We start from the raw sequence: 57362 nt of genomic DNA, 5'->3' as shown, positions 1-57362 counted from the left end.
GACCGCGTCGTTCTGCCGCAGCTGGCCGTCGCGGACGAAGAGTTCGAGGAAGCGTACCGCGTCATCGATCCGGAGGTGCTCGAAGCGCTTCGGGAAGCGATCGCGAACATCCGCGATTACCACGAGCGCCAGCTGCGCGAATCGTGGATGACGACGAAGGAGAGCGGCACGATACTCGGCCAGCTCATTCTCCCGCTCGAGCGGGTCGGCTTGTACGTGCCGGGCGGAACGGCGGCCTATCCGACGTCCGTCATGATGAACGCGGTGCCCGCGCTCGTCGCCGGAGTGAAGGAGATCGTCATGACGACGCCTCCCGGCAAGGACGGCAAGCTGAACGCGGCCGTGCTCGTCGCGGCGGCGGAGCTGGGCATCCGCCAGGTGTACAAGGTGGGCGGGGCGCAAGCGATCGCCGCGCTGGCGTACGGGACGGAGACGATCGGGTCGGTCGACAAGATCACGGGACCCGGCAACGCTTTCGTCGCGACGGCCAAGCGGGAAGTGTTCGGCCAGGTAGCGATCGACATGATCGCGGGGCCGAGCGAGGTGGTCGTGCTCGCCGACGAGACGGCGAAGGCCGCCTACATCGCCGCGGACCTGCTGGCGCAGGCCGAGCACGACCCGCTCGCGTCGGTGACGCTCGTCACGACCTCGCGGGCGCTGGCCGAGGAAGTTCAGCGGCTGGCCGCGAGCCAGCTCGAAGGGCTCGACCGGAAGGAGATCGCCGCGAAGGCGTTGGAAGGCTTCGGAGCGATCTGCGTGGCGGCCGACCTGGAAGAGGCGATCGACATCGTCAACGAGCTGGCGACGGAGCATCTCGAGATCCAGATCCAAGATCCGTTCGCGCACCTGGGCAAGATCAAGCACGCCGGAGCGATCTTCATCGGCGACGACAGTCCCGTCGCGATCGGGGATTACTTCGTCGGAACGAACCACGTGCTGCCGACGGGGCGCACCGCCCGGTTCTCGTCCGGCCTGTCCGTCGACGACTTCCTGAAGAAGACGAGCTTCGTCCGGTACAGCCGGCAGGATATGCTGGACAACGGACGCAAGATCGCGGCGCTCGCGCGCTTCGAAGGCTTGCAGGCGCACGCGAGGTCGGTCGAGCTGAGGCTGGAGCGGAAGTAATCCCGCCCCGGCTTCGGCAAGAGGCCGCGGCGGCGCCCGCCGCGAGTTCCCCCTTTTTCGAACCGTATCCATTCCCTCTAGCATCCAGAAGCTTATCGCGCCATACAATTCCTTTAGACGCTTTAGCGGGCACAGCTGGCCCGAACGCGCAAGTCCCCCATCGATCCGATCGAATTCCCTTTCCAGCGGCCATTTAGCGATTAGTGATTTAGAAGCCGGTACCCGATTTGGTATGGGCTTTTTTCATTATTCGTAAAGCAGGTGACAGCATGATTACAACGGCCGAACTCGCAGTACACGTCGACGGACGCTCCCTCACGGTAGAGGACGTCGTCCGCGTCGCCCGACACGGGTGGAGGGTCACCCTCGACGAAGGCAGCATCCAGGCGATGCAGCGCACGAGGGACTATGTAGAGAAGCTCCTCCGGGAGAAAAAAGTGGTATACGGCCTCACGACCGGCTTCGGAAAATTCAGCGACACCTACATCTCCGCCGAAGACGCCAAGGCGCTTCAGCTCAACCTCATCCGCAGCCACGCCTGCGGAATCGGACGCCCCTTCGCGATCGAAGTCGTCCGCGCCATTCTTCTCCTGCGCATCAACGCTCTCGCGCTCGGCTATTCCGGCATTCGGCCCGGCGTCGTCTCGCTGATGGCGGAGATGCTGAACCGCGGCGTGACTCCGGTCATTCCGGAGCAGGGCTCGCTCGGCGCCAGCGGCGATCTCGCCCCGCTGTCGCATCTCGCGCTCGTCCTCGTCGGCGAAGGCGAAGCGTATTACGAGGGCGCCGTAATGCCGGGCGCGGAAGCGATGGCGAAGGCGGGCCTCGCTCCGATCGCGCTCGAAGCGAAGGAAGGGCTCGCCCTGATCAACGGCACGCAGGTGATGACGGCCGTCGGCGCGCTCGCCTGCTGGGACGCGAAGCGGCTCGCCGAATGGGCCGACTGCGCCGTCTCGCTCACGAGCGAAGCGCTGTACGGCGTGCGCGACGCGTTCGACGACGCCACCCACGCCATTCGGCCGCACCGCGGGCAGCGGCAATCCGCCGCGCGCATCCGCGCCATGACCGCGGGCAGCAAGCTGATGACGAACCAGGGCGAACGCCGGGTTCAAGATCCGTATTCGCTGCGCTGCGCGCCGCAGGTGCACGGGGCGAGCCGGGACGCCATCGCCTACGTGGAAGAGAAGCTGGAGATCGAGATCAACTCGGCGACGGACAATCCGCTTATCTTCGCCGAGGAGGAGCGCGTCATCTCCGGCGGCAACTTCCACGGGCAGCCGATCGCGCTGGCGATGGACCACCTGTCCATCGGCGCATCGGAGCTGGCCAACATCTCCGAGCGCCGCATCGAGCGGATGGTCAATCCTCATCTGAACGAGCAGCTGCCTCCTTTTCTGACGAACAACGGGGGCGTGGAATCGGGCTTCATGATCGCCCAATACGCGGCCGCGTCGGTCGTCTCCGAGAACAAGTCGCTCGCCCATCCGGCCAGCGTCGACTCGATCCCGTCCTCCGGCAACCAGGAAGACCATGTGAGCATGGGCACGATCGGGGCGAGGAAGGCGAGGCAGATCGTCGACAACGCGTACAACGTGCTGGCGATCGAGCTGCTGTGCGGCGCGCAGGCCGCCGACTTCCGGGACCCGGCCTCGCTCGGAGCCGGAACGAGACGGCTGTACGAGCAGGTTCGCGAACGGGTGCCGTTCGTCGACCGCGACCGCGTCCTGTCGGGGGACTTCAAGACGATCGCCGACTGGATGAAGAGCGCCGGTTCCCTGGACGGACTGGCCGACGATTTGCCGAAGGCTTGATTGGGCGAGCCGGACGCTTCGGACGGCAACGACGCCAATAAGCTAAGGCAACGACGCCAATAAGCTAATAAGACAGAGACGCTCCATATAGCGCCGATCCATATACCCTTAGGAGGATGAGAAGGATGACTCTCTACAACGAAGACCGCGTCATTCGCGCGCCGCGAGGAACGAAGCTGAACACGAAGGGCTGGGTGCAGGAAGCCGCGCTGCGGATGCTCATGAACAATCTCGATCCGGAGGTCGCCGAGCATCCGGAGAAGCTGGTCGTCTACGGCGGCATCGGGCGCGCCGCGCGCAACTGGGAGAGCTTCGACGCCATCGTCGCGTCGCTGCAGAACCTGGAGGAGAACGAGACGCTGCTCATCCAGTCCGGCAAGCCGGTCGCGATCTTCCGCACGCATAAGGACGCCCCGCGCGTGCTGCTCGCCAACTCCAACCTCGTTCCGGCTTGGGCGAACTGGGATCACTTCCACGAGCTCGATAAGAAGGGGCTCATCATGTACGGGCAGATGACCGCGGGCAGCTGGATCTACATCGGCAGCCAAGGCATCGTCCAAGGGACGTACGAGACGTTCGCGGAGCTGGCGCGCCAGCATTTCGGCGGCAGCCTGAAGGGGACGATCACGGTGACGGCCGGACTCGGCGGCATGGGCGGCGCGCAGCCGCTCGCCGTCACGATGAACGAAGGGGTCGTCATCGGCATCGACGTCGACCAGAGCCGGATCGAGAAGCGGATTCATTCCCGCTACTGCGACATGCTCGTGCACAGCCTCGACGACGCGATCTCCCTCGCCGAGGAAGCGAAGGAAGCGGGGCGCCCGCTGTCGATCGGCCTCGTCGGCAACGCCGCGGACATTCTGCCGAGAATGATCGGCCGCGGCTTCATTCCGGACATCATCACCGACCAGACGTCCGCCCACGATCCGCTCAACGGCTACCTGCCGTCCGGGTTCACGTTGGAGCAGGGCAAGAAGCTGCGCGAGGAGAACCCGGACGAATACGTGAAGCTGTCCAAGGCGAGCATGGCCCGCCACGTCGAAGCGATGCTCGTCATGAAGGACCAGGGCGCGATCGCCTTCGACTACGGCAACAACATCCGCCAGGTCGCGTTCGACGAAGGCGTCCGCGACGCCTTCTCGTTCCCGGGCTTCGTGCCGGCGTATATCCGCCCGCAGTTCTGCGAAGGCAAGGGGCCGTTCCGCTGGGCCGCGCTCTCCGGCGACCCGGAGGACATCCGCAAGACGGACGAAGCCGTCCTGAAGGCATTCCCGGACAACGCGAACCTGCACCGCTGGATCAAGATGGCCCAGGAGAAGATCGCCTTCCAAGGGCTCCCTTCCCGCATCTGCTGGCTCGGCTACGGGGAGCGCGCGAAGTTCGGCAAGATCCTCAACGACATGGTCGCGTCCGGGGAGCTGTCCGCGCCGATCGTCATCGGCCGCGACCATCTCGACGCCGGCTCGGTCGCCTCGCCGAACCGCGAGACGGAAGCGATGCGCGACGGCAGCGACGCGGTCGCCGACTGGCCGATCCTGAACGCGCTCGTCAACACGGCGTCCGGCGCGAGCTGGGTGTCCGTCCACCACGGCGGCGGCGTCGGCATGGGCTACTCGCTGCACGCGGGCATGGTCGTCGTGGCCGACGGCTCGAAGGACGCGGAGGAGCGGCTCGAGCGCGTATTGACGACGGACCCGGGCATGGGCGTCGTCCGCCACGCCGACGCCGGCTACGAGCTCGCCGTCGAGACGGCGAAGAAGCGCGGCGTCCGCATGCCGATGCTGGGATAAGGGTTGAAGGGTTGGCTGAATTCGCGCCGGAACGGAAGGAGCAGAAGGGCATGATCTATATTCGCAACGCGGCCCAGGTCGTCACGATGGCCGGGCCGAACGACAAGCCGAGAACCGGGGCGGGCATGAGCGAGCTGGGGCTGATCGAGAACGGCGGCATCGTGCTGGAGGGCGAGACGATCGCCTTCGTCGGTCCGGACGAGGAAGCCCGTCGCTACGTCGAGGCAAGCGGCCGGGAGTACGAGGTCATCGACGCTTCGGGCAAGCTCGTCGCGCCGGGCCTCGTCGATCCGCACACGCACGTCGTGTTCGCCGGCTCGCGCGAGAAGGAGCTGAACATGAGGCTGCAGGGCGCGACGTACATGGAGATCATGAACGCGGGCGGCGGCATCCATTCCTCGACGGCGAGAACCCGCGAGGCGAGCGAGGAGCAGCTGGTTATCGAGACGCGCAAGCGCCTGGACCGGTTCCTCGAGCACGGAGTCACGACGATCGAAGCGAAGAGCGGCTACGGGCTTCGGCTCGAGGACGAGCTGAAGCAGCTTCGGGTCGCCCGCCGGCTGAACGAGGAGCACCCGGTCGACCTCGTGTCGACGTTCATGGGCGCGCACGCCGTGCCGAAGGAGTATAAGGCGGATCCGGACGCGTACGTGAAGCTCGTGACGGACGTCATGATTCCCGCCGTTGCGGCCGAGGGATTGGCCGAGTATTGCGACGTGTTCTGCGAGGAGGGCGTCTTCACGCCGGAGCAGTCGCGCGTCGTGCTGGAGGCCGGCAAGCGCTGGGGCCTGAAGCCGAAGATTCACGCGGACGAGATCGAGCCGTACGCCGGCGGCGAGCTGGCGGCGGAGATCGGCGCCGTGTCGGCGGAGCATCTGCTGCGCGTCTCCGACGAAGGCATCCGCGCCATGGCGGAGAAGGGCGTCATCGCCGTTCTGCTGCCGGGCACGGCGTTCTTCCTCATGACGAAGCCGGCGGAAGCGCGGAAAATGATCGAAGCCGGAGTGCCCGTCGCCCTGTCGACGGACCGCAACCCGGGCTCCTGTCCGACGGAGTCGCTGCCGTTCGTCATGAACCTCGCGTGCCTGACGATGAAGATGACGCCGGCCGAGGTGCTGACGGCGTGCACGATCAACGCGGCTCACGCGATCGGGCGCGCCGGCCGGATCGGCAGCCTCGAGGCCGGGAAGCAGGCGGACGTCGTCGTATTCGACGCTCCGAACTACTTGTACCTGCAATACCACTACGGGGTGAACCTGGTCGAGACGGTCGTCAAGAAGGGCAAGACGGTCGTAGCCGACGGACGGAGGACGGACCGATGAGAGAGCTGCGCGTGAACCCCGAGCGGCTGGCCGCCCGGATCGAGGAGCTCGGCCGGATCGGCCGCAACGCCGAGGGGGGCATGGACCGCACGACGTTCACCCCGGCGGAGCTGCAGGCGCGCGACTGGCTGAAGGAGCGGCTGCGCGAGCTGGGGCTGGCCGTGCGGGTCGACGAGGCGGCCAACATCTGGGCTCGCCGGGAAGGGAGTCAAGGCAAGGGCAAGAGCAGAGAAGAAGGCAAGGGCAGGGGCGATGGCGAGGAGAGCGGCGGCGGCAACGGCGCCGAAGAGGAGCTCCCGGTCATCGCGTTCGGCTCGCACGTCGATTCGGTGCCGAACGGCGGCATCTACGACGGGGCGCTCGGCGTGCTGCTGGCGCTGGAGGTCATGCAGGTGCTGGCCGAGAACGGCGTCGCGACGCGCCACCCGTTCGAGCTCGTCTCCTTCAGCGCGGAGGAGCCGAACCCGTTCGGCCTGTCGACGTTTGGCAGCCGGACGGTCTCCGGCAAGCTGCGCCGCGAGCACCTGGACGGCGTCCGCGACGACAAGGGGACGCTGCTCGTCGACGCGCTCCGCTCGGCGGGCGGCGATCCCGACCGCTTCGAGGAAGCGCGGCGCAAGCCGGAGGAGCTGGCGGCGTTCCTCGAGGTGCACATCGAGCAAGGGCTGCGCCTGCTCGACCGCGGCATCCCGGTCGGCGTCGTGACGGCGATCACCGGCATCTACCGCGAGGAAGTGACGGTATGGGGCGAAGCGAACCACGCCGGCACGACGCTGATGGCGAACCGGACGGACGCGCTTATGGCCGCCTCCGAGCTGATGCTCGCCTTCGAGGCGGTCTGCCGGGAGCATCCCGCGGACGAGACGGTCGGCACGATCGGGCGCATCGCGAACTTCCCGAACGCGGCCAACATCATACCGGGCAAGGTGCAATTCCACCTGGAGCTGAGGGGCAAGACGCGGGAGGAGATCGGCGAAGCGATCGACTCGTGGACGAAGCGGGCGGAGGACATCGCCGCGAAGCGGGGCGTCCGGCTGGAGCGCAAGCTGCTGCTGGACCAGCATCCGGCGGCGATGGACCCGCTAGTCGCGGACGTCTGCGCGCGGGAAGCCGAGAAGCTGGGCTACCCGTGGATGCCGCTCGGCAGCATGGCCGGGCACGACGCGGCGCATATGGCCGCGCTCACCCGATCTTGCATGCTTTTCGTCCCGAGCCTCGGGGGCAAAAGCCACTGTCCGGAAGAAGAGAGCCGCATCGAAGACATCGAGAAGACGGGCAACGTGCTGCTAAGGTCGCTGCTCGCCCTGGACGAACAACTGAACCGGTAGGGGGACATATCCGATGCAAAAGCTGTATACCGCCGATTACGCGTACATCAACGACGAATTCCGCAAGCAAGGGGCGCTTCTGGTCGAAGGCGACGTCATCAAGGCGTCCGGAGACCTGGACGACTTGACGGCGCTCTACCCGGACGCGGACCTGATCCGCTGGGACGGCCAGGCGATCGTGCCCGGCACCGTCAACGCCCACAACCATTCGTTCCAGAGCCTGCTGCGGGGCATCGCCATCGACAAGCCGTTCCTGGAATGGCGCGACCAGGCGCTGTACAAGTACACGCCGCACCTGGACGAGGACGCGATCTACACCGGCGCGCTGCTGGCGTTCGGAGAGATGCTCCGTTACGGCGTGACGACGGTTTGCGACTTCTACTACATCCATAACGGCGGCACCGCCTACGACGAAGCCGTCATCAAGGCCGCGAACGACCTCGGCATCCGCCTCGTGTTCGCCCGCACGATGTACGATTGGGACGGGGCTCCGCTCGCGTACCGGGAGTCGATTCCGGACGCCGTGGAACGTACGAGGTCGCTGGCCGTCAAGTACCAGGGCAACCCGATGGTGACCGTTCATCCGGCCCCGCACAGCCCTCACGCCGCCTCTCCCGAGATGATTCAAGCCGGGCACAGGCTTGCGGTCGAGCTCGATACGCCTTACCATATCCATGTAGCGGAAGAGATGTTCGAGGTCGAAGAGATTCTGCGAGACTACGGCAAACGGCCGATCCATTACCTGGATTCGCTGGGCGTGCTCGACGAGCGCATGATCGCGATCCACCTCGTCTGGCTGGACGATTCCGAGGTCGAGCTCGTCGGCAGCCGCGGCGGTTCTCTCGCGTACTGCCCGTCCAGCAACATGTTCCTGGCGGACGGCATAACGCGCATTCCGGATCTGGTCAAGGCCGGGCTCAACGTCTCGCTCGGCACGGACGGCGCCTGCAGCAACAACCGGATCAGCGTGTACGAAGAGATGCGCATGGTCGCGATGCTGCAGAAGGTCGCCCGGCTGGACGGCACTTGCGTGACGGCGAGCCAGGCGTACAAGATGGGCACCGCGAACGGGGGCCGGGCGCTGAGATTGCCGGTCGGCTCGCTGGACGTCGGCCAATACGCGGACTTCGCGGCGATCGACGTTCACGACCTGTCGCTCGCTCCGCGCAACGAGCTGTTCGCGAACATGGTGTACGCGATGCAGCCTTCGGCGGTGAAGCGGGTTGTCGTGGCGGGCCGCACGGTGTACGAAGCGCCTTCCGGCATTCTGACGGTGCCGGAGCGGACGATCGGCGGCCGCGTCGACGCCCTGTTCGAGAAGCTGGCGAAGCTCGTGTAGTCCAAACTTTTTTTTTCGAAAATAAAGGGGGTTCCATCCATGTCCACCTCGCTATGGCGGCAAGAAGTATCGAAGCTCGAGGCGTACGTGCCCGGCAAATCGATCGAGGAAGTGAAGAAGCAGTACGGCTTGTCCGAGATTACGAGACTCGCGTCCAACGAGAATCCGTACGGACCGTCTCCGAAGGCGATCGCCGCGATGAACGCGGCCGCCGCCGAGAGCCACCTGTATCCCGAGCCGACGAGCGCGGAGCTGCGGCATAAGCTCGGGGAGCTGTACGAGGTCGACCCGGCCCAGGTTCTCATCTCCAACGGGGCGGACAACGTGCTGATGCTGATCGGCCAAGCTTACGTCAATCCCGGCGACGAGGTCGTCTACTGCGTGCCGACGTTCTCGGTGTACCGCACCTCGACGGTCGTCATGGGCGGCGTGCCGGTGGAGATTCCCCTGACCGAAGATTACAAGTTCGATCTGGACCGCATTCTCGCCAGCGTGAACGAGAAGACGAAGCTGATCTACGTCTGCAACCCGAACAACCCGACCGGAACGATCGTCGATTCGGACGCCTTGGGAGCCTTCTTGAGCCGAGTGCCGCCGCACGTCGTCGTCGTGCTGGACGAAGCGTACGGGGAATTCATCGACGTCGAAGGGTACAAAACGGGGGCGGAATACGTCCGGGAAGGCTACCCCGTCATCTCGGTGCACACGTTCTCGAAGCTGTACGGCCTCGCCGCCATGCGGATCGGGTACGCGATCGCTTCGAAGGAGGTGCTCGCTCCGGTGCTCGCGGTGCGCGAGCCGTTCCCGGTGAGCCGGATGGCCAACGCCGCGGCGCTCGCCAGCCTGGAGGATACCGACTACCGCGACTTCATCCTGTCGACGAACCGGGAAGGAATCCGGTATCTCACCGCCGAATTAGGAGCGCTGGGCATCGACGTCACCCCGTCTTATTCGAACTTCGTTCTCGCGAATTTGCACAGGGACGCGGTGCCGGTCGTCGACGCCCTGCTGCGGGTAGGCTTCATCGTAAGGCCTTGCCGCTCGTGGGGGTATCCGGAGCATATCCGGATCACCGTCGGCAGCCCGGAGCAGAACCGCCGGTTCGTCGAGGCGCTGCGGCCGATCATGAACGCCTAGGCCGAGCCGTCGGGGGAATGACCGGGAGAATTGGAGAGGAGCCGTTAAAAGGATGAATATAGCGGGTGCGGAACGCAGAACGACCACGATTATGATGCCGGGGCAGTATCGGCAAGGTCCCGGCGTCATCCGGGAGCTGCCGGCCGTCGTCGCCCGCTTCGGCGCGGACGCGCGGGCGCTGCTCGTGGCGACGGCCGGAGGCTTGAAGCGGCTGGGCGAGGACAAGCTCCGCGATTGGACGGCGGCCGGGCTTCCCGCGCAGGTCGCGGAATTCGGCGGGGAGTGCTCGCACGAGGAGATCGAGCGGCTGATGCGGGAGGCGCGGGAATGCCGGGCGGACGTCATCGTCGGCTTCGGCGGCGGGAAGCTGCTGGACGCGGCCAAGTCGGCCGCGTACCGGCTGGACCTGCCCGTCGTCATCGCGCCGACGATCGCCGCGAGCGACGCGCCTTGCTCGGCGCTGTCGGTCATCTACGACGAGGAGGGGCGGGTCGTCCAGCTTGAGACGCATCCTCGCAACCCCGACTACGTTCTCGTCGATACGGAGATCATTCTGCGAGCGCCGGTTCGTTATCTGGCCGCCGGGATGGGGGACGCGCTCGCGACCGCTCCCGAGGCGCTGGCATGCCTGCGGGGCGGCGGGAAAACGATTCTCGGCGCTTATCCGACTCGGTTCGGCATCGCGGCGGCGGAGCTGTGCGGCCGCATCCTCGCCGAGGACGGCGTCCGCGCCTACGGCGACGCCTCGCGCGGCGAGCTGACGGACGCGTTCGAGCGCGTCGTCGAAGCGAACACGCTGCTGAGCGGCATCGGCTTCGAGAGCGGCGGGCTGGCGGCGGCGCATTCGCTGCACGACGGCTTGACGGAGCTGCCCGAGTGCCACCCTCTTCTGCACGGGGAGAAGGTCGGCTTCTGCACGGCGGTGCAGGCGGTCCTGCTGGGCGAGCCGGACGAGGCGGTGCGGTATTTGCGCTTCTGCCGCGACATCAAGCTGCCTTCGACGCTGGCCGAAGTCGGGCTTGATCGCGGAGCCGCAGATGCGGGAGAGCTGCGGCGGAAGCTGCTCGTCGCGGGAGAGAGGACGCTGTCGCCCGAGGAGACGATCCATTCGATCGGCCGGGCGTTTACGGCCGCCGAGATCGCGGACGCGTTCGAGGAGACCGACCGTCTGGCGCGAATCTCGTTTTCATAGAGGAAGATTGACTTGAGCAGTTAAGAGGATTAGGAGTTTAGGAGTTTAGAAAGCATTAGGAGACAGGCTTGCGGGAAGGGAGAGGCATTCGCATCATGGCTAGTCACGTTATCGTCGTCGACGCGAGCACGAGCGCGGTCAAGAGCTATCTGTTCGACCTGGAGAGCGGAGCGGCCGTCGGCAGCGCCCAGACCGACATTCCGATGCGCGTGCCGGAGCCGGGGGCGGCCGAGGTGGACTCGGATCTCTGGTGGGACGGCGTGTGCAAGACGATCGCGGAGCTGCTGGACCGGCACGGGGGAGCGGGGGCCGCGGATGCGCTTGCGCTGGAGGCCGTCGCGGTGACGAGCCAGCAGATTTCCTGCGTTTTCCTCGATGGGGAAGGAAGTCCGGTCGCCCCCGCCTACCTGTGGATGGACACGCGCTGCACCGAAGCGATCGACCGTCTGCGGGAGCGCTGCGAGGCGGAAGGGAAGGGAACCGATTGGATCTTCGAGACGACGGGCATTCCGCCTTCCGACAGCTGGGGGCTCGCGAAGCTGCTCTGGTTCCGGGACCGGCATCCGGAAGCGTACGGACGCATCCGGCGCGTCGCTTCGGTCGACGCCTTCCTGCTTAGCCGCCTGAGCGGCCGGTTCGTCACGGACGAGACGAACGCCTGCTTTTTCCATATGGATATTCGAAGCCGACAGCCTGCTTACGGGCTGCTTCGCTTTTTAGAGGCCGATCCGGGCTTGTTCCCGGACATCGTGCCGCCCGGAACCGTCGTCGGGAACGTGACCGCGGAAGCGGCGAAGCGAACCGGGCTGCCTGCGGGGCTGCCGGTTATCGCCGCCGCTTCGGACCAGCCGGCCGCGCTGCTCGGCATGGGCGCGGTCGCTCCCGGCGAGGCGGTCGTCAATCTCGGGACGGGCACGTTCTTCATGACGCCGCTCGCTTCGCCGGTCGTCGACGCGCGGATGATGACGAATATCTCCGCCGTTCCGGGCTCGTGGCTGATGATGGGAACCCATTATTTGACCGGCGGGGCGATGAGCTGGCTGCGGGATCTGCTGTCGTTCCATGGCTCTGTCGACCCCGTTGCTTCCGGATCCCCGGCAGACTCGACTCCGGTATCGTCCCCGGCTTCGTCTTCGGATCCCGCTTCGGCATCGTCTCGCTCGGTGTCCTTCGAGGAGCTGAGCCGGCTTGCGGCCGGCACGGAGCCGGGCGCCGAAGGGCTCGTGTTCCTGCCGGGCCTCAGCGGCACGGGCACTCCGCGCTGGGATCCCGACGCCCGCGGCTTGTTCGCGGGACTCGGGCTCGGCCATACCGCCGGCCATCTGGCGCGGGCGGTCATGGAGAGCACCGGCTACGGCATCCGCAGCATCCTCGGCGCGTTCGGCGAGATCGGCATCTCCTTCGAGAAGCTCATCATCTCGGGCGGGCCGACTTCGTCGGAGGTGTGGCGGCAATCGCTCGCCGACATTCTCCAGCGCCCGCTGACGCTGTCCAGCGTACGGGAAGCGACGCCGCTCGGCGCCGCCATGCTGGCCGCCGTCGCGCTCGGGCGCTTCGCCGAGCCGGCGGAAGCGGTCCGCCGCTGGGCGGGCGAGCAGACGATCGTCGCGCCGCGGGAAGAGTACCGCGGGACGTACGATCGGATGTACGCCGCGTACGAGGCTTGGTCGGACGCGGAGGCGGCCGTGAGGCGGCTGGGGTTGGGGCCGCAGCCGAAGCCGGGGATGGAGCGCAAGGAAGAGTAGCTTAACGGATCGACCCCAACATAACGATTTACCACTGCACAAGGGAAGGCATGGGAGAGCCGATATGGATAAGAAACCGAAAATCGTCGTCGTCGGGGACGCGCTGCTGACCCCCGAATTTCTGGCGGAGAGCTTCTCTTCGTTCGCGGCTGCCGGCTGGGATGTCGTTCCGTTCCGGTTCGGCCCGCCTACGCTGCACGAGCTGGACGAGCAGCTGCTCGTCCTGGAACGGGAAGGCCCCGACGCCATTCCGGCGCCGGAAGGACTGGAGCCGCTCCTGGCCGATGCCGAGCTGCTCGTCGTTCACATCTGCCCGGTCAGCTCCTCCTTGCTGGAGCGCAACCCGCAGCTTCTCGCCGTCGGCGTCCTGCGCGGCGGCTACGAGAACGTCGACGCGGCCGGCGCGGAGAAGCTGGGCATCCCGGTCGTTCATACGCTCGGCCGCACGTCCGAAGCCGTCTCCGACTTCACGGTCGGGATGATGCTGGCGGAGATGCGCAACATCGCCCGCTGCCACGCGGACATTCGCGCGGGAGGGTGGCCGAAGGAGTTCCCGAACACCGGCCGCATTCCCGAGATGCGCGAGCTGACGGTCGGCATCGCCGGCTTCGGCGAGATCGGGCGGCTCGTCGCGAAGAAGCTGGGCGGCTTCGGCTGCCGCGTTCTCGCGTACGATCCGTACGTGCCGGACGACGCGGTGCGCGGAGCGGGAGCCGAGCCCGCGGATTGGGAGACGCTGCTCGCCGAGAGCGACGTCCTGACGCTGCACTCGCGCCACTCCGCGGGCAGCCCTCCGCTTCTCGGAGAGGCGGAATTCGCCCGGATGAAGGCGGGCTCGTACTTGATCAACACGGCGCGCGCTGGGTTGGTCGACATGGCCGCCTTGGCCGCGGCGCTGCGTAGCGGCCGTCTGTCCGGCGCCGCGCTCGACGTCTTCGACGCCGAGCCGCTGACGCCCGATCATCCGCTGCGCGGACTGGACAACGTCACGATGACGAGCCACATCGCGTTCGACACCGAGGCGTTCTACAAGCGCTCCTCGGTATTGTGGCGGGAAGGGATGGACCGGCTGTTCGAAGGCTCGGACCGCCGCGTCTGGATCAACAAGACGCCTCTTGCGGACGAGAGGATCGAGAAGCTGAAGGCGCTGTGGCAGGCGGCTGCGGCGAAGGTTTAAAATTCGCGCTCTCCGAGAGAGTCGGGAAGGAGGAGGATTCGTGTCCGCGACCAAGACAGCGGCGATCATAGGGAGCAGCGGCGGGAACCTCTTCCATTCGGGCGGAGGCGATCCGTCCAAGCTGCTAAGCGAGATCGCCGAGCAGTGCCGCGCGGCGGGCATCGCGGTGGAAGCCGCGCTGTTCGTCGCGGCATCGGGCTCCATGGACCAGACGGCGGCTTCGACGACCGCCGAGCTGTACGAATGGAGCGGCGGCGCGCAAGCGTTCCGGCGCCGGGAAGCCGGCCCGCTGGAAGAAGTGAACCGCCAGGCCGAGCTTCAAGACGCGGATATCGCCGCGCTTATCGAGCAAGGCCGCATCGACGGGCTCATCCTGATGAGCTGCGACCCGCTCGGGACGAACCGCCGCTCCATCGAGGCGGCGGTCCGGCGCGGGCTCCCGATCGTCGGAACCGGAGGCACGTCGATGGGCCGCGTCAGATCGATGGGAGCGAACGTCGTCTCGCTGTCGGGCACGACCGGGACGACCAACCTGACGCGCGCGGTCTCGTTCGCGCTCGCGCTCAGCCGCCATTGGAAGCTGCCGTACCGAATGGCGGGAACGCGCACCCTCCGGCAGGCGCGCCTCAGCGGCGTCATGTCGTCGTCGATGCCGGCGTTCATCGCCGTCCTGCTGCTGCTGTCCGTCGCCAAGCTGCCCGCCTTGTCCGGCCTGCACGAGGCGGCCGCCGTCCTGGCCGCGCTGCCCGGCGTCATTCTCGCCGTGTTCGCGGCGCGCCAGCTGTCCGACCTCGGCGAGGTGACGCTGATCGCGGGCGCGATCGCCGGCCTCCTGTCCGCCGAGGCCGGCATCATCGGCGCCGTGCTCGGAGGCTTGGCCGCGGGATGGCTCGTGCCGCGGGTGTTCCAGTTCGGAACGAAGCGCGGCTTCCCGGCGACGACGGTCAACATCGCGACGGCGGGGGTGTCCGGGCTGGTGCCGGGCCTTCTTCTTTTCTACGTCGCAAGCCCCTATACGTCCGCAGCGGGAGACGCGATCCGGGACGCGCTCGATTGGATTGTCGGACTCAGTCCGGCCGTGATCGGTCTCGTCCTCGGCTTGGCCATGTGGCCGCTCATCATGAAGGGCTGGTACCATGTGGCGATTCTGCCGCTGATCCTGATCGAGATGGAGCGATACGGCAACAGCCTGTTCGGCGCGCTCGACATGGCGGGTCTCGTCATGACGTCCGCCGGCATCCTTCTCGCCCAGATGGCGGTGCCTCCGAATCCCGGGGAACGGAAGCTCGCTCTCAAGCCGTTCTGGCTGAACGTCGGGTTCGGCACCTTCATCGAGGCTTCCTACGTGTACATGCGGAACAACCGGGCCGTCTATGCCGGAGCGATCGTCGCGTCCGGCGCGGCCGGAGCCGTCATCGGCGGGCTTCACCTTCGTTCGACCGCGTATGTGCCCTCGTATCTGGCGCTGCTGTTCAGCAACGACGCCCGGGGATTTCTGCTGGCGATGTTGACAGCGATGGCTCTGGCGTTTACGGTAAGTTCATGCGCCAATTGGGCCAATCGCAAGAGACGAAGGCAGGAAGCCGCCGATTAGAAGGCAAGGAGAGATGACGATGACGCTCAAATGGGACGGCCATACGCACACGAAATTTTGTTACCACGGCAACCCCGCGGAGCTGACCGAATACGCGGACCGGGCGGTCGCGCTCGGCTTCGACCGGTACTCGGTGACGGAGCACCCGCCGCTGCCCGATGGCTGGATCCGGGACGAGAAGCTGATGGCGGAGCTGGCCATGCCGAGAAGCGAGCTTCCGGAGTATATCCGCTACGCGACCGGGATGAAGAAGAAGTACGAGGGGACACTCGAACTCGCGGTCGGCCTCGAGATGGACTACCTGGACGGGCATGAATCGTTCTCCGACGGGATCCTGGAGCCGTACCTGGACGTGCTGGAAGACGCGGTCGTCTCCGTCCACTACCTCGCGGGGCGGGACGGCATGTACTGCGTCGACTTCACGGCGGACGACTTCCGCGCCAATCTGCTGAGCTACTACGGGACGATGGACCGGGCGGCGGACGAATATTTCGACCAGATCGAGAAGTCGATCGCCTGGGCCGCCAAGCTCCCGATGCGCCGCAGAATCGGGCATCCGCTGCTCATCACGAAGTTCGCGCGAGAGCTGCCGCCGATCGACCCGGCTCTGATTCGCAGGAGACTGGAGCGGATCGTCGGCCAACTCGCAAAGGCTAGAATCGGCGTCGACGTCAACACGGCGGGCCTCCGGGTTCCGACTTGCGGCCACGCATACGCTCCCGTCTGGTTCATTCGCCAGTGTCTCGAGCAAGGCGTCGAAGTCGTCTACGGCTCGGATTCGCACAAGCCGGAGCAAGTCGGCTTCGGCTACGACTACTTCCAGGCGGCGGTCGAGGGGAAGGTGCCGGATGAAGCTGACTGAAGCGGAGCGCAGACTGGTCGATTCCATCGACGGCGAGAAGCTGACGGATCTGCTTCGCCGGCTCGTGCAGGCGAACAGCGAGAATCCGACGGGCACCGAGAAGGCCGTCGCCGACATGGTCGCGCAGGAGCTTCAAGGCGAGACGGGCCTTCGCGTGGAGCTGCAGCCCGTGGAGCCGGATCGCTTCAACGTCCTCGCGGAGCTGGCGGGCCGGCGTCCTCAGAAGCTGCTCTTCAACGGTCATATGGATACGGTGCCCGCGGGCGATCGGAGCTTGTGGACCGACGATCCATGGGGAGCCGTCGTCCGCGACGGCCGGATGTACGGCCTCGGGTCGGCGGACATGAAGGCCGGGGTGGCGGCGATGATCGTCGCCGTTCAGGCTCTGAGCCGGCTCGGCATCCCGTTCGAGAGAGGGCTCCTGTTCACGGCCGTCATCGACGAGGAAGTCGGCTTCCTAGGGACGAAGGCGCTGCTCGCCGGGAACAAGCTGGCGGACTGCGAGATGGCGTGCGTCTCCGAGCCGACGAGCCTGAAGATCGGCAACCGGCTGAAGGGCGCGCTCGAGTTCGCCGCCCGCACGACGGGGCGCAGCGCGCATACGGGCATCGCCTTCGCGGGCGATAACGCGATCTACAAAATGGGCCGTTACCTCGAGGAGCTCCGCCGCTACAACGATTCTCTGAAGGCGCGGATGGACGAGCCCGACCTTCGCTACCCGACGGTCAACGTCGGCAAGCTGCAGGGAGGCGTCGGCGTTACGCTCGTGCCCGACCGCTGCGAGCTGGAGTTCGACCGGCAGGTGCTGCCGAGCGAGACGATGGAGGAGGCGGAGCGCGAGATTCGCGAGCTGACCGAGTCGTTCTCGAAGCGGGAGGGCGTCGAGGTCGAGCTGATCCTGCGGCAGAAGTTCGACAACTGGACCGTCGCGGAGACCGAAGAAGTAGTGCGGGGGCTAGCCGGCGCGCTTCGGGATCTGCACGGAACGGAGCCGGAATACGCGGGCTTCAACGGCTACGCGGAAGTCGAGCTGCTGGCCGCGGCGGGAATCCCGTCGGTGCTGTACGGACCCGGCACGCTGGACGTGGCCCATGCCCCGAACGAGTTCGTTCCGCTGGACGAAGTGCTGGCGGCCGCCCGGGCATACGCCCTGTGGGCGTATCGCTATATGACGGCGGCGCGATAGACTCCTTTTCACAAACATCCATAGAGAAGCTGATCAAGCGAATAGACCCTTTAGAAGGAAGCTTCAAGGACTGACCCGCCTCGGCGCGGGTCCGTTTCGGGCTTTCTTTTTTTGTGCATTCAATAATCAACCCAACGACAGGGAGAGATCGAGATGAGCGAGACGAGAATGAGGCAGGCTTCCCACCACCGCAAGACGGGCGAGACCGACGTGAAGGTCGCGTTCGCGCTGGACGGCTCCGGAGCGTGCGAGATCGACTCGGGCGTGCCGTTCCTGGACCATATGCTGCATCTGTTCGCGGTTCACGGGCGGTTCGACTTGAACGTGAAGGCGATCGGGGATACGCACATCGACGACCACCACACGGTGGAAGACATCGGGATCGTGCTTGGCGGATGTCTGCGGGAGGCGCTCGGGGACAAAAGAGGCATTCGCCGCTACGGCAACGCCTTCGTGCCGATGGACGAGACGCTCGCGCAGGTCGTCATCGACATCAGCAACCGGCCGCATCTGGAGTACCGGGCGGATTATCCGTCGAGAGAGACGGGGCGCTTCCAGACGGAGCTCGTGCACGAGTTCCTGGACAAGCTGGCGATCGAAGGCCGCATCGCGCTGCACGTCATCGTCCATTACGGGCACAACACGCACCATATGATCGAAGCGGTGTTCAAGGCGCTAGGCCGCGCGCTCCGAGAGGCGACGAGCATCGAGCCGGGACGGACGGACGTTCCTTCCTCCAAGGGCTTGCTCTGACAACTGACATCAAGGGAGGACATACCGATGCTCAATGGGAAAAAGCTGGTCTGGATTCTGGACGACGAATGGACCGATCATTCGGTGGAGAAGGCGATCTACGAGGCGAACGGGTTCGAGGTAAAGGTGACGACTTCCGAGACGCTGGCGGAGGATACGCCTCTGTACGCGCCCCATGCGGACGGCGTGGTGGCGCAGGTCGGCTTCCCCTGCGGGGCGGAGCTGATCGGGAAGCTCGCTTCCTGCAAGTCGATCGCGATCTCCGGCGTCGGCTTCAATCACGTCGATCTCGAAGCGGCGACCCGGCAGGGAATCGTCGTCTCGAACGTGCCGGACTACTGCATGGAGGAAGTGTCCGATCACGCGGTGGCGCTTATGTTGGCGTTGGCCAAACGTCTCGTGCCTTTCCACAATCAAGTGCTCGCCGGAGGCTGGGACCCGCTCGATACGCTGCCGATGTACCGCTTCAAGGACCGGACCGTCGGCCTGCTCGGCTTCGGGCGCATCGCCCGCAAGGTGGCCGAGAAGCTGAAGGGCTTCGGCGTGCGAATCGTCGCCCATGACGAATACGTGGGGAGCGAGACGTTCGCCTCGTTCGGCGTTGAGCCGCTGTCGTTCGAGGAGCTGCTGAAGCAATCCCACATTCTGAGCCTGCACGTGCCGCTGACGCCGGAGACGACGGAGCTGCTCACGTACGAGCGGATGAAGACGATGCCGAAGGGGGCGATTCTCGTCAACACGTGCCGGGGCGGCGTGATCCGGGAAGCGGACTTGGCGCGGCTGCTGGAGGAAGGCCATCTGGCCGGAGCCGGACTGGACGTGCTGACGGAGGAGCCGCCGAAGCCGGGGCACCCGCTGATCGGGATGCCGCAGACGCTCGTGACGCCGCACTCGTCCTACGTGTCGGTCGAGTCGGTGCTGGAGCTGAAGCAGCGGACGTGTCAGATCGTCATCGATGCGGCGAACGGCAAGACGCTGTCGTATTCGTTGAACAAGCCTGCGGCGGTATAAAGGGCGAATGGGGGAAAAGGAGGCGAAACCGATGAGCCGGATCGAATGGGAGCGGATCGGCCGGGAACGGCGTCGCGTCAGCCGCTGGTCGGGAGGGACGACGGCGGAGATCGCGATCCATCCCGCCACTTCGCAGTACGCGGCGCGCAACTTCGCTTGGCGCGTCAGCACGGCGACCGTCGAGGCGGAGAGGACCGACTTCACGCCGCTGGACGGCTTCAGCCGCATCCTTATGGTGCTGGAGAACGAGCTGACGCTGCATCACGAGGGGCATGGCACGTATCGGTTACGGCCGTACGAGCAGAATGCGTTCGAAGGCGGCTGGCGGACGAGCAGCGAGGGCAGGGCGACAGACTTCAATCTGATCTATGATTCTCGGCTTCGCGCTCGGATGAGCGTCCTGGAGGTGCCGGGGGAAGCCGCGTTAGTCGCCGCGGTCGGCAGCCTTCCTTGCGAAGAAGGGGAGCATTGGATTCACCGGATCTGGTATACGGCCGAGGGCTCGGTCGAGGCAGCCGACGCGGGCGGGAACGCTCTGTGCCGGCTCGATGCGGGCGATGCGCTTCTCTTCGCGGTTCATCGCAGCCATGGGGAAGAGAGTTGGTCGCTTCGGAACGCGGCATCCGGTCGGGCGGTCGTCATCGAGAGCGTCGTGTTCTCCTAATAGTTATATATGCGATTTTCAAAATCCGCCGCAAAGGCGGATTTTTTCTATCGTCCAATATAGACGAGCTTGAACCCGTGCAAGGGTGCCCGGATAAAAACATTGAAAAAGGTGGATTTTCAGCCGGTTTATAGTAAAATAATGTAATTCGAGGTTAATTGTTGTGAGGTGGCGTTCCCATGAAAAAGTCGATTACGATCGCCGTAGGATGCGCCATCGTTCTCGCCGGCGGAATATATGCCGTGTCGGAAAAGGATCCGCGGATCGTTCCGGTTCATCCGAACGAAGTGGCGAGCATCGAGATTTTCAACGCATCGCTCACCACAGTACCGAACGATTCGGAGATCCAAGCGATGGTCGTAACGGAATCGGCGGACGTCGCCAAGGTCATCGACCGTCTAAACCGAATCAAGCCAAGCGACAAGGCGATCCCATTGGACGGCGATTATACGCTGGTTCTCCATCGGAACGATGGCACGGAACTTGTTTATGTCTATGAAAAGGGAGAAATGAGGACCTCGACCGGATTCTCGGGCCAAGCGAAGAGCGACAACGTTCTGAACCGGCTCTGGGCGAGTCTCGATTATCCCGTCAGAGACATGAAGGGCGAAGGGCTTCCGGCAATCGTTAACGCTGAGCGGGAGGGATAAAGGGTGAATAAGGCAGCGATATTCGTTTCGGTCCTTCTCCTTGTGTTGTTAACGGGGTGCAATTCGGATTCTCACGAAGGCCGGAAGGAGAAGCTCCTTGTTTATTTTGCCGAAGGGGAGAATTGGGCTTCAACCTTTACGCTGATGGACGCGGGCGAATCGATCTTCGACTCGCTGTACATTCAACATATTGGAGATAGAGAGTCGACCATGGATCCGATCGAATACACGCTTGAAGGCAAGGGAATAAAGTTAGCCAGTCAGTATCCCCAGAAATTACAAGGAGTACGAAGTTTCCAGGTCTCCGGGGAGAGCAGCAAAGAGCTGATCGACGGCTTCGAAGACAAGGATCAGGAATATAAGCTGACGATCAAACAGAACGAAAGCTCGGAAGAGCTCATTTTGAAGTTAGTGAATGAGTCTAATCGAAATTGAGACTTCAGATCGATGATATTTATGGCTCAAGGGAGCTCAGGAGACACGGGAAGGGAAGGAGGACGCCCATATCCGCTGCGTAATGATATTAGCCATCCTCTCGTTAGCGGTTCTTGTTGCTTCTTGCTCCAACGGATCACAGCAAGAAGGATCCAACGCGAAGCTTCCTCTAGGATTTACAACAGATAATATCAAAAATGCGGTTGAAGATTATACGAATTATCGTTTGTGGTTTTATCCGAATAAGGTCGAGAGGTCGAAATTCGAATTGGAACCCTTCATTGGCGATACTATTAATGCCGAAGTAAGGATCTATTCGGATGCAGCGGAAAAGAAAACGGTCTACGTCTCCACCGATATGGGAGATTGGCTCGTAAAGCTTATCGAATCGTTCGGGATTGTTCATAGTGAAGGTTTCCTTGACAAGGAGAACGCTCCGATGTATCCGGTTGGAAACTATGAGACCGTCAGTTCGTTTACTCTTGAGATCGAGGAGCCTCATCAACCGGATTTTGGCATGTCTCCCCGCAAGGAAAAAATGATCCAAGCGACGGAGGAAGCTGTTCGGGGCATATGCAAGGACTTCGCAAGCGGGACCGAATCGAACTTGTGGCGCGGTTCAAAGGCGTACATTGCCGACTTCTATGAATACGAAGAAGGAGTAGAAGTTTGGTTTGTCCGACAAGACGGATATGTATGGTACTTTCCGTTTCAAATTACCGAAAAGAACGGCGTATTTGAAACTCAAGGCATAAAGGGTTTTGGGATCGATCACATGGAGGATTTGGATCCCATGATGCCGGGGAGATTCATGTTCGATAAGCAAACTTCAAGCGCCGTCAGACAGCTGGAATGCAATTAATGCTGAGTTACCGCATATAGACGGCTCAGCTCTTGGTCTGATTTAAATGTACGTCATCGTCGCAGCCGCAACCTTGTTAGTCGGCTATTTGAATCCATCGCTTGATGATGATAACGTGTTCGAATTTACAATAAATATCCTAGTATGAGCGGACGTATTGGCATCCGTGTTAATCCTTATGGTGATCAAATTAGCGATGCTAAGAAATTAACGATTTCATGCGGATTGACGATACGCGACCCAGCCAAAATCGGAGGTTCCTATGACCCGAATCGTATTCGTAAGACACGGAAGCACATTGTGGAATAAAGAAAAGCGAGCGCAAGGCCACTCCAACAATCCGTTGGATGAGGAAGGATTTGAACAAGCGAGGCTTGTTGCCGCTCGCCTTCAGAAGCAATCGTGGGACGGGATTTATTCCAGCGATTTACTCAGAGCGCGCCAAACGGCCGAGATCATCTCGTCCCGCATCGGGATAACGGATATTGTGCTTGACAGCCGCCTGCGCGAAATTCACGGCGGAATGATTGAAGGAACGACAGACGAAGAACGAGTGGGAAAATGGGGCGAAAACTGGCGGGACATGGATCTAGGAATCGAAAGTCCCGCGGAGTGCATGGCTAGAGGCAAGCAATGTATCGAGGAGATGGCGGAGAAATATATCGGCCAAAATCTGTTGGTCATTAGCCACGGAGCGATCATACGACATACTCTGAAAGCGCTCATTCCAGATTTTCAAACCGAGGAATTATTATTGAACACTTCTATCACCGAGATCGTCAAACAAGGGGATGGATGGAATTGTATTCGATATAATTGCACGGAACATCTAGCCTCGTCTTAAGGTGGGGGTTACATGCCCGGCAAGAAGCATAGCGCCATTATTTCGATGGTCGTCGTCTTCGTTCTCCTCCTTCTTGGGTGCAGTAAAGAACGAGAGCTCGAGGATAGCTCAGGTAATGGATTAATTATCGAGTCCATTCAAATGGGACTAGGCGGGGAATTGAACAAAACTTTAGTGACCTATAGCTTCTTGCTCTCTAACAAAACCGAAAATCCAATTTTAATCAAAGAAGTCGAACCTATCCTATCAGAAGACCTAATGAATAGAATAGAAAACAAGGACCAACTGATCAATCAAGTGAACCAAATGATTCCTGGAAGATCCTCGAAAGAAATTTCCGGCTCGTTCTATGTCCGGACTCAAGGATTAGATAAACAAGGAATTATAAATCTGAATAAGGAACTCAAGAACTTCAAATTGATAACGGAACAGATAATTGGGGCTGGAACCCCATTAAGGTGATTTATGCGAAAGAAAACAGTAGGTATTATTTTCTTAATCGTTCTTCTTGCATATATTCTATTTTTCCCTTCCCCTGGAGCGGAACTAGCCGTTCGGAAACATTTATTTTTTTCCTTCCATCCCATAAAAGCCTTCAGTCGTTCGATCCACGAAGGAAAAATTAAGAACGACCCCAAGTATGGTGATCTCTATGTCGTTGATGGGATAGATACGCCTTTCGTTTACGTAAAGAAAACGGCCTGGGGTTGGAGAGTCACTTCAAGCGGATCGGGACCTTAAAATAACAAGCCGGCGATACATATTTGAACAAGGGCTCTTCATAAAAAGAGTGATGAGGAAATGATTATCTTCAACCGCCAACTCCCTCCCGAGTAGGAGGGGGCTTTTATTATGTTCGCAGATCATGTCGCAGAGACAGGAAATTCCCCGACTGATGTGGAAGATAGTAGAATTCCGGATGAATTGCGAGGTAGACCATGCCAACGATTACAGAAGCGTACGTCGACAGCCTGGCGCCGAATGCGGGCGCGATCAAGAACGGCCGGGACTTGGTCAAGAAGAACAGTTTTCCCCAATTGAACGAGACCGAAGACGGGAGCTTGCTGTTCGGAGAGTGCAAGGGAAGCGGCAAGGAGCCCTACCGATGCTCCGTCGACTTCGCGAACGAGGCGAATCCCGTCTTCCGCTGCACCTGCCCCAGCAGGCAATTCCCATGCAAGCATACGCTCGGACTGCTGTATGCCCGAGCTCTTGGCAAGTCCTTCGAGAGAGCGGATATCCCGCAAGACATCGCCGAGAAGCGGGACAAGGCGGAGAAGCGCGAGGAGAAAAAGAAGGAAGCGGCCGCGGCGGATAACGGAGACGCCGCGAAGGCGAAGCGGAAGACGAACAAGTCCGCGCTCGTCAAGAAGATCGCCGTCCAGCTCGACGGACTCGGCATGCTGGAGAAGCTCGTCCTGCAGCTGACGCAGTCGGGACTCGGAAGCGTAGACAAGAAGACGCTTCAGATGGTCGAAGAGCAAGCGAAGCAGCTCGGCAACCACTACATACCGGGAGCGCAGGCCGGTCTTCGGGAGTTCGTGCTGACGATGCGGGCGGAGGGAGACCGGGAAGCGGTCTATACGTCCGCGATGGAGAAGCTTCTGGCTTTGCGCGCTCTGACCAAGAAAGGCAAGAGCTACCTGGAGCAGCGAGCCGAGAACCCGGATCTTCCGATGGAGACGGCTTCGACTCTCGAGGAGCAGCTGGGCCACGCCTGGCAGCTGGCGGAGCTGCGGGAATACGGGCGCGTCCAGACCGACGCGGAGCTGGTTCAGCTCGCGTTCCTGTCCTACGCGGATGAAGCGCGCGGCGAATTCGCCGACACGGGCTGGTGGATCGATCTCAAGGAGGGCGCGATCCGCGTGACCCGCCATCTGCGGCCGTTCCGCGCGGTCCGGGCGCTCCGGGAGGAGGATACGTTCCATGGCGTCGTGAAGGCGGAGGAGCTGTTCGTCTATCCGGGCGACCTCAACGCGAGGGTTCGGTGGGAAGCGTCGACGTTCCGGGACCCCGAACCGGCCGACTATGCCAAGATCAAAGCTCTTGCGGCGCCTTCCTATCCGGAAGTCGTCAAGCAAGCGAAGAACGTCATCAAGAACCCGCTGGCGGACAAAAATCCCGTTCTATTGGTCGCATTCCGCTCCATCGAGCGGATGGGAGACGAATACCTCTTGAGAGACGCCCAAGGCAAGCCGCTTCCGGTGGCGGACATCGGGCTGGGCGGACGGCCGACGACCCCGATGCTCTCCCTGCTTGGGGACGAAGAGCTGCGGGACCAAGCCGCGCTCGTCATGTTCCGGCATGACCTGGAAGCCAATCGTCTAAGCGTCCAAATCATGAGCATCGTGACGGATCGCCGAATCGTTCGGCTTCTGTATTAGAGGAGAGACGATATGAGCATAGACATTTTGTTCGAACTGCAGCAGGAGACGCGCCGTCTGTTCATCGCCGGAAGCGCGATGGCCGCGGGCGATCTGAGGCTGACGAAGCTGCTGCCCAGGCTGCGGAACCTCGGCGAGTCCGCGCCGGTGTTCAAGCGGCTCGCGGACGCGACGGACGAATTGCTAGCCGCGGAACGGGAAGAGAGCGCCGCGAAGCTGCTGGAACTCGGCACTCTGCTAAGCGCCGTACTGTATACGCAAGGGAGGACGGAGACGGCCGGGGAATCGCAGCCGGTCCAGGGGGCGGGTGTCGGCCTCAAGACCGACACGACTTATCGGAAGCTGAACCCGCTTATCTTAGCGTTGACGACCAAAGGGCAGGGGCGCCTGGAACAGATCCGGGCCTCGTTCGAAGACGGAAGCTTCCTCGACCTGCGGGCGCTTCAGGCCATATGCTCGGCGTTGGACGACAGCTACGCGGAGATTCCGGACTACGTTCAAGAGAAGCTGATTCCCGCCTTCGGAAGCGATGCGGTGCCCGTCTTGAGAAGCCAATTGAACCTGCAGGGGGGCAAAGGGGACGGCCGAAGGCTTCAGCTCCTCCATCGTCAGCTCGGCCGCTCCATGATCGATCTCGTCGCCGAAGCGGCCGTCGACGGCTCGCCGGAAGTCAAGATCGTGGCCGTCTCGATTCTGGGCGAATATCCCGAGCAGGAATCGTTGGTATTGCAGCTTAGCCGGGAGAAGCGCAAGGAGGTTCGCTCGGCGGCTTACTTCTCGCTGGCTAAGCTTGGCACGGCTGCCGCGCTGCAACGGCTGTACGAAGCGGCTGTCTCCAAGGATCGGGAGCTGGCGGTCGATCCGATCCGGGCGAGCGCTTCTTCCGAGCTGATGGGGCGAATGATCCGATTCGGCGAGGACGCGTTGGAGCGACATTTAAGCGGCGAAGGAAGCGATAAGAGCGAAGCGGCGGAGCAGATCCGGACCGCGATAAGCTGCCTGGAAGGATCGGGCCGGCAGATGGCCGCGGAGACCTATTCGTTCCTCCGGAAGCTTCTGTCTTCCGAAGCCTTCCTCGTGCAGGAGACGGAGACGACGCAGGAAGCGGCCGCGGAGCTTCTGCTCGAGCTGGATTGGCCGGAGGCGGACCGGTTCGCGATCGAGCTGGGAGACGCCGGCCGAGGCTCGTTCCTCGGACACGGATTCCGCGCCGCCTTCCGGCAGATGCCTCCGGCCGATGTCTACCATCGCTACGCAGGCTTCCTGAGCAAGGGCAAATCCAAAGCGGCGAAGGAGCTGCTCGGCGCGATCCGCAGCCTGGCCGCCTATCAGACGCGAGGGGACGAGGAGCGGGACGGAGCGGGAGTCGTTCCCGAAGCAGCGTGGGACCCGCGCTGGGTGCAGCTGTTCATCCGGCTCGACCTGCCTGAGCTGGTCTGTCTTTTCGCGCAGCGGGCCGACCGGGACGTGACCGATTACCTGACGGGCAAGCTGCAGAATGCCAAGGCGAACGATTGGCACGTGTACGATATCCTGCTCGCGCTCTTCCGCATCCGGTACCGGGAGGCTCCGGAGCTGCTCATGGGGCATCTGGAGAAGGGGGCCGGGCGTCACTTGTACTATCTGAATTGGCAGCACAAGCGATTGATCGCTTCGATGCCGAAGGCGTACGCGCCGCGTCTGCGCGCGTTCGCGGAGCAAGCGGCTTACGAGTCCGTGCGCAATGAACTGTTTTCCATTATCGAAGCATTGGAAGAGAAGCCGGACGACGCGGCCGAAGAAGGCGGAAGGGGACTATGGGGATGGATCCGAAACAAGATGTCTTAAGATTGCCGGCGGAGAAGCTGTACGCGAGAGAGCTGGAGGCGCTCAAGGAAGTAGACAAAGAGGAGAGGCCAGCGGGCTGGCAATTATCGCCCAAAGCCGTCTTGACGTTCATCGTCGGAGGCCAAGCGGGCGATACCGCCATCACGCCCAAGTATATCGGCCATAAACGGCTGGTCGAGATGGCGATCGCGACGCTGCTCACGGACCGGGCACTGCTCCTCATCGGGGAGCCGGGGACGGCCAAATCCTGGCTGTCGGAAAATCTGACCGCCGCCATCCACGGCGACTCGTCGAAGGTCATTCAGGGAACGGCCGGCACGAGCGAGGAGCACGTTCGCTACTCCTGGAACTACGCGCTGCTGCTCGCCCAAGGCCCTTCGGAGCAGGCGCTCATTCGCAGCCCGATCTTCCGCGCGATGGAGAGCGGCGGCATCGCCCGCTTCGAGGAGATCTCCCGCTGCGCTTCGGAGGTGCAGGACGCGCTGATCTCCATCCTGTCGGAGAAGACGATCGCCATTCCCGAGCTGAACCGGGAGGTGGCGGCGGAGCGCGGCTTCTCCATCATCGCGACGGCCAATACGCGCGACAGGGGAGTCAACGAGATGTCCGCGGCATTGAAGCGGAGATTCAACATCATCGTGCTGCCGGCGCCGTCCAGCCTCGAGACGGAGATCGACATCGTGCGCCGCCGGGTGAGCGAGATCTCCGCCAGTTATCGGCTGCGCGCGTCTCAGCCCGACGAGGAGACGGTTCGGAAGGTCGTGACGATTTTCCGGGAGCTTCGCAGCGGGGTTACGCTGGACGGCAAGGAGAAGGTGAAGGCTCCGACCGGCGTCATCTCGACGGCGGAAGCGATCTCCCTGCTGACCGGCAGCATGGCGCTGGCGGGCAGCTTCGGCGACGGGCGAATCACCGACGAAGACGTGGCGGCCGGCCTGCAGGGCGCCATCGTGAAGGATGAAGAGAAGGACCGCGTGGCGTGGAAGGAATATTTGGAGAACGTGATGAAAAAGCGGGGGGCCTCATGGCGGAGTCTGTACGGCGCATGCTCGGAGATCAATGGGTGAGCGGGGCGAGGGAGCCGCATCGCTTCGGCGTCCGGCATCTGTCGCCGGCCGGTTCCTATCATCTTCTGGCGCTGCTTGAAGAGGTGCAGCCGACGGCCGTGCTGATCGAAGGGCCGAGCGATGCCGGCGGGCTGGCCGGCCAGCTCGTCTCGCGCGGCGTCGTGCCGCCGGTCGCGCTGCTCGCCTATACGGAGCAGCTGCCCGTTCGAACGCTGCTGTACCCGTTCGCCGATTACTCGCCGGAGTATCAGGCGCTGCGGTGGGCGCATCGGAACGGCCGGCATGCCGAGTTCATCGATCTGCCGACGGAAGCGTCGTTGGCGATCGTCGAGCGCAAGCGGGAAGCTTACGGCGAGATCGAACGCAAGCGGGAGCAAGAACGCAAGCAAGAGCGTAAGCGGGAGCACGGGAACGAGGACGCGAACGAAGACGAGAGGGAGCGCAAGCGGCCGGATTTGTACGCGCGAATCGCGGAGCTGTCCGGAGAGCCGGATTACGAGGCGTACTGGGAACGCCATTTCGAGCACAGCCTGGAGCCGGGCTCCTACCGCGCCGCGATCGCCCGCTTCTCGGAAGAGATGCGAGCGATGACGGAGGAAGAGGAGCTTCGCGCCGCTCCGCAGGAATCGGCTTATAACGAGATCCGCGAATCGTACATGCGCCGCAAGATCCGCGACACGATCGCAGCCGGCCACCTGCCGGAGCGAATCGTCGTGCTGACCGGCGCCCACCATACGCCGGCGTTGACGCCGGAGCGTCCCGCGATGACGGACGAAGAGCTGGCGCTTCTGCCGCGGGTGCCGACGAGAATGACGCTTATGCCTTACTCGTACTACAAGCTCTCGTCGCATTCCGGCTACGGGGCGGGCAACGCCGCCCCCGCCTACTTCGAGCTGCTCTGGCAATGCATGCTCGAAGGGGATCTGGACCGGCTCCCGGCGCTGTACTTGTCCTCGGTCGCTTCGCGGATGCGCGAGCAAGGAACGTGGCGTTCGACCGCGTCCGTCATCGAGGGCGTCCGGCTGGCCGAAGCGCTGGCCTCCTTGCACGACGGCGCAAGGCCGACCTGGAAGGATCTTCGCGACGCGGCGACGATTCTGTTCGGCCACGGCGAATTCGCGGTCGTCGCGGAAGCGCTGGCGCGGACGGATATCGGCACGGCGATCGGAAGCTTGCCGGAAGGCGTGAGCCAGACGCCGGTGCAGGACGACCTGAACCGGGAGCTGAAGCGTCTCAAGCTGGAGAAGTATAAGACGCTGGTCGCCGCCGAGCTGGATCTCGACCTGCGGGAGAATCGCCGGGTTCAATCGGAGGAATCCGCCTTTCTCGATCTGAACCGGTCGGTGCTGCTTCACCGGCTGGCCGTCTTGGGCATTCGGTTCGCCCGCAAGCAGCACGCGCGTCAAGCGGACGCCACTTGGGCGGAGCGCTGGGTGCTGCAGTGGTCGCCGGAGGCGGAGATCGAGACCGTCGAATCCACGCTTAAAGGGGAGACGGTCGAGCTGGCCGCCGCGTATGTCCTTCACGAGCGGCTGCATGCCTGCGCCGACATCGCGGAGGCGGCGAAGATTATCCGCCTCGCCGGGGAATGCGGACTTCCGCAAGTCGCCGGCGACGCGGTGTCCGCGCTGCAGCGGCTAGCCGTCGACGCCGGCAACTTCGAGCAGATCGCGGAGACGGTCCGCGAGCTGTCCGTTCAGCTGCAATACGGTTCCGTACGGCGAATCGATACGGAACCGCTGCTTCCGATTATGCGGCAGCTCTTCCTGCGCGGCTGCCTGATGCTGATCGAAGCGTCCGGCTGCAACGACGATGCGGCCGCCGGGATGGTCTCCGCGATTCATGCCATGAACGCGGTCGCGCAGGAGCACTACTCGGAAGTCGACGAGCCGCTATGGCTGTCCAAGCTGAAGGAACTTGCCGAGCGCGACGACCGGAACCCGAAGCTGTCGGGCTATGCGTTCTCCATCGTGCTGGAGCGGAACGAAGCCGGGGAAGAGGAGTGCGCGCGGGAAGTGGCGAGGCGGCTGTCGCCCGGCATTCCGGCCGATCTGGGCGCGGGATGGTTCGAGGGGCTGTCCTTGCGGAATCGATACGCGCTCCTGTCGCGGGATTATTTATGGCGGCATTTGGATGCCTACATCCAATCCCTGGAAGCGGAGCCGTTCAAGCGGTCGCTCGTCTTCCTGCGACGGGCGTTCGGCACCTTCGAACCGCGGGAGAAGGCGGCGATCGCCGAGCTGCTCGGAGATATCTGGGGCACGGGCGCCGATACGACGGGCGAAGCGCTGCAGCGTCCGCTTAACGAAGAGGAGAAGAGGAGTCTCGATGAACTTAACGATTTTGATTTCGGAGATCTGTAGACGATGACGGCATTGGACGCGGAACAGGCGAAGCGGTGGCGGCTCATCCTGGGCGCCGCGGCGGAGGAGAAGCTGTTATCGGCCGTCGGAGGGTCGGCGAGCGGAGGGCTTCTCGACGAAGAGAGCCTGCTGATGGACGAAGCGCTGGCCGCTATCTACGACGGAACGAGCGGGGAAGCCGGCGCCGGAGGGGCTTCGGGCGCGGGAGGAGCCGGCGGCGGCTCCAGGTCGGCCGGTCTCGGCGCATCCGCTCCGAAGCTGGCGAAGTGGCTCGGGGACGTGCGCTCGTTTTTCCCAACGGATATCGTGTCGGTCATTCAAGCGGATGCCGTTCAGCGCAAGGGATTGACGCGGCTGCTGTTCGAGCCGGAGCTGCTGTCCCAAGTGAAGCCGGATATCGGGATGGTCGCCACCCTGATGTCGCTGCGCGGGCAAATCCCGGAGCGGACGAAGGAGACGGCGCGCGCCTTGGTGCGGGAGGTCGTGGACGAGATCGTCAAGCGGCTGGCCAGCGATCTTGCCCGGGCGGTGACGGGAGCCTTGAACCGCAGACGGCATTCGCCGCTGCCTTCGTTGACGGGGCTCGATTGGGGCAGGACGATCCGGAGCAACCTGAATCATTACGACCGGGAGCGGAAGCAGCTCGTTCCGGAGAAGGTCTACTTCTTCGATCGCGCGCGGAAAAGCAAGGAATGGACGGTCATTCTCGATATCGACCAGAGCGGATCGATGGCGAATTCCGTCATCTATGCGTCGATCGTCGGCTCCATCTTCGCCAGCATGCCGTCGCTCGACACGCGCGTCGTCGCGTTCGATACGGAAGTCGTCGATCTCACCGAGGCTTGCGCGAACGATCCGGTGGATCTCTTGTTCGGCATTCAATTGGGCGGCGGAACGGATATCAACAAGTCGGTCGCTTATTGCGAATCGTTCGTGACGGAGCCGAAGAAGACGATTTTCCTGCTCGTATCGGATCTGTACGAAGGCGGCAACCGGACGGAGATGATTCGGAGGCTGCGAGACATGCATGAATCGGGCGTTCGCACGATCTGCCTGCTCGCGCTCTCGGACGACGGCGTTCCCGCGTATGACGAAGATGTCGCGCGGAAGCTCTCCCAGTACGGAATCCCGTGCTTCGGCTGCTCGCCGGATAAGCTGCCGGAGCTGATCGAAGGCGCTTTGAAGGGGATGGATCTTCAAGGATTGGCGGAGCGGGTTAAGCAGGGCAGGGGGCAATAGGCGAGGCAAAGGACGGCAGCGGGTGCCGTCCTTTCTCATACTGTTGGTTAATAGCCTTAGCGATGGCGATTATGTTACTTTAGCTTTTCTACCCAACAGAAGGCTAAAAGGAGGAGTCTCTATTACAGACATTACTCAGATAGTTGATCAAATCAATCAAGCAGCGACATGCGGTCAAGTCAAGAAAATCGAATCATTCATTAACTCCATGGCGTTGGATGAGCAATTGGGTCTTCATGGTTTGTTAAATCCAGCAGCTCTTGAAACAATAGCGAATAACATAGACATTCTTCATATAAAACGAGGCGTAAAAGAGCATATTATTTGGTACTAATTGAGCAAGCTTAATTGGTCGGATGAAGTGCTGTCGAGGATCATTCAGATATATAAACATGAAACCTATATTGCATTGGAAAGTCTAGTGATAAGTGCTATTAAACTAGATGAAATAGAAGATTATCAGATAGAAATGATTCTAAACGTATTTGATACCAAAGAGATTAAGAGAGAAGTTGAAAAGTGGATTGAAAGTAGAAAGAACTCGAAGCTCGAATAGATCGAACCAATAATAACGATTGAGTGGATGGTGTCTCAATGGGAATGAATTTTACGGCGTTCATGGGGCACTCAATGAAGATTGACGAATTGGAGAACTTGATTATTGACTTAAATGATAATCCTGCTCGATATCCATTTATTAATGAGTTCGTTAACGATTTGTTGCCCTATAATCCTAAAGATTCGAATAAGAAATGGCGACTTATTGCGGACGAATTAGAGGGAACAGTCGATTGCATTGGACCATGCGGGATATCCCTAACATTTTCAAAAAGTGTATGTTATTTTCATCATTATTACCGGTGGATTGCATTTCTGAAGGATAACGATGTTCAACATAGCCTTAGAACATTCTGTTTTGAATTGCTGCGAACTCTTCATTCGCCATTCGCAATATTCGTTCCGGACAATGCCGCAAAGGAATCAAGCATTCTTGATTTATTGTGGGAGGATAGAGATATTTTTTACATGAAGGAGTGGCTAATTAAAAATTGCGGATTACCCAAAAAAACGATTCTTGAAATTTATCATGACTTAGGCGATACTTGGGAATCGGACGGTTACTATTTAGATGAATTTATGGATTTTCGATAACTCGGGTTACAGATGTTTGTCATGCGGATTTCATATGCTTGTTAAGGGGATCCCTTACGGGATCTCCCATGTTATTGCCGATTAATGGCCGATCCGGTGCTAGAAATATCCAAGATTTGCGAGATACCGATTAGAAGGAAGAAGACGGTCATTCCGATCAGCGAGAAGCCTAACCAATATCGCGCTTTGCCGGACTCTTGAACCGTCTTGCCGCGCACAACGAATAACAGCCCGACGATTAGGATGATAAGTGCCATTCCGAACATGAAAAACCTCTTTCTGACAAATCGGCTGCGCCTTTCCTTATTTTACAGCAGCGAAATGCAACAGGGCAAATTGCCATTGCAGGGACTATTCTTCTGTGACCCGCTTGGCATTAAACCTCCAATCTTATGGCCGTTAATGGCTCGGCAAACGGTCAAAAATGACTTTTTTTATGAAATAGGCGCAGCGGTGTCCGTTAGGCTTTATCGTCCTTATACCGCATACCCAGCAAGCTCTAAGGTACTGCTCGAGCGGAAATTTCTGCATACCCAAGCGGTCGTATTCTATAACAACTTATCTCAACAGATGAGTATGCCATAGAATGAAATGTCGATGATCGTTCGCCACCGAATTAGCTTAGCGACAAAACGGCTTTGCCGGAATACTTCCGTTCGAGCAGGCTGCGGGCGACGGAACCGATCTCGGTCCACGGCGCCTCCGCTTCGATCCGGGGAGTCAATCGGCCGTCCGCGACCAGCCGGGCCAGCAATCGGAGATCGTCCGCCGCCGAATGGCGGTTCAGTTCCTCCCCGAGGAAGAAGCCGTACAGCGTTCTCCCGCCGGAAGTCACCAAGTTCCTCATATCGACGGTTGCGACGGGCGAGGAGGAGAATCCCACCGCGACGCAAATGCCCTGCGGCCCAAGCTGCGGCAGCAGAGCGGCAAGCGTATCGCCGCCGACCGAATCGACGATCAGATCGAAAGGTCCGAATTCGCTGGCCGACGCTATTCCGGAGTAGCCAACGACCGCTTCGTCGGCTCCGGCTTCCCGGACTAGCTGCGCCTTCTCCGCGGTGCTGGCCGTTCCAACGGCGAAGGCGCCGGACTGCGCCGCAAGCTGATGGGCGAACAGGCCGACTCCGCCGGTTGAGCCCGTAATGAGGATACGCTTGCCGAGCAGCAAACCTTCTTTGCGAAGCGCATAGAGCGCAGTCAGACCGGCTACCGGCAACGTCGCGGCCTCCGCGAAGGAGACTTCGTCCGGAATCTCGGCCAGCATCGATACGGGGGCTGCTACTTGCTCGCTCCACGCTCCCATCGGGAGGAGGCCGACAACTCGGGCTCCACTCCGCGGACCCGCGCCGTTCGCGGCTTGCGCGATGACCGTCCCGGAGAAGTCCCAGCCTGGTCTGGCTATTTTCCCGGAATCTAATGCATCCTTAACTTCACCGCGATTGAGAGAGACGGCTTGAACCTGAACGATCGCTTCCCAAGCCTGAGCTACGGGAGCTTCCACTTCCTTGATCGTAAAAAAATCGGCAGTATGCGGATCGGTTACGATGGCGCGAATCATCTGTCTATCCCTCCATGAACTGAGTAAATTGGATGCAGGTCAATCGAATTGACCTGCGATTTCATCAAGGAGTATACTTGAAGCGATTTTGCGCACCAAGTGCAGAACTACACCTCGATTGGCGAAAGGGAGAGGGATATGCCAACGGACGACTCCACGCTGAAAATCGTCTTGGGGGAGATCGAGACGGTGCGGATGAAGCGCCAACGGGAGCGTGCCGACCGGCCGCGTTCGACCTGGAAACGGTTTACCCAGCAGGAGTTGAACGACGAAGCTTGTCCTACCTATAAGAATCTGCTGGTCGGACGTTCTCGCCGCATCCCGGATCGTCAGACGATCATCGGCATCGCGGATTATTTGGAATGCGGCTCCGATGAGCGCAACGATCTATTGATGGCAGCGGGGTACCTTCCGATCCGGACCGAATGGGAAGGACGGGAGCTCAAGCTTGGCTTGGACTGGGCGCAGCGGACGATGAGAGACCTTCCTTTTCCCGCTATGATCGTTACTTCTACTCAGGATATCAAGGGCTATAACGAGCCGTTCCTCCGTTTGTTCGAAATCCCCCTCGATCGAGCCTTCGACACTCTTATGAATAGAATCGATCTCCACTGTCATCCCGATCTGCCCATCCGCTCCCGATCCACGTTCGACAAAGAGTCGTTCGAGCTGTGGGAGTCGCACATCGTTCATGGAATTCAGGCGTTCAAGAGAGAACACTTGCTGTCTCGCTATGACGATTGGTATCAGAGATTGGTTCGGCGGGCTCAAGACTATGGCTTGAACGAAAAAGTCGACAAGTACGAGAAAAGGCAGATTTCTGAAGAAGAGCCGGACCGCGCGCAATCCATATTGGCCCGAGCGGACAGCGCAGGGGAGCTTGTTCCCATTCGCTTCAAGCAAGTTTCGATGACCTCGAGCAACTGTGACTATCCACGGATTCAAGTTTTTCTGCCGGTCGATGCTCCCGCGCGTCAACTATTCGAAGATTTAGGTTGTCCTGCCGACTGCGGCCCCTTCGGATCGCGCGGATTAGCAGGAGTTTACATGTAAATCGCGAATTATCCAGTTCAAACCAGATAGGAGCTCAATGGAGATGTACATTCATCGACCGTTAGCCGAAGAAGACTTGGAGCGGATTTGCACGTTCCCGCAGTCGGCCGAGGAACTATTCTACATGAGTCCCCGAGCGAAATTCCCCTTGACGCCCGAGCAAATCCTGGAGCTTCGGAAGGGCCGGTACGATCCCACCGTCATCGTCGAGGAATCGACCGGGCGGGTTGCGGCCTATGCGAATATTTACGACGCGGGCGAAGAAGTGTGCTGGCTGGGGAACGTCATCGTGTCTCCCGAGTATAGAGGCAAAGGCGCGGCGGAGGCGTTGATACGAGCGATGCTTCGGCTGGCCAAGGAGAACCATGGGGCCAAGCGGCTGCTGCTCTCTTGCCATAATACGAATTCAAGAGGACTCGCTTTTTATCATAAACATGGCTTTAGACCGTTCGACATTCGAATCTCTACGCTCGACGACGGCCGCAGAATGATCACGATTCAGATGGAAAAAGAAACGGGGCATTGAGGAGGGGCATGTCGAGGATGTCGAAGCCGTCGTCCGAGAAGCGGGTTTTCGACGTTTTTCCCTATACGGATCTTCTCGAAGGGTCTCTTACGCGTTGGAGAAATACACAAAGAATTATCCGAACCTCCGAGTCCGTGACTTCGCCAGGAGCGGGCATGACATACGGGGGATGGAAAAGCTGGAGCTTTATGAGACCGTTCAATCATATTTGAATGAACTCGGCTAAAATCATTCATTGAGGGAGGCACCCTCCATGTCCAAAGTATGGAAGCTTGCAGTCGGCGTTGTGCTTGCGTTTAGTCTGTTGATTCAGCCGGTGTCGGCGGCCGCGAAGACGATCAAAATCAAAGTCACGCTCGTGAGCGTCGAACTGGTCGATAACGACCATGTGGGCAACGAGTGGTACACGACCGCGTCCGTGAACGGGAAAACCATCGAAGAGGGCTCGACGCTGACTTTAACGGTCAAGCCTACGGATACGCTTAAGCTGAAGGCTTACGCCGAAGAGCAGGATAAAATCCCCGATAAAGGTACGACGAATGCGACGCTGAAAGTCTCGAACGTTAAGAAATCCGTCAACAAGGAGCTGAACGTCAAAGTCGTCGAGAACCGGGGCCGCTATTCGGGCAACGAGGCCGATTGGAAGTTTACGTTTAAGATCGAGAAATAGGCGGAGCGCAAGTAAACACAACTAAGGGCAAGGTGAGCGAGATAAAACTGCTTTTCGTCTGCAGCCGGAATAAGTGGCGCAGTCTTACCGCGGAGAAGATATTTGACGGAGTTAACGGATACCAGGTTCGGTCCGCCGGCACCGAGGATGGAGCCCGAATCAAAGTGACGGAAGGACATGTCGGTTGGGCGGATCTGATCTTCGCGATGGAGAGGAAGCATGTCAGACGGCTTAAGGATAAATTCCAGGAGGCTCTGGCCGCCAAGCCGCTACACTGTCTGGACATCCCGGACGACTACCGATTTATGGACGAAGAGCTTATCGAGATTTTAAAAGCCAGAGTATCGGAGTACGTGGAAGTGCCGGAATAGGAAGATCGTGCTTGTTCGGGAGGCGAAGGATGTTGAGCTCGCTCGGACGCTCAGCCATGTAGCCGCGGTCGTCTGCTGGCTGCCGGTGCCGACGTTCGACGTTACCGTATTTACGCAGGATGGTACGGACGATTTGGTGGAGTGGGTCGTCAGGCGATATTTTCGTTGAGAAAAGAGCCGGTGACCCATTCATATTTAAGCTCCAAATAACAAGTTAAAGAGCCCAAATTCGTCGGCGTTGCGGGATGCGCCGCAGGAAGCCGGCTTGAATTGTGTGATTTTTCGTACAGATTCTTCTAGATAAACAATGCAGATGAACTTTATATGAATTATCATACAAATTATTGGTGAAGAACCATAATGGGGCGGAGTTTGTATGTTTTTTCATACAACAATCAAAAAAAGTGCCATTTCGAGGAAGAATTTATATGATTTTTCGTACACCATTCCAGGCCAGGCACCTTCTGAGGGCGGAACCGGGTCCAATTCATCGCACTCGTATTCTCTAGCAATCCGGCTGGGTCTCCTCGTAGTCATCTATACTCCAATACGAACCCGAATCTGCTACTGTGACGGCTCTCACAGAACGATCCGAAAGATAGTTGCGAAATGATGGATATTGGATCTCAGGAAGGAGATGTAGTATATTTCGAGAATTTAGCACAATGACGTATGTAAATAAAAGCAGATTAAAATAGAATAAAGCGGGTTGATGTGGATGCCCAATATAAAACCAGTAATTCGAGAGCCATATTACGATAAGCCTAATGGATTGAGCAAGAAGCGACTCGAATGGAGTTCACTTTCTTATCTTCGAATAGCAGTGATTCTGAAGTAGAATTGTTTTTGCTGCATTTATTTGGCTACAACAAAATTAGTGCCTCTTGGTCATTTGAGGAATCATTTGAAGAACTTTTAAAGGAAGATGAAGTGGCCATTTTAGGCGGGGTTGCTTTTATTCAAGATGATGAAACCTATATTTTGCCTGGTTGTTGTTGCGGACTTGAAGATATGCAGCCGATTAGCTTTTCGATTCGTGCCAAACAAAGTCCATGGCTAGGGCATGACCCGTCGCCTGGAATTATTTATTTCGATGATTATGCTGTGGTATGGTCAGATGATCCGGAAGTACAGCAGGAAGAACTCATTAGTATTCGTTTTACTTATGAAGAACTAATCGACAGCCTCGAAAGATGTAAAAAGGATTTATTGGGGTTTATTGAAGGACCCTTTTACCGCTGGATTAAGCTAAGAGACCGGGATATAGCGAATCGCATGAAGCAAAAAATGCTTTATTGGTTTTTGAATGACGGTTATCCTTCCGATTAACGAATCGTGGACGAAGATAGGCGTATCCTTGAATCGGCGTGAGCACAAAAACAGGAGAAGACCCCATGAATCGTATATTGGTCATTGGTTCGGCCGGTTCGGGAAAGTCTACGTTATCCCAGCGAATTGGCGAACGCTTACAGCTCCCCGTTATTCACCTAGACAAGTACTTCTGGAAACCAAACTGGATTCCAACTCCAAATGACGAGTGGGATCGATTTGTTATGGAAGCCGCTAACCGAGAACGGTGGATTATGGATGGCAATTACTCAAGGACACTGGATTTACGATTGAAGCGTGCCGACGTTGTCCTCTTTTTAGATATGCCCAGATGGTTATGTCTGTATCGGATTTTTAAACGAAGAATTCGATACCACGGCACAACAAGACCCGATCTGAATGAGGAATGTCCGGAGAAGCTTGATTGGGAATTTGTCAAATGGGTTTGGAATTACAAGAAAAGAAGCAGACCAAATGTAATCGATAAGTTAGATTCCGTAAGAGATCAAAAGAAAGTCATCATTGTAAAGACAAGAAGGCAGGCAAAGGAATTGATAAAGCGGCTAAAAGAAAAAGGGGAATTATCATAAAGGTTGAGGCACAACCGCAAATAACATCGCTTCGCTTCATAGGCCCCGTTCTCTAACGAACTCCAGAGTCGCTATTTTGCGTCAGAAGCTCATTTTAAAACTCTAACGAATCCAGGAAATCTTATTTAGGGCCAACTGGGTGAAAAACGGGCTTCCAGAACGAAATAGCGACGCTACGATTCGTTAGGATCGAAAAATCCTTGAAATCTTCGGAATAGCGTTTCCTCGATTCGTTAGCCGCCTTCCTCCCTCCGAATCTGGAATTGGTACAAAAAGACGTTCATCCGAAAAAACAACCCTAACCTGGAAATCGGGTCGCGAATTCAAGGTTCGAATGGCACAATCATCGAGTTGTTGAATAAAAGGCAATACTCGACACGAATAGGCTGCCCCGCAAGCGAACTTCGCTTTAGGGACAGCCTATTTACCTTTTCCACGCAGATTCACTTCAAATCCTCGATCGAGTTCACGTCCATATACGCCGGCACGACGAGACCGAGCTTCGTGCCGGACAGGTTGGCGCCGAGGTCGTCGACTTGGCTCTTGTACTTGTCGTAATAATCCTTCGACGTCGTCGGCAGCCAGGCGGCGACCATGGCGTCGGCGTCGCCGCCGGCGATGCCGGCCCACATCGGGCCGATCTCCACCTGCAGCATGTCCGCCTTGTAGCCGAGCTTCGTCTCCAGGACGGAGCGGACGACGTTCGTGCTGGCGATCTCCGAATCCCAGGCGACGAACGCCAGCTTGATCCGCTGCCCCGAGACGGGCGTGATTCCTTCGATCCAAGGAGCGACGAGGTCCGGATGCTCCTTCACCCACTTGTCCGCGGCGGCGGCCGGCTGCATGCCGTCCGAGATGGAATTCATCACTTCCTCCATATCGGAAGGCTTCCACGAGAAGCGGTCGAGGAACTGGTAAGCGGCCGGCTGCTCCGTCTTCAATCCCTTGCGGACGATCGTATGAATCTCTTCGCTGCCGCCGAACGATCCTTTCGGATCGTCCAGATACTTCAAGTCGTACTTGATGAACATCCAGTGCGGCGTCCAGCCGGTGATGATGATCGGCTGCTTGTTCGTATAGGCCTTGTTCAAAGCGGCCGTCATCGCGGTACCCGAGCCTTCGACGAGCTTCCAGCCGTCCAGCTCATAGTCCTTCATCGCCTGAGAGGCCGCCTTCATAAGCCCCGAGCCGGGGTCGATGCCGATGATCTCGCTATGCACGGACCGAGCCACCTCGTTCTCGGTGCCCGCCCGGTTCTGCGCCCACTGGAAGACGCCGGCGGCGACGAGCAGGACGACGAGCCCGGCGGCGATCCACGAAGCCCGGCGCAGAGAACCCGTGCGCCCGCGACGCTTACCGCCGCCGCCTCCGACCGCCTTCTGCGAGAGCCGGTCAAGCAGGATCGCCAGAATGACGACGGCGAGCCCGGCCTCGAAGCCTTGGCCCGTGTTCAGTTGGGTGACGGCCCGGTAGACGTCGGCCCCGATGCCCTGGGCGCCGATCATGGAGGAGATGACGACCATCGACAGGGACAGCATGATCGTCTGGTTGATGCCCGCCATCATGCTCGGCAGGGCGAGCGGAAGCTGCACCTGCATGAGCTTCTGGCCCGGCGTCGAGCCGAAGGAATCGGCCGCTTCGATCAAGTCGCCCGGAACCTGCTTGATGCCGAGGTGAGTAAGCCGGATCGTCGGCGGGATCGCGAAGATGACGGAGGCGATGACGCCGGGGACGACGCCGAGGCCGAAGAAGGTGACGGCCGGAATGAGATAGACGAAGGCGGGCATCGTCTGCATGAAGTCGAGCAGCGGCGTCAGGACGTTGCGAACGGTGCGGTTGGCGGCGCACCAGATGCCGAGCGGGACGCCAAGCACGATGGAGACGAGGGAAGACGTCAGGACGAGAGCGGTCGATTCCATCGTCGCGTCCCAGTAGCCGAGGTTCCAGATGAGCAGCAGCCCGACCGCGGCGAACAGCGCAAGCGGCCAGCGGCCGAGCCGATAGGCAAGGGCGGCTAACAGGACGATGATGAGCCACGCGGGAAGCAGATGAAGCAGGGCGGAGAACGCGTACACCGTGCCGCCGATGGCGGAGGACAGAACCTGGAACAGCAGGCTCAGGTTCGTTCCCAGCCAGTCGACGACGGACTCCACCCATTGATCGAGAGGCAGCTTGGGCATCGCGATTTACGATTCTCCTTCCACATTGATATGATCCGCGCTGCCAGTCAGGGCGGCCAGCACTGCGCCGCGCACGATGATGCCGAGCAGCTTGCCGTTCTCGTCGGTGACGGCGACCGGAACCGGCGTGCGGCCGACTACCTCGAACAGGTCGTTCAGATGCTGGTCGGGAGGCACGGTCGGCACGTCGCGGATGACGATGTCGAGCAGCGACCGCCCGTCCTTGATCGCGTTCGAAGCGTCGTCGGCCGTGATGACCCCGATGAGGCGGCGAGCCTTGTCGACGACGTACAGGTTGGAGATGCCGCTGTCCCGCATGAGCTGCAGCGCGACGCGAGGGCCGCGCTCGGGCGAGATCGTCTCCGGGCGTCGCATGACGTGGGCGGCGGTCAGCACCTTCGACAGGTCGACGTCTTCGACGAACCGCTCGACGTACCGGTTCGCCGGGTTGATCAGAATCTCCTCGGGCGTGCCGATCTGCACGATGGAGCCGTCCCGGAGCAGCGCGATCCGGTCGCCGATGTGCAGCGCTTCGTTCAAGTCGTGGGTAATGAAGATGATCGTTTTTTTCATTTTCTGCTGCAGATCGAGCAGTTCGTCTTGCATATCCTTGCGGATCAAGGGGTCGAGCGCGCTGAACGCCTCGTCCATGAGCAGAATGTCCGGCTCGTTCGCGAGCGCCCGGGCAAGGCCGACCCGCTGCTGCATGCCGCCGCTGAGCTGATCGGGGTAGCTGTTCTCCAGGCCCTTCAGGCCGACCAGCTCCAGGCATTCGACCGCCCGGTCCCTGCGCTTCCCGCCGTCGACGCCGCGAATCTTCAAGCCGTATTCGACGTTCTGGGCGAGGGTCATATGCGGGAACAGCGCGAACTTCTGGAACACCATCGCCATCCGCCGACGCCGGAATTCCCGCAGCTCTGCCGGATTCATCCTGGCGACGTTGCGGTCGCCGCACCAGATCTCCCCGCCGGTCGGCTCGATGAGCCGGTTCAGCAGCCGGATGAGCGTCGACTTCCCGCTGCCGGACAGCCCCATAATGACGAAGATTTCGCCTTCCTCGATGTCGAAGCTGACCCGGTTGACGCCGACCGTATGCTTCGTCTCTTCATAGATCTTCTTCTTGCTGTGTCCCTTCGCGAGCAAGTCGAGCGCCCGATGCGGCTCCGCTCCGAAGATCTTCGTAAGCTCCTTGACGGATACGATAGCCATGCCGCGTCCCTCCGAACAAGATTGATGAATCCGAATTCCTGCTTAGAATGGGCAACGCAAGGCAGAATCATCCATGGAGCGGTTTGACACGTCCGATCGGGGGTCTTTATAATTTTTACAAGTCGGCTCTCGGCTTCGGGGGCCTTAGGGGAAGGGATGGAAGGCATCATGATTAGCAAAGCGGAACGAATCAAGCGGACGAAGGCGCCCGAGCCGAACGCGGAGTGGGGAGGCCGGGTGCCTCCGGGGCAAGTGCTGACGGAGCGGTTCCCGATCCTTCACGAAGGCGAAGTGCCTCGCTACGATATGGAATCTTGGGATTTGCGGATCTTCGGCGAGGTGGAAGAGGAGAGAAGCTTCTCCTATGGCGAGCTGATGGCTCTGCCGCGCGTGCGGATCGACTGCGACATCCACTGCGTGACGAGATGGTCGAAGCTGGATACGTCCTGGGAAGGCGTCCGGTTCCGCGACCTGTTCGCGCTGCTGAAGGTGAAGCCGGAGGCGAAGCACGTCATGGTGCACGCGGACCAGGACTACGACACGAACATTCCCTTGGAAGACTTGATGGGGGACGACATTCTGCTCGCTACCCATTACAACGGCTTGCCCCTGACGGACAAGCACGGGTGGCCTCTTCGCTTGCTCGTGCCTCATCTGTATTTCTGGAAAAGCGCGAAATGGATCCGGGGCTTCGAATTCATGAAGGAGGACCGCCCCGGGTTCTGGGAGCGCAACGGGTTCCACAACTACGCGGATCCGTTCAAGGAGCAGCGCTTCTCGGGCGAGGATCTGAACATCCCCGAGGACGAATGGCACCACAAAGACTACGACTAAGAAGGAGCGGGATCGGATGAGCGAGCCTCTTAAGCCGTCGCTGGACCGGGAATACATGCTGGAGCTGCTGGGCCGGCTCTTGAACACGCCGAGTCCGAGCGGCTACTGCATGGCGATCATGAAGCTGCTGCGGGCGGAGGCGGAGAAGCTGGGCTATAGGCTCGAGACGACGCCGAAGGGCAACGGGATCGTGACGATTCCGGGCGCGGCAGCGGAGGACGGACGAGGCTCGCTCGCCTTGTCCGCGCACGTCGACACGCTCGGGGCGATGGTCCGGTCGATCAAGCCGGGCGGCACGCTCCGCTTCACGCCGATCGGCGGGTACGCCATGCAGACGGTGGAGGGGGAATATTGCCTCGTCCACACCCGGGACGGCCGAACGTACGAAGGAACGGTGCTGTCCACGAAGCCCTCCGTGCACGTCTATTCCGACGCGAGGGAGTGGGCGCGGGAAGAGGCGAACATGGAGATCCGGATCGACGAGGCGGTCTCCTCGAAGGAAGACGCGGAGAAGCTCGGTATCGCTCCCGGCGACTTCGTCTCCTGGGATCCGCGCGCGCGGATTTTGCCCAGCGGGTGGATCAAGTCCCGCCATCTGGACGACAAGGCGAGCGTCGCCGCCCTGTTCGGCGTCCTGGAATGGCTGGCGAGAGAGGGAAGGAAGCCGGTCCGAACGGTGAAAATGATTTTCTCCGTCTACGAAGAGGTCGGCCACGGGACGGCGTGGATTCCGGCGGACGTCGAGGAGCTGATCGCCGTCGACATGGGCGCGATCGGCGACGACCTGTCCGCGACCGAGCGGGACGTATCGATCTGCGCCAAGGACTCGTCCGGTCCGTACGATTATGGAATGACGACCCGCCTCGTCCGGCTCGCCAAGCGGGAAGGGCTTCCGCACGCGGTCGACATCTACCCGCACTACGGCTCCGACGCCTCCGCCGCCTTGAGAGGCGGCAGCAACATCCGGGCCGCGCTCATCGGGCCGGGCGTCCATGCCTCCCACGGCATGGAGCGAACCCACGCCGACGCGGTCGCGAACACGGCCGCGCTGCTGCTCGCCTACATGATGGACGAGGACGAGGACGGTTCGAGCGAAGGGTGACGGACGGGCGAATTTCGCCCCAGTTCGAGCCGTCGAATTAAGGCCGATCCGGCCATTGGACAAGACCGCAAAAAAAGCGGTCTTTTTTGTTTGTTTTCGACCGAATTCGGCAGGATTTCATGAACCTTATCGCGGTTCTCATCGTCTATTAAGCAACAAGATCATACGGGGCGGAACCGGGGCTGTACGCGAGGTTCGCCGAACGAGGAGGGCTGCCCACACGACTAGCCGTTCAAGCTTGACAGCGGACGTTTATCCAAGCATGAGTCATGGGTTCATTGAACGAGCAGTACCGCATTCGAGAACGACGACAGCATCGCATTAACCCGTACTGCGTATCGCAGCTTCAGAGCAAGACAACGAAGTTGGAATTAGGCAATCGGAATGACGTTTGGCCCTTACCGGCCCATCGGCACGCAATTCATGCTTGATAGACCACAAACCACTCCATTCTTGATTCGACCCTTAAAAGGAGTCCGCTGGCATGCGCAATAACACACATGGGAAAGCAAGGTATATGCCCGGCCTCGACGGCCTGAGGGCATTGTCGGTATTGGCGGTTATCGCCTACCACCTCAATTGGCAAGGGGCGCCCGGAGGGTATTTGGGCGTCGGCGTTTTCTTCGTTTTATCCGGTTATCTGATTACGGATCAATTGGTCGCCAGATGGCAGCAGGGCGGAAGGCTGGACCTCAAGGACTTCTGGCTGCGCAGAGCCCGCAGGCTGCTCCCCGCGATGCTTCTCATGCTCGCCGTCGTATCCGCTTGGCTGCTCGCCACGGATGCGGGGCGGCTGCGTTCGCTCGGCGGGGATATCGGTTCCGCGGTCGCTTACGTCAACAACTGGTGGCTCATTTACCATAAAGTCTCGTATTTCGAGAGCTTCGGGCCTCCGTCCCCGTTCGGCCACTTCTGGTCGCTCGCGGTGGAGGAGCAATTCTATCTCGTCTGGCCGCTCGTCCTCGTCGGCTTGCTGAGCGTTCTCCCCCGCAGGGGCCGGCTGGCCGGCGCGATCGCGGCCGGGGCCGCCGCCTCCGCGCTGGCGATGGCGCTGCTGTACTCGCCGGGCGAGGACCCGAGCCGCGTCTATTACGGCAGCGACACGCGAGTGTTCGGGCTGCTCATCGGCGCCGCGCTCGCCGTCGTCTGGCCGAGCGCCAAGCTGAAGGAGACGGACGGTCCGGGCGCGAGGCGCCTTCTGAACGGCGTCGGCGCCGCTTCGCTGGCGGCGATCCTGTACATGATGGCGGAGTGGAGCGAATACGACTCGTTCGTCTACCGCGGAGGCCTCGTGCTTCTGTCGGTCGCGTCGGCCGTCCTGGTCGCTTGTCTCGCGCATCCGTCGAGCACGATCGGCAAGGTGTTCTCCGCGAAGCCGCTGCGCTGGATCGGCGCCCGTTCTTACGGCATTTATCTATGGCATTATCCGGTCATCGCCTTGACGACTCCGGCCTCGGAAGCGGAGAGCTTCGACCTCTGGCGCGCGGTTCTGCAGACGGCCGCCAGCATTGCCTTGGCCGCCTTGTCCTGGAAGTACGTCGAAGAGCCCATCCTCCGCGGCGCTTGGAAGAAGGGAGCGCGGGAGTTCGCCGCCCGCACGCGTCAGCGGGGCTGGGCGAGGAAGCAGGCCGCCGCCTTGGCTACGGCGAGCTTGACCATCGTGCTGTGCGTCTCGTGCGTCGGCACCGGCTCGGTCGGGGAAGCGAACGCGATTACGGCGCCGGGCGGCTCCGCGGACGGCGGATCGGCCGGCGCCGGAGGAAGCGGCGGCATCGGCGGCGGATCGGGGGCCGATGGCGGGAATTCGGCTTCGGCCGGCGACGGGAACGGAGGGATTCCGCTCTCGACGCCCGATGCGAAGCCGGGCGCGAACGGCGGCTCCTCCGTCGTCGTAATCGATCATCCCGCCGGAGGCGGCGTCATCGGCTCCGGCGTCGGCATCGGCACGGCCACCGGGCTGCCGAAGCCGGGAACGGTTCCGGCGTCGGGCCAGAAGCCGGGTTCCGCCGGAACCGGCGGGAAGCCGGGAAGCGGCGCGACCGCGGGCGGCGCCAAGCCGGCTGCTGGAGGCGGCGGCTCCGCGCCGGCCGGCTCGAAGCCGGAAGCGGGCGGGAAGGATGCCGACGCTCCGGAGCCGCAATCCGGCAAGGGAATTACGGTCATCGGCGACTCCGTCATTCTCGGCGTGAAGCCGTATCTGGAGAAGCTGCTGCCGGGCATCGTCGTCGACGGCGAAGTCGGACGCCAGCTGTCCGAAGCGCAGGACACGATCGACGCGCACCTCAAGGCCGGCGACATGGGCGAGCTCGTCATCTTGGAGCTCGGCACGAACGGTCCGGCCGGCGAGAAGAGGCTGAAGAAGCTTCTCGATTCGATCGGGAAAGACCGAACGATCCTGATCGTCAACACCCGCGTGCCGCGCAAGTGGCAGGACGACGTGAACGACCTGCTGAAGGACGCGGCGGCGGATTACGACAACGCGACGCTGGTCGATTGGTATTCCGCCAGCGAAGGCAAGACCGAATTTTTCGCCAAGGACGGCGTGCACCTGAACCGCAAGGGCGGCGAGTTCTACGCCGCGATGCTGGCGAAGGCCGTCGCCAAGGCGAAAGGCTGATCGGCGGCGAACCTTTTAAAGCCCGATTTAAAGCCCGCTCCCTGCTCCGGTTCCGGAGGAGGGAGCGGGCTTTATGAATGAGGCGAGGATATCGGCGGCCGAGATTCCCTTAGAGCCCGAATTCCTCGGCGAGCAGCCGGTACGACTTCATCCGCGCGTCGAAGTCGTGGGTGAGCGTGACGACCATGAATTCGTCGATCCCGTATTGCTCCTGCATGTTCAGCAGCCGGTTGCGGACCTGCTTCGGCGTGCCGATGATTCGGCGCTGGCGAACGGCGCGGATGCGTTCGCGGTCGTATTCGGTGTACGGATAGCTCTCCGCCGTCTCCACCGAAGGGAACCAGTCGAGCAGCCGGCCGTGCTCCAGCGAGAGGAAGAACAGATCGGTGCTCGTGGCGAGACGGGACGCTTCTTCCTCCGTGTCGGCGCAGATGACCATAACCGCCGCGAGCGCGCGGGGCTCGGGATTCAATTCGGACGGCTGGAAGTTGTCCTTGTAGTAATGGACGGCGTCTTCGCTGCCGGGCACGCCGAAGAACTGCGCGTACGCGTAGTTCGCGCCCTTGCGGGCGGCGATCTGGGCGGTTCCCAGGCTGGAGCCGAGCAGCCATACCTCCGGCGCCGTCGGAATCGAGGGAGCCGCGTGCAGGCCGGCGAAGCGGTGGTTCGCCGGCAGCGAATCCCGCAGATAAGCGTTCAGATCGTCGACCTGCTGCGGGTAGCGGTCGATGTCGCCGTACTTGCCTTCCTGCAGCGCCCGGGTGGACAGAGGCATCCCGCCGGGTGCGCGGCCGAGACCGACGTCGATGCGGCCGGGATGGAGCGCTTCCAGCAGCCGGAAGTTCTCGGCGACCTTGTACGCGCTGTAGTGGGGCAGCATAATGCCGCCGGAGCCGACCCGGATCCGCTCCGTTCGCGCGGCCAGGTGCGCGATCAGCACTTCGGGGCTGGAGTGGGCGAGAGCCCGGGAAGAGTGATGCTCGGACACCCAATAGCGATGGTACCCGAGCTTGTCGGCGAGCTGCGCCAGCCGGGTCGTCTCGGCGAGAGTCTCGCCGGCGGTTCTTCCTTCGCAAATCTGCGATTGATCGAGAACGCTCAATATCATGGCTCACACCTCGTTCGGGTTGATGGACGAAGAAGCTCCACCGGTCCTAATTGTTCCTTATGGTATTCCATCATACCTCCGCTTTTAACTGTAGTCAATAAAATCACAGAATGTTCGCGGACAGTTTGATTCGGCCCGAGTTTGTTTTATGATAGGGAGGAAGGAGGCGATTCTCGCATGGAGATCATCTATCACGGACATTCATCCGTCCAAATCACGACGGGCGGACAATCCCTCATCATCGATCCGTTCCTGCGCGGCAACCCTCTCGCCGTCGCCAAGCCGGAGGACATCAAGGTCGATGCGGTTCTGCTGACCCACGCGCACGACGATCACATCCTGGACGCGGAGCCGATCGCCAAGGCGAACGGAGCGAAGGTAGTCGCCGTCGTCGAGCTCGCGACGTACCTGTCGTGGAAGGGGCTCGACACGATCGGCATGAACCTCGGCGGGACGGTCGATCTGGGCTTCGCGCAGGCGAAGATGATCCAGGCGTTCCATACGTCGGGAATTACCCTGCACGAAGAGAAGAGAATCATGTACGGCGGCGTCCCCGCCGGCTTCCTGATCCGCGCGGAAGGGAAGACGATTCTGCACGCGGGAGACACGAGCCTGTTCTCGGACATGAAGATGATCGGCGAGCGGGAATCGATCGATCTGGCGTTCATCCCGATCGGCGGACACTTCACGATGGGACCGGACGACGCGCTGCAGGCGGCCGAGTGGTTCGGGGCGCGGCAAGTCGTGCCCGTTCACTACGACACGTTCCCGGTTATCCGGCAGGATTCCGAAGCGTTCGTGAAGAAGCTGGAAGAGAAGGGAATCCGGGGACGGGTGCTCGCTCCCGGGGAGAGCATGACTTTGTAAGGGAGAAGGACCGGAGATGGCGAAGAAGAAGCCGGCGACGAGCCGGAAGCCGGAAGCGGCCGCCGACGCAGCGCCCGCGGCGACGCTCAAGGACCTGCTCAGCGCCGAAGTCGTCGGCAAGCTGAAGGCGCAGGCGGAGCAGATGAAGGCCGAGGAGGCCGAGCGGCGGGAGAAGGCTCGCAAGCAGGAGGAAGAAGCGCGCGCGGCCGAGAAGAAGCGGCTCGAGAACGACTTCGAGTATTTATTGAACAACAGCGGCATGGATTGGAAGAAGTACAAGTAAACTCTCCATAAGGGCGGCAAGGGGCGGCACCGTTACGGTCGGCAGGACCTCCGAGCTGCCCTTTGCGGCTTGGTGGAAGGCTGTCGCGCGTCGGGGAGAGCGGTCCGTCGCGGAGGGCGGAGGGGGACTCGGATATGAAATCGGATGAGAAGCTGCGCCTTGTTCTCGACACGGACGCCGGCATCGACGGCGCCATCGCGCTGCTCTATGCCTTGGCCGATCCGGGAATTCGGCTGGAAGGCGTCACGACCGCGCGCGGAGCGACGAGCGCGAGCCATGCCGCGGAACGGGCGCTTCGGCTCGTCCGTCTGATCGAGCCCGGCTGCGATGCGGATGTCGCCGCCGGCGCCGAGAGCCCGCTCGAGCGGGGCATCGCCGAGCCCGATCCGGCCGCGCACGGCCGAGGCGGCCTCGGGGACGTTCTGCTGCCTCCGTCCGACCGAACGCCGGCCGCCGAATCGGCAGCCGCTTATTTGGCGCGCAAGGCGAACGAGGCGCCGGGCCAGATCGCTCTCGTTCTCGCCGGCCCGACGACGAACTGGGCGCTGGCCGTGCGGGAAGACCCCGGCATCGGGACCAAGTTCAAGAGCGTCTTCGTCGCGGGAGGCACGGTGCTGGAGCCCGGAGACGCGACGCCGGTCGCCGAAGCGAACTTCCATGCCGACCCGGAGTCGGCGGCGATTCTGTTCCGGACGGCCGAGCCGCTGACGGCGATCGGCCTCGACGTCTCGGCGAAGCTGACGATCGGCCGGTCCGAGCTGGAGCGAATGGAGCCGTACGTCCCGGCAGCGCGGAGCCGGGCGGTTCGCTTATTGGCCAGGCTGATCGACTATCGCGCCCGCCATCCTCTGCACCCGGGCCAGCCGGTCGGACGGGTCCCCCTGCGCGCGGCCGCCGCCGTTCTCGCGGCGGCGAGCCCGGAGCCGTTCGTCTATCGCGAATGGTACGCCGAAGTCGCTGCGGAAGGAGGCGTGACGGCGGGAATGGTCGTCGCCGACCGCCGAAGCGCGCCGGATCCGGCGGCCGGCCGCCGAGTCCGCTTCGGCGTCGACGTCGTTCCGGAACGGGCGCTCCATCGATTCATGACCGCTTTCATGCGCGAATAACGCGCTTCCAAATCGGATATTTACAAAACGGCATCCTTGGGTGTAGGATAATAAAGCAACTTGTGTACAAGTAGACAGATAGGTTGGAAGGGGTGAAGCTCCGCATGAACTACCCGGAAGCTTGGCTGCGGGGAGCTTCTCTTGGCGAAGGGATCGCCAGCAATATTCGGCTGAAGATTGTAAGCGGCACCATTCAGCCGGGCGACAAGCTGTCCGAGAACGGAATCGCGGCCGAATTCGGGACGAGCCGTTCGCCCGTGCGGGAAGCGTTGAAAACGCTCTCCAGCGAAGGCCTGATCCGCTTGGAGAGGATGGGCGCCGTCGTCATCGGCCTCGGACCGAAGGAAGTCGGGGAGCTGTACGACGTTCGCTACCTGATCGAGAGCTTCGTCCAATCCCGGATCGCCGCCCTGGACGCCAAGGCGTTATCCGTCGTGCTCGAGCGGATCATCGACAAGATGGAACTGGCCGGCAGGCACCGGGACCCGGTGGAGTTCGCGTTCCAGGACTTGTCCTTCCACGAGACGATCATCGCGGAGGCGAAGCATTCGCGGATCTGGCAGCTGTGGAGAAGCATTCGGCAGCTCGTTATGACGGTCATGCTTATCACGACCGAAGAGGTGTTCGCCGAAGGCGAAGAGCGGGTGGAAGCGGTGATCGAGAAGCACCGGATTCTGCTGCAGGGTATCCGCAGCGGAGACCCGGAAGAGGTGCAGAAGCGGGTGCGGCGATACTTCGACGATTCGTACGTCACGCTCCGCCACAGCCTTCCGCATCGCGAAGAAGACCGGTAAGAGCGGTCTTTTCGCCCTCCAACTTGTCGACAAGTACACAAAAGTAATTCTGGAAAGTTTAGGCAAGACTGAGCAAGACCGAGCAATCGCGCAAGACCCTGCAAGACCCTGCAAGACCCTGCAAGTCGAACGACTTCAAACCAGACCAACATCTATTGGGAGGACACCATGACTACGATTTTCGGACTCAGCCATGCGGCTACCTTGCTCCTCTGGACCGTTATCGCGATCGCGTTCCTGATCGTGTTCATCTCGAAGTTCAAATGGAATCCGTTCGTCACGCTTCTGCTCTCCAGCATCCTGCTCGCCCTGCTCGCGGGCATGCAGCCGGGCGACGCGGTTACGTCCATCACCAAGGGTCTCGGCGGAACGCTCGGGACGATCGCGATCGTCATCGGGCTCGGAACGATGCTCGGCAAGATGATGGCGGAATCGGGCGGCGCGGAGAGAATCGCCACGACGCTCATCGACCGGTTCGGCGACAAGCGCGTCCACTGGGCGATGATGCTCGTCGGCTTCCTCGTCGGCATTCCGGTGTTCTTCGAAGTCGGCGTCATCCTGCTTATCCCGATCGTCTTCATCGTCGCGAAGAAGACGAAGATGCCGCTGCTGCAGATCGGCATCCCGGTGCTCGCAGGCTTGTCCACGGTGCACGGGCTCGTCCCGCCGCATCCGGCCCCGATGATCGCCATCGACGCCTATGACGCCAACCTGGGCAAGACGATTCTGTATTCGATCCTGATCGGCCTTCCCGTCGCGATTCTAGCCGGCCCGCTGTTCGGCAAGTTCATCGGCAAGCGGATTCAAGTCGAGCCGGACGAGAAGCTCGTCGAGCAATTCGCGATGAAGGAGCAGCGTACGCTGCCGGGCTTCGGCATCACGCTGTTCACGATCCTGCTCCCGGTCATTCTCATGCTGATCGGCTCGATCGCGAGCATCGCCGACCCGAAAGCGACGAGCGCGTTCACCCGGTTCTGCGAGTTCATCGGCCATGAGGTTATCGCTCTGCTCATCGCCGTCGTCTTCTCCTTCTTCTCGCTCGGCTTCGCCCGCGGCTTCTCGAAGGAGCAGGTGTCCAAGTTCGCATCCGACTCGCTCGCCCCGATCGCCGGCATCGTCCTCATCATCGGCGGCGGCGGAGCCTTCAAGCAAGTGCTGATCGACAGCGGCGTCGGCCAAGCGATCGCGGATCTGGCGACGAACGCCCATATCAACGTACTTCTGTTCGCTTGGCTCGTCGCCGCGCTTATCCGCGTCGCTACGGGCTCCGCGACGGTCGCGATGACGACGTCCGCCGGCATCGTCGCGCCGGTGCTCGCGATGACCCCGGGCGCGAACGTCGAGCTCGCCGTCCTGGCGACGGGCGCCGGATCGCTCGTCCTGTCGCACGTCAACGACGCCGGCTTCTGGATGGTCAAGGAGTTCTTCAACATGTCGGTGCCGCAGACGCTCAAGTCGTGGACGATGATGGAGACGATCCTGTCGGTGGCCGGATTGATCCTCATTTTGATTGTCAGCGCGTTTGTGTAAAAATAAAAGAGAGAGAGAAACCACACTGGAGGATACGACGTGACTACGCAAAGTTATCTGATCGGCATCGATATCGGCACGACCAGCACGAAGGCGGTGCTGTTCAGGGAGGACGGAAGCGTCGTCTCCGTCGGGAACGTCGGCTATCCGCTGTACACGCCGACGCCGCAGATCGCCGAGCAGAACCCGGACGAGATTCTGGCGGCGGTCGTCGGGTCGGTGAAGGAAGCGACGGAGAAGGGCGGCATTCGGCCGGAGGAAGTAAGGTTCGTCTCCTGCAGCTCGGCGATGCACAGCGTCGTTCCGGTGGACGCGTCGGGCAAGCCGCTGATGAACGCCATCACCTGGGCCGACAACCGGAGCGCGGCATGGGCGAAGCGGCTGAAGGAGGAGCTCGGCGGGCACGACATCTATCTTCGAACGGGGACGCCGATTCATCCGATGTCGCCGCTCGCCAAGCTGCTCTGGCTTCGGCACGAGCATGCCGACCTGTTCGGGAAGGCGGCGAAGTTCGTCTCGATCAAGGAGTACGTGCTGGAGAGGCTGTTCGGCCGCTACGTGATCGACCATTCCATCGCTTCGGCGACGGGAATGATGAACCTGAACTCGCTCGATTGGGACGAAGAGGCGCTGTTCGTCGCGGGAATCGCGAAGGATCGGCTGTCCGAGCTCGTTCCGACGACGTATCGGCTGGACGGCTTAAACGCCCGGTATGCCGCCGAGATGGGCATCGCGCCTTCGACCCCGTTCATCGTCGGGGCGAGCGACGGCGTTCTGTCGAACCTGGGCCTCGACGCGATCGACCCGGGCGTCGTGGCGGTGACGATCGGGACGAGCGGGGCGATCCGCACCGTCGTGGACCGTCCGGCCGCCGATCCGAAGGGGCGCTACTTCTGCTACGCGCTCACGGAGGACAAGTGGGTGATCGGCGGTCCGGTCAACAACGGCGGCGTCATCTTCCGCTGGGTACGCGACGAATTCGCGGCATCGGAGACGGAGACCGCCAAGCGGCTCGGCATCAGCCCGTACGACGTGCTGACGCGCATCGCGGAACGGGTCCGTCCGGGCTCGGAAGGCCTTATTTTCCACCCGTACCTGACCGGCGAACGCGCCCCGCTCTGGAATCCCGACGCTCGCGGTTCGTTCTTCGGCCTCACGCTTCACCACCAGAAGGAGCATATGATCCGCGCGGTTCTGGAAGGCGTCATCTATAACTTGTACACCGTCATGCTCGCCATGCAGGAGACGACCGGCGTCCCGGCGCGCATCAAGGCGACCGGAGGGTTCGCCCGCTCGCCCCTGTGGCGGCAGATGATGGCCGACATCTTCAACCAGAACGTCGTCGTCCCGGAGAGCTTCGAGAGCTCCTGCCTCGGCGCGGTCGTGCTCGGCTTGCGCGCGTTCGGCGACAAGAACGCGTTCTCCCGCGTCGCGGCGATGGTCGGCACGACGCACGAGCACGTTCCGAATCCGGAAGCCGCGGGCGTCTACCGGGAGCTGCTGCCGATCTTCGTCCGCTTGTCCCGCCTGCTCGAAGAGGAGTACGCCAGCATTGCCAACTTCCAGCAGAAGTTGTTTAATCAAGGATGAGTCCAAGATAGGGATGGGGAGGAATCCGTTATGATCGTGGCGACGAATACGATTCGCGTCAAGTCCGGCCATGTCGACGCGGTGGCCGAGAGGTTCATGAATCCGAAGGGCGTCCAGCACGCGCCCGGCTTCGTCAGGATGGAGCTGCTCAAGTCGTCCGAGGAGGACTACGACGAGCTCAAGGTGTGCACCACCTGGGAGAGCCGCGAGGCGTTCGAGGGCTGGTTGAACAGCGACGCGTTCAAGCAAGCCCATGCGCACGCGAAGCCGGGCGGAGCTTCCGCCGGAGCCGCGGGAGCCCAAGGCGGGGCCGCTCACGGCGGGGCTTCCCATGGAGGAGCCGCGCATGGAGGCGCCGCGCAGCAAGGGCAGCCGTCTTCCGTCATGCTCGGCTCGAAGCTGAGCGTTCACGAGATCGTATTTTCGACCCCATCGTAATCTTCGCAAGCGCGCAGAAGACCGTCTTGAGCCGGATCCCGGCTTGAGGCGGTCTTTTTGCGCGTTAGACGGTTTTCGGCGGCTCCTAGGCTTCGAAGCAACGCGTCACTTTTAGGGGACCCTGTCCATGTTATAATGTTCGATAGCATATACTAGCGAATTAGGAGAGGCGAACAATGGAAGAGTCGGCGCGCATACTGGTCGTCGAGGACGATAACGAGATCAACGCCCTGCTCGGAGGTCTCCTTCGTAGAAGCGGCTACGAGGTTCAATCCGCTTATTCGGGCACGGAAGCGAAGCTATATCTGGAGATGAAGGAGTGGGACCTCGTCCTGCTCGATCTTATGCTGCCGGGGATGAGAGGGGAGGAGCTGCTGGCGCTCATTAGCGCGCGCGGCCGCTCTCCCGTTATCGTCATCTCGGCCGAGGGAGAGCGGGAGTCGAAGATCTCCGCCCTTCGCACGGGTGCGGACGACTATATTACGAAGCCGTTCGATCTGGAGGAAGTGGCGGCGCGGGTCGAGTCGCTGCTGAGACGTTATCGGCGGCTGCCGGCTTCGGCGGCTTCGAAGCTGCTTCGTCACAAGGATCTGACGTTGGATCCCGAGCTTAAGCTCGTTAAGGTCAAGGAGACGGAGCTGACGCTGACGGCCAGAGAGTACGAGATATTGGCGCTCCTGATGTCGTCTCCGAAGAAGCTGTTCTCCAAGGCGAACCTGTTCGAGAGCGTCTGGGGGGAGGACTTCATCGGCGGGGAAGAGAACGCGATCAACGTCCATATGAGCAACCTGCGCAGCAAGCTGGCCCGCGCGAATCCGGACGAAGAGTACATCGAGACGATCTGGGGCATGGGGTATCGGCTCAAAGCTTAAGCTTTTCTTACGAATCGTCTTACGATCTCTTAGGGATCGGCATCTATACTGAAGCCATCGCAATCGAGAACGGGTCAAGGAGCCTTCGCCTGGCAAGCGCTAGCCGGCCAGAAGCGCTTCGCGGGCGTTCCCGCCAGCCCGGACTCGAACAAGGAGGCTTAAGGTCCATGAACGAATACGTGCTGCGCACGCATCGGCTGACGAAGAAGTACAAGACTCAATACGCGCTCGACAACGTCGACCTGTCCGTCCGCCAAGGAACGATCTACGGCTTCATCGGCCAGAACGGCGCCGGCAAGTCGACGCTGATGAAGCTGGTGACGGGGATGGCGTTCCCGACGTCGGGAACGATCGAGCTGTTCGGAGCGAGCGACGAGCGGGAGATCGTCCGCAATCGCAAGCGGATGGGAGTCGCCATCGAGAGCCCGGCCCTGTACCCGCATTTGACGGCGCAAGAGAACCTGGAGGCGCACCGCCTTCAGCGGGGCGTTCCCGGGAGGGATTGCGTCGCGAGAACGCTGAAGCTGGTCGGGCTGGACGGCACCGGCCGGAAGAAGGCGAGGAACTTCTCTCTCGGGATGAAGCAGCGGCTATCCTTGGCCGTCGCCTTGCTCGGCGATCCGGAGTTCCTGATCCTGGACGAGCCTACGAACGGACTGGACCCGATGGGAGTCGTCGAGATGCGCGAGCTGCTCCAGAAGCTGAACCGCGAGAGGGGCATTACGATCCTCATCTCCAGCCATATCCTAAGCGAGCTCCACCTGCTGGCGACCCATTACGGCATCATTCACCGAGGGAAGCTGCTGGAGCAGTTGACCGTTCAGGAGCTGCAGGAGAAATGCCGGCAATACGTCCACATCAAGGCGAACGATCCGGAGCGCGCGGCCGCCGTGCTGGAGAGGGAGTTGGCGACGACCGAATTCGAAGTGCTGCCGGACGGCGTCATCCGACTCTACTCCCATCTGGAGAAGCCGGCGAGCGTCTCGAAGGCGCTCGTCGCCGGAGGGCTCGAGCTAGAACAGTTCATGCCGATGGGCGAAGATCTGGAGAGCTACTTCGCGGCGCGGATCGGGGGCGGCGCGAATGGCTAACCTGATCCGATCGGAATGGTTCAAGCTGAAGCGAAGCCGCGTATTCTGGCTCATGCTGGGCGTTCTGCTTGTCTCGGCGGTCGCTTATTGCGTCTTGAACTACATGGACGATCCGAACGACGGAGGAGCGCTTAACGCCGTATCCGGCATGGACATGTTCGTCGCCGGAATGGGCGGCAACTTCTACATTATCAAGATCGGCGTCTGCATTCTGGCCGGATTCTTCATCTCGAGCGAGTACTCGACGGGAACGATGAAGAGAGCGGTTACGTCGGGGAATACCCGAAGCCAGGTCATCTTGGCGAAAACAAGCGTCTATCTCGCCGGTTCCGTCCTGACGGCGCTGCTCTTCCCGCTCGCGAGCTTGGCCGCCGGTTCCCTGTTGTTCGGCATCGGAACGCTGGAAGGCGTCTCCTCCGTCGCGGAGTACATCGTTCGCTGCTTGGGCCTCACGATAACGGTAGCGGCAGCCCATGCGGCCATTGCCGCCTTGATCGGTACGCTATTCAACGACAGCGGCAAAACGATCGGCTTCGGAGTCATCTTCTTCTTTTTCATCGACGGGGTGTTCGCGTTAGTCGGCAATTACGTTCCGATCGTCAAGACAGTTTACGAGTATTCGGTGTTCAGCCAGATCATTCATTACACCGAACCGGCGCTGTCCTCCCGGAACGTTCTGCTAACGGCGCTTATCCCTCTTGCGACGTCGGCCGCGCTGCTCGTTCTGTGCGTGTTGGCGTTCCGGAAGAAAGAAATCAAATAAACGGCGAAGACGAGTCGAGGCA

54 protein-coding genes (1 of these 54 cut by a window edge) are annotated in these 57362 nt (G+C 61.2%); 49 read left to right on the top strand and 5 right to left on the bottom strand.

The window, feature by feature from the left end:
- The 29 genes from hisD to H7B90_RS26890 form a co-directional block, all read left to right on the top strand.
- Positions 1-1125, top strand: the 3' portion of a protein-coding gene (gene hisD / locus H7B90_RS27025) for a histidinol dehydrogenase (protein ID WP_185139009.1). The gene continues 150 nt to the left of window position 1, outside the view; 1125 of the gene's 1275 nt are visible here — the last part of the coding sequence; the start codon falls outside the window, past its left edge; its stop codon occupies positions 1123-1125.
- Between the two features lie 269 nt (positions 1126-1394).
- Entirely contained in the window at positions 1395-2936 is a 1542-nt protein-coding gene (hutH, locus tag H7B90_RS27020; RefSeq protein ID WP_185139008.1) for a histidine ammonia-lyase, read from the top strand.
- Between the two features lie 125 nt (positions 2937-3061).
- Positions 3062-4726, top strand: a complete 1665-nt coding sequence (gene hutU, locus H7B90_RS27015) for a urocanate hydratase (protein ID WP_185139007.1) — start codon at positions 3062-3064, stop codon at positions 4724-4726.
- A gap of 50 nt (positions 4727-4776) precedes the next feature.
- The gene (gene hutI, locus H7B90_RS27010; RefSeq protein ID WP_185139006.1) at positions 4777-6048 is read left to right on the top strand and encodes an imidazolonepropionase; all 1272 of its coding nucleotides are present in this window, start codon (positions 4777-4779) and stop codon (positions 6046-6048) included.
- Positions 6045-7376: a Zn-dependent hydrolase gene (locus H7B90_RS27005; protein WP_185139005.1), complete on the top strand. Its 1332-nt coding sequence runs from the start codon at positions 6045-6047 to the stop codon at positions 7374-7376. Before hutI ends, H7B90_RS27005 begins: the two co-directional genes overlap by 4 nt.
- A 13-nt stretch (positions 7377-7389) precedes the next feature.
- Positions 7390-8715, top strand: coding sequence for an amidohydrolase family protein (locus H7B90_RS27000; protein WP_185139004.1), 1326 nt, complete (start codon positions 7390-7392; stop codon positions 8713-8715).
- A 39-nt stretch (positions 8716-8754) separates the two neighbouring features.
- Positions 8755-9852, top strand: coding sequence for a histidinol-phosphate transaminase (hisC, locus tag H7B90_RS26995; protein ID WP_185139003.1), 1098 nt, complete (start codon positions 8755-8757; stop codon positions 9850-9852).
- A 52-nt stretch (positions 9853-9904) separates the two neighbouring features.
- The gene (locus tag H7B90_RS26990) at positions 9905-11044 is read left to right on the top strand and encodes a glycerol dehydrogenase (protein WP_185139002.1); all 1140 of its coding nucleotides are present in this window, start codon (positions 9905-9907) and stop codon (positions 11042-11044) included.
- Between the two features lie 95 nt (positions 11045-11139).
- Complete coding sequence (locus tag H7B90_RS26985) at positions 11140-12789, top strand: xylulokinase (protein ID WP_185139001.1); 1650 nt, start codon at positions 11140-11142, stop codon at positions 12787-12789.
- Positions 12790-12853: 64 nt separating this feature from the next.
- A complete protein-coding gene (locus tag H7B90_RS26980; protein WP_185139000.1) occupies positions 12854-13966 on the top strand; it encodes a 2-hydroxyacid dehydrogenase in 1113 nt (370 codons plus the stop codon).
- A 40-nt stretch (positions 13967-14006) separates the two neighbouring features.
- Positions 14007-15560 carry a PTS sugar transporter subunit IIC gene (locus tag H7B90_RS26975; RefSeq protein WP_185138999.1) on the top strand — a complete coding sequence of 518 codons (1554 nt, stop codon included), beginning with the start codon at positions 14007-14009 and terminating at the stop codon, positions 15558-15560.
- A 19-nt stretch (positions 15561-15579) separates the two neighbouring features.
- Positions 15580-16422 (top strand): histidinol-phosphatase HisJ, encoded by an 843-nt coding sequence (hisJ, locus tag H7B90_RS26970; protein WP_185138998.1) that lies wholly within the window; start codon positions 15580-15582, stop codon positions 16420-16422.
- Positions 16409-17608 (top strand): M20 family metallopeptidase, encoded by a 1200-nt coding sequence (locus H7B90_RS26965; RefSeq protein WP_185138997.1) that lies wholly within the window; start codon positions 16409-16411, stop codon positions 17606-17608. Before hisJ ends, H7B90_RS26965 begins: the two co-directional genes overlap by 14 nt.
- A 153-nt stretch (positions 17609-17761) precedes the next feature.
- On the top strand, positions 17762-18361 hold the full coding sequence (gene hisB, locus H7B90_RS26960) for an imidazoleglycerol-phosphate dehydratase HisB (protein WP_281421342.1): 600 nt from the start codon (positions 17762-17764) through the stop codon (positions 18359-18361).
- 27 nt (positions 18362-18388) lie between these two features.
- Entirely contained in the window at positions 18389-19372 is a 984-nt protein-coding gene (locus tag H7B90_RS26955) for a C-terminal binding protein (protein WP_185138996.1), read from the top strand.
- A gap of 31 nt (positions 19373-19403) precedes the next feature.
- Positions 19404-20036, top strand: coding sequence for a HutD/Ves family protein (locus H7B90_RS26950; protein WP_185138995.1), 633 nt, complete (start codon positions 19404-19406; stop codon positions 20034-20036).
- A gap of 179 nt (positions 20037-20215) precedes the next feature.
- Positions 20216-20686 (top strand): hypothetical protein, encoded by a 471-nt coding sequence (locus tag H7B90_RS26945; protein WP_185138994.1) that lies wholly within the window; start codon positions 20216-20218, stop codon positions 20684-20686.
- Between the two features lie 3 nt (positions 20687-20689).
- Positions 20690-21121: a hypothetical protein gene (locus tag H7B90_RS26940; protein ID WP_185138993.1), complete on the top strand. Its 432-nt coding sequence runs from the start codon at positions 20690-20692 to the stop codon at positions 21119-21121.
- A gap of 268 nt (positions 21122-21389) precedes the next feature.
- On the top strand, positions 21390-21983 hold the full coding sequence (locus tag H7B90_RS26935) for a hypothetical protein (RefSeq protein ID WP_185138992.1): 594 nt from the start codon (positions 21390-21392) through the stop codon (positions 21981-21983).
- Positions 21984-22245: 262 nt separating this feature from the next.
- Positions 22246-22827, top strand: a complete 582-nt coding sequence (locus tag H7B90_RS26930; RefSeq protein WP_185138991.1) for a histidine phosphatase family protein — start codon at positions 22246-22248, stop codon at positions 22825-22827.
- A gap of 12 nt (positions 22828-22839) precedes the next feature.
- The gene (locus tag H7B90_RS26925) at positions 22840-23289 is read left to right on the top strand and encodes a hypothetical protein (RefSeq protein ID WP_185138990.1); all 450 of its coding nucleotides are present in this window, start codon (positions 22840-22842) and stop codon (positions 23287-23289) included.
- A gap of 3 nt (positions 23290-23292) precedes the next feature.
- On the top strand, positions 23293-23568 hold the full coding sequence (locus H7B90_RS33855; RefSeq protein ID WP_505661181.1) for a YjcN family protein: 276 nt from the start codon (positions 23293-23295) through the stop codon (positions 23566-23568).
- 197 nt (positions 23569-23765) lie between these two features.
- The gene (locus H7B90_RS26920) at positions 23766-25211 is read left to right on the top strand and encodes an SWIM zinc finger family protein (RefSeq protein WP_185138989.1); all 1446 of its coding nucleotides are present in this window, start codon (positions 23766-23768) and stop codon (positions 25209-25211) included.
- A 12-nt stretch (positions 25212-25223) separates the two neighbouring features.
- The gene (locus tag H7B90_RS26915; RefSeq protein ID WP_185138988.1) at positions 25224-27038 is read left to right on the top strand and encodes a HEAT repeat domain-containing protein; all 1815 of its coding nucleotides are present in this window, start codon (positions 25224-25226) and stop codon (positions 27036-27038) included.
- Positions 27014-28105, top strand: coding sequence for an ATP-binding protein (locus H7B90_RS26910; protein ID WP_185138987.1), 1092 nt, complete (start codon positions 27014-27016; stop codon positions 28103-28105). The genes H7B90_RS26915 and H7B90_RS26910 overlap by 25 nt, the downstream gene beginning before the upstream one ends.
- Complete coding sequence (locus H7B90_RS26905; RefSeq protein ID WP_185138986.1) at positions 28084-30468, top strand: DUF5682 family protein; 2385 nt, start codon at positions 28084-28086, stop codon at positions 30466-30468. Before H7B90_RS26910 ends, H7B90_RS26905 begins: the two co-directional genes overlap by 22 nt.
- Before the next feature lie 3 nt (positions 30469-30471).
- Complete coding sequence (locus H7B90_RS26900) at positions 30472-31707, top strand: VWA domain-containing protein (RefSeq protein ID WP_185138985.1); 1236 nt, start codon at positions 30472-30474, stop codon at positions 31705-31707.
- A 22-nt stretch (positions 31708-31729) separates the two neighbouring features.
- On the top strand, positions 31730-32041 hold the full coding sequence (locus H7B90_RS26895) for a hypothetical protein (protein WP_185138984.1): 312 nt from the start codon (positions 31730-31732) through the stop codon (positions 32039-32041).
- A 260-nt stretch (positions 32042-32301) separates the two neighbouring features.
- On the top strand, positions 32302-32859 hold the full coding sequence (locus H7B90_RS26890; RefSeq protein WP_185138983.1) for a hypothetical protein: 558 nt from the start codon (positions 32302-32304) through the stop codon (positions 32857-32859).
- 71 nt (positions 32860-32930) lie between these two features.
- Here the strand turns inward: H7B90_RS26890 and H7B90_RS26885 are convergent, their stop codons facing one another.
- Together H7B90_RS26885 and H7B90_RS26880 are read right to left on the bottom strand one after the other, a co-directional pair.
- Entirely contained in the window at positions 32931-33125 is a 195-nt protein-coding gene (locus H7B90_RS26885) for a hypothetical protein (RefSeq protein WP_185138982.1), read from the bottom strand.
- Positions 33126-33475: 350 nt separating this feature from the next.
- Positions 33476-34417 carry a zinc-binding dehydrogenase gene (locus H7B90_RS26880; RefSeq protein WP_185138981.1) on the bottom strand — a complete coding sequence of 314 codons (942 nt, stop codon included), beginning with the start codon at positions 34415-34417 and terminating at the stop codon, positions 33476-33478.
- Positions 34418-34555: 138 nt separating this feature from the next.
- Here H7B90_RS26880 and H7B90_RS26875 point away from each other — a divergent pair, with 138 nt between their 5' ends.
- From H7B90_RS26875 to H7B90_RS26845, 7 genes are all read left to right on the top strand, one after another.
- Positions 34556-35470, top strand: coding sequence for a hypothetical protein (locus H7B90_RS26875; RefSeq protein WP_185138980.1), 915 nt, complete (start codon positions 34556-34558; stop codon positions 35468-35470).
- 43 nt (positions 35471-35513) lie between these two features.
- Positions 35514-35996: a GNAT family N-acetyltransferase gene (locus H7B90_RS26870; protein WP_185138979.1), complete on the top strand. Its 483-nt coding sequence runs from the start codon at positions 35514-35516 to the stop codon at positions 35994-35996.
- A 253-nt stretch (positions 35997-36249) separates the two neighbouring features.
- The gene (locus H7B90_RS26865; RefSeq protein WP_185138978.1) at positions 36250-36666 is read left to right on the top strand and encodes a hypothetical protein; all 417 of its coding nucleotides are present in this window, start codon (positions 36250-36252) and stop codon (positions 36664-36666) included.
- Between the two features lie 41 nt (positions 36667-36707).
- Positions 36708-37037, top strand: a complete 330-nt coding sequence (locus H7B90_RS26860) for a low molecular weight protein tyrosine phosphatase family protein (RefSeq protein WP_185139043.1) — start codon at positions 36708-36710, stop codon at positions 37035-37037.
- Between the two features lie 7 nt (positions 37038-37044).
- Positions 37045-37206 carry a hypothetical protein gene (locus H7B90_RS26855; protein ID WP_185138977.1) on the top strand — a complete coding sequence of 54 codons (162 nt, stop codon included), beginning with the start codon at positions 37045-37047 and terminating at the stop codon, positions 37204-37206.
- A 623-nt stretch (positions 37207-37829) separates the two neighbouring features.
- A complete protein-coding gene (locus H7B90_RS26850; RefSeq protein ID WP_260411243.1) occupies positions 37830-38366 on the top strand; it encodes a hypothetical protein in 537 nt (178 codons plus the stop codon).
- 65 nt (positions 38367-38431) lie between these two features.
- Positions 38432-38956: a DNA topology modulation protein gene (locus H7B90_RS26845; protein WP_185138976.1), complete on the top strand. Its 525-nt coding sequence runs from the start codon at positions 38432-38434 to the stop codon at positions 38954-38956.
- Between the two features lie 443 nt (positions 38957-39399).
- On the opposite strand, the gene H7B90_RS26840 is transcribed toward H7B90_RS26845, so the two are convergent.
- Entirely contained in the window at positions 39400-41136 is a 1737-nt protein-coding gene (locus H7B90_RS26840; protein WP_185138975.1) for a glycine betaine ABC transporter substrate-binding protein, read from the bottom strand.
- Positions 41137-41142: 6 nt separating this feature from the next.
- Positions 41143-42345, bottom strand: a complete 1203-nt coding sequence (locus tag H7B90_RS26835) for a quaternary amine ABC transporter ATP-binding protein (protein WP_185138974.1) — start codon at positions 42343-42345, stop codon at positions 41143-41145.
- Between the two features lie 168 nt (positions 42346-42513).
- On the opposite strand from H7B90_RS26835, the gene H7B90_RS26830 reads away from it, so the two are divergent.
- The 3 genes from H7B90_RS26830 (at position 42514) to H7B90_RS26820 (ending at position 46898) form a co-directional block, all read left to right on the top strand.
- The gene (locus H7B90_RS26830; protein WP_185138973.1) at positions 42514-43179 is read left to right on the top strand and encodes a sulfite oxidase-like oxidoreductase; all 666 of its coding nucleotides are present in this window, start codon (positions 42514-42516) and stop codon (positions 43177-43179) included.
- Positions 43180-43195: 16 nt separating this feature from the next.
- Positions 43196-44281: a M42 family metallopeptidase gene (locus tag H7B90_RS26825; RefSeq protein WP_185138972.1), complete on the top strand. Its 1086-nt coding sequence runs from the start codon at positions 43196-43198 to the stop codon at positions 44279-44281.
- A 484-nt stretch (positions 44282-44765) separates the two neighbouring features.
- A complete protein-coding gene (locus tag H7B90_RS26820) occupies positions 44766-46898 on the top strand; it encodes an acyltransferase family protein (RefSeq protein WP_185138971.1) in 2133 nt (710 codons plus the stop codon).
- A gap of 109 nt (positions 46899-47007) precedes the next feature.
- Here the strand turns inward: H7B90_RS26820 and H7B90_RS26815 are convergent, their stop codons facing one another.
- Positions 47008-48006 carry an LLM class flavin-dependent oxidoreductase gene (locus H7B90_RS26815; protein ID WP_185138970.1) on the bottom strand — a complete coding sequence of 333 codons (999 nt, stop codon included), beginning with the start codon at positions 48004-48006 and terminating at the stop codon, positions 47008-47010.
- A gap of 177 nt (positions 48007-48183) precedes the next feature.
- Here H7B90_RS26815 and H7B90_RS26810 point away from each other — a divergent pair, with 177 nt between their 5' ends.
- From H7B90_RS26810 to H7B90_RS26765, 10 genes are all read left to right on the top strand, one after another.
- Positions 48184-48873, top strand: coding sequence for a metal-dependent hydrolase (locus H7B90_RS26810; protein WP_185138969.1), 690 nt, complete (start codon positions 48184-48186; stop codon positions 48871-48873).
- Positions 48874-48889: 16 nt separating this feature from the next.
- Complete coding sequence (locus tag H7B90_RS26805; RefSeq protein ID WP_185138968.1) at positions 48890-49156, top strand: YqkE family protein; 267 nt, start codon at positions 48890-48892, stop codon at positions 49154-49156.
- A gap of 134 nt (positions 49157-49290) precedes the next feature.
- Entirely contained in the window at positions 49291-50262 is a 972-nt protein-coding gene (locus tag H7B90_RS26800; RefSeq protein WP_185138967.1) for a nucleoside hydrolase, read from the top strand.
- A gap of 104 nt (positions 50263-50366) precedes the next feature.
- Entirely contained in the window at positions 50367-51056 is a 690-nt protein-coding gene (locus tag H7B90_RS26795; RefSeq protein ID WP_185138966.1) for a GntR family transcriptional regulator, read from the top strand.
- 168 nt (positions 51057-51224) lie between these two features.
- Positions 51225-52586: a GntP family permease gene (locus tag H7B90_RS26790; protein WP_185138965.1), complete on the top strand. Its 1362-nt coding sequence runs from the start codon at positions 51225-51227 to the stop codon at positions 52584-52586.
- Between the two features lie 39 nt (positions 52587-52625).
- The gene (gene gntK, locus H7B90_RS26785) at positions 52626-54176 is read left to right on the top strand and encodes a gluconokinase (RefSeq protein ID WP_185138964.1); all 1551 of its coding nucleotides are present in this window, start codon (positions 52626-52628) and stop codon (positions 54174-54176) included.
- Positions 54177-54206: 30 nt separating this feature from the next.
- Complete coding sequence (locus H7B90_RS26780) at positions 54207-54614, top strand: antibiotic biosynthesis monooxygenase (RefSeq protein WP_185138963.1); 408 nt, start codon at positions 54207-54209, stop codon at positions 54612-54614.
- Positions 54615-54790: 176 nt separating this feature from the next.
- Entirely contained in the window at positions 54791-55486 is a 696-nt protein-coding gene (locus H7B90_RS26775; RefSeq protein ID WP_185138962.1) for a response regulator transcription factor, read from the top strand.
- A 167-nt stretch (positions 55487-55653) separates the two neighbouring features.
- Complete coding sequence (locus H7B90_RS26770; protein WP_185138961.1) at positions 55654-56577, top strand: ATP-binding cassette domain-containing protein; 924 nt, start codon at positions 55654-55656, stop codon at positions 56575-56577.
- Entirely contained in the window at positions 56570-57340 is a 771-nt protein-coding gene (locus tag H7B90_RS26765; RefSeq protein WP_185138960.1) for an ABC transporter permease, read from the top strand. The genes H7B90_RS26770 and H7B90_RS26765 overlap by 8 nt, the downstream gene beginning before the upstream one ends.
- Positions 57341-57362: the final 22 nt, after the last annotated feature.

The organism is Cohnella xylanilytica, assembly GCF_014212175.1.
In the GTDB taxonomy this organism is placed as follows: Bacteria; Bacillota; Bacilli; order Paenibacillales; family Paenibacillaceae; genus Cohnella; species Cohnella xylanilytica.
The sequence above is the reverse complement of the archived record's forward strand: the minus strand, read 5'-3'. Positions and strand labels throughout refer to the sequence as shown.

What these genes read in the sequence shown, in the direction of transcription:
- hutH (WP_185139008.1), top strand. Translation starts at nt 1,395, where the DNA reads ATGATTACAACGGCCGAACTCGCAGTACACGTCGACGGACGCTCCCTC.
- hutU (WP_185139007.1), top strand. Translation starts at nt 3,062, where the DNA reads ATGACTCTCTACAACGAAGACCGCGTCATTCGCGCGCCGCGAGGAACG.
- hutI (WP_185139006.1), top strand. Translation starts at nt 4,777, where the DNA reads ATGATCTATATTCGCAACGCGGCCCAGGTCGTCACGATGGCCGGGCCG.
- H7B90_RS27005 (WP_185139005.1), top strand. Translation starts at nt 6,045, where the DNA reads ATGAGAGAGCTGCGCGTGAACCCCGAGCGGCTGGCCGCCCGGATCGAG.
- H7B90_RS27000 (WP_185139004.1), top strand. Translation starts at nt 7,390, where the DNA reads ATGCAAAAGCTGTATACCGCCGATTACGCGTACATCAACGACGAATTC.
- hisC (WP_185139003.1), top strand. Translation starts at nt 8,755, where the DNA reads ATGTCCACCTCGCTATGGCGGCAAGAAGTATCGAAGCTCGAGGCGTAC.
- H7B90_RS26990 (WP_185139002.1), top strand. Translation starts at nt 9,905, where the DNA reads ATGAATATAGCGGGTGCGGAACGCAGAACGACCACGATTATGATGCCG.
- H7B90_RS26985 (WP_185139001.1), top strand. Translation starts at nt 11,140, where the DNA reads ATGGCTAGTCACGTTATCGTCGTCGACGCGAGCACGAGCGCGGTCAAG.
- H7B90_RS26980 (WP_185139000.1), top strand. Translation starts at nt 12,854, where the DNA reads ATGGATAAGAAACCGAAAATCGTCGTCGTCGGGGACGCGCTGCTGACC.
- hisJ (WP_185138998.1), top strand. Translation starts at nt 15,580, where the DNA reads ATGACGCTCAAATGGGACGGCCATACGCACACGAAATTTTGTTACCAC.
- H7B90_RS26965 (WP_185138997.1), top strand. Translation starts at nt 16,409, where the DNA reads ATGAAGCTGACTGAAGCGGAGCGCAGACTGGTCGATTCCATCGACGGC.
- hisB (WP_281421342.1), top strand. Translation starts at nt 17,762, where the DNA reads ATGAGCGAGACGAGAATGAGGCAGGCTTCCCACCACCGCAAGACGGGC.
- H7B90_RS26955 (WP_185138996.1), top strand. Translation starts at nt 18,389, where the DNA reads ATGCTCAATGGGAAAAAGCTGGTCTGGATTCTGGACGACGAATGGACC.
- H7B90_RS26950 (WP_185138995.1), top strand. Translation starts at nt 19,404, where the DNA reads ATGAGCCGGATCGAATGGGAGCGGATCGGCCGGGAACGGCGTCGCGTC.
- H7B90_RS26945 (WP_185138994.1), top strand. Translation starts at nt 20,216, where the DNA reads ATGAAAAAGTCGATTACGATCGCCGTAGGATGCGCCATCGTTCTCGCC.
- H7B90_RS26930 (WP_185138991.1), top strand. Translation starts at nt 22,246, where the DNA reads ATGACCCGAATCGTATTCGTAAGACACGGAAGCACATTGTGGAATAAA.
- H7B90_RS26925 (WP_185138990.1), top strand. Translation starts at nt 22,840, where the DNA reads ATGCCCGGCAAGAAGCATAGCGCCATTATTTCGATGGTCGTCGTCTTC.
- H7B90_RS33855 (WP_505661181.1), top strand. Translation starts at nt 23,293, where the DNA reads ATGCGAAAGAAAACAGTAGGTATTATTTTCTTAATCGTTCTTCTTGCA.
- H7B90_RS26920 (WP_185138989.1), top strand. Translation starts at nt 23,766, where the DNA reads ATGCCAACGATTACAGAAGCGTACGTCGACAGCCTGGCGCCGAATGCG.
- H7B90_RS26915 (WP_185138988.1), top strand. Translation starts at nt 25,224, where the DNA reads ATGAGCATAGACATTTTGTTCGAACTGCAGCAGGAGACGCGCCGTCTG.
- H7B90_RS26910 (WP_185138987.1), top strand. Translation starts at nt 27,014, where the DNA reads ATGGATCCGAAACAAGATGTCTTAAGATTGCCGGCGGAGAAGCTGTAC.
- H7B90_RS26905 (WP_185138986.1), top strand. Translation starts at nt 28,084, where the DNA reads ATGCTCGGAGATCAATGGGTGAGCGGGGCGAGGGAGCCGCATCGCTTC.
- H7B90_RS26900 (WP_185138985.1), top strand. Translation starts at nt 30,472, where the DNA reads ATGACGGCATTGGACGCGGAACAGGCGAAGCGGTGGCGGCTCATCCTG.
- H7B90_RS26890 (WP_185138983.1), top strand. Translation starts at nt 32,302, where the DNA reads ATGGGAATGAATTTTACGGCGTTCATGGGGCACTCAATGAAGATTGAC.
- H7B90_RS26885 (WP_185138982.1), bottom strand. Translation starts at nt 33,125, where the DNA reads ATGTTCGGAATGGCACTTATCATCCTAATCGTCGGGCTGTTATTCGTT.
- H7B90_RS26880 (WP_185138981.1), bottom strand. Translation starts at nt 34,417, where the DNA reads ATGATTCGCGCCATCGTAACCGATCCGCATACTGCCGATTTTTTTACG.
- H7B90_RS26875 (WP_185138980.1), top strand. Translation starts at nt 34,556, where the DNA reads ATGCCAACGGACGACTCCACGCTGAAAATCGTCTTGGGGGAGATCGAG.
- H7B90_RS26870 (WP_185138979.1), top strand. Translation starts at nt 35,514, where the DNA reads ATGTACATTCATCGACCGTTAGCCGAAGAAGACTTGGAGCGGATTTGC.
- H7B90_RS26865 (WP_185138978.1), top strand. Translation starts at nt 36,250, where the DNA reads ATGTCCAAAGTATGGAAGCTTGCAGTCGGCGTTGTGCTTGCGTTTAGT.
- H7B90_RS26850 (WP_260411243.1), top strand. Translation starts at nt 37,830, where the DNA reads ATGGAGTTCACTTTCTTATCTTCGAATAGCAGTGATTCTGAAGTAGAA.
- H7B90_RS26845 (WP_185138976.1), top strand. Translation starts at nt 38,432, where the DNA reads ATGAATCGTATATTGGTCATTGGTTCGGCCGGTTCGGGAAAGTCTACG.
- H7B90_RS26840 (WP_185138975.1), bottom strand. Translation starts at nt 41,136, where the DNA reads ATGCCCAAGCTGCCTCTCGATCAATGGGTGGAGTCCGTCGTCGACTGG.
- H7B90_RS26835 (WP_185138974.1), bottom strand. Translation starts at nt 42,345, where the DNA reads ATGGCTATCGTATCCGTCAAGGAGCTTACGAAGATCTTCGGAGCGGAG.
- H7B90_RS26830 (WP_185138973.1), top strand. Translation starts at nt 42,514, where the DNA reads ATGATTAGCAAAGCGGAACGAATCAAGCGGACGAAGGCGCCCGAGCCG.
- H7B90_RS26825 (WP_185138972.1), top strand. Translation starts at nt 43,196, where the DNA reads ATGAGCGAGCCTCTTAAGCCGTCGCTGGACCGGGAATACATGCTGGAG.
- H7B90_RS26820 (WP_185138971.1), top strand. Translation starts at nt 44,766, where the DNA reads ATGCGCAATAACACACATGGGAAAGCAAGGTATATGCCCGGCCTCGAC.
- H7B90_RS26815 (WP_185138970.1), bottom strand. Translation starts at nt 48,006, where the DNA reads ATGATATTGAGCGTTCTCGATCAATCGCAGATTTGCGAAGGAAGAACC.
- H7B90_RS26810 (WP_185138969.1), top strand. Translation starts at nt 48,184, where the DNA reads ATGGAGATCATCTATCACGGACATTCATCCGTCCAAATCACGACGGGC.
- H7B90_RS26805 (WP_185138968.1), top strand. Translation starts at nt 48,890, where the DNA reads ATGGCGAAGAAGAAGCCGGCGACGAGCCGGAAGCCGGAAGCGGCCGCC.
- H7B90_RS26800 (WP_185138967.1), top strand. Translation starts at nt 49,291, where the DNA reads ATGAAATCGGATGAGAAGCTGCGCCTTGTTCTCGACACGGACGCCGGC.
- H7B90_RS26795 (WP_185138966.1), top strand. Translation starts at nt 50,367, where the DNA reads ATGAACTACCCGGAAGCTTGGCTGCGGGGAGCTTCTCTTGGCGAAGGG.
- H7B90_RS26790 (WP_185138965.1), top strand. Translation starts at nt 51,225, where the DNA reads ATGACTACGATTTTCGGACTCAGCCATGCGGCTACCTTGCTCCTCTGG.
- H7B90_RS26780 (WP_185138963.1), top strand. Translation starts at nt 54,207, where the DNA reads ATGATCGTGGCGACGAATACGATTCGCGTCAAGTCCGGCCATGTCGAC.
- H7B90_RS26775 (WP_185138962.1), top strand. Translation starts at nt 54,791, where the DNA reads ATGGAAGAGTCGGCGCGCATACTGGTCGTCGAGGACGATAACGAGATC.
- H7B90_RS26770 (WP_185138961.1), top strand. Translation starts at nt 55,654, where the DNA reads ATGAACGAATACGTGCTGCGCACGCATCGGCTGACGAAGAAGTACAAG.
- H7B90_RS26765 (WP_185138960.1), top strand. Translation starts at nt 56,570, where the DNA reads ATGGCTAACCTGATCCGATCGGAATGGTTCAAGCTGAAGCGAAGCCGC.